The organism is Pararobbsia silviterrae (genome assembly GCF_003628125.1).
GTDB lineage: Bacteria > Pseudomonadota > Gammaproteobacteria > Burkholderiales > Burkholderiaceae > Pararobbsia > Pararobbsia silviterrae.
Window position 1 is genome coordinate 57672 of record NZ_RBZU01000018.1, and the last position, 41524, is coordinate 99195.

General features: G+C 66.5%; 34 protein-coding genes (1 of these 34 running past the window's edge). 16 read left to right on the top strand and 18 right to left on the bottom strand.

The window, feature by feature from the left end; genetic code table 11:
- The 3 genes from D7S86_RS26695 to D7S86_RS26705 form a co-directional block, all read right to left on the bottom strand.
- Positions 1–752, bottom strand: the start of a protein-coding gene (locus D7S86_RS26695; protein ID WP_158602099.1) for a penicillin acylase family protein. Its footprint begins 2200 nt before the window's first position; the window shows 752 of its 2952 coding nt (coding positions 1–752); its start codon is at positions 750–752; its stop codon lies beyond the left edge, outside the window.
- A gap of 216 nt (positions 753–968) precedes the next feature.
- On the bottom strand, positions 969–2255 hold the full coding sequence (locus D7S86_RS26700) for an MFS transporter (protein ID WP_121091134.1): 1287 nt from the start codon (positions 2253–2255) through the stop codon (positions 969–971).
- A gap of 238 nt (positions 2256–2493) precedes the next feature.
- Positions 2494–3312, bottom strand: coding sequence for an enoyl-CoA hydratase (locus tag D7S86_RS26705; protein WP_121091135.1), 819 nt, complete (start codon positions 3310–3312; stop codon positions 2494–2496).
- Positions 3313–3705: 393 nt separating this feature from the next.
- Here D7S86_RS26705 and D7S86_RS26710 point away from each other — a divergent pair, with 393 nt between their 5' ends.
- Entirely contained in the window at positions 3706–3915 is a 210-nt protein-coding gene (locus D7S86_RS26710; RefSeq protein WP_121091137.1) for an acid-shock protein, read from the top strand.
- Positions 3916–4153: 238 nt separating this feature from the next.
- On the opposite strand, the gene D7S86_RS26715 is transcribed toward D7S86_RS26710, so the two are convergent.
- The 5 genes from D7S86_RS26715 to D7S86_RS26735 form a co-directional block, all read right to left on the bottom strand.
- Complete coding sequence (locus D7S86_RS26715) at positions 4154–4795, bottom strand: TapB family protein (RefSeq protein WP_147432488.1); 642 nt, start codon at positions 4793–4795, stop codon at positions 4154–4156.
- 130 nt (positions 4796–4925) lie between these two features.
- Complete coding sequence (locus tag D7S86_RS26720; protein ID WP_121091141.1) at positions 4926–5777, bottom strand: carbohydrate ABC transporter permease; 852 nt, start codon at positions 5775–5777, stop codon at positions 4926–4928.
- Between the two features lie 15 nt (positions 5778–5792).
- A complete protein-coding gene (locus D7S86_RS26725) occupies positions 5793–6743 on the bottom strand; it encodes a carbohydrate ABC transporter permease (RefSeq protein ID WP_121091197.1) in 951 nt (316 codons plus the stop codon).
- Positions 6744–7012: 269 nt separating this feature from the next.
- Positions 7013–8254 (bottom strand): ABC transporter substrate-binding protein, encoded by a 1242-nt coding sequence (locus D7S86_RS26730; protein ID WP_121091143.1) that lies wholly within the window; start codon positions 8252–8254, stop codon positions 7013–7015.
- Between the two features lie 67 nt (positions 8255–8321).
- On the bottom strand, positions 8322–10313 hold the full coding sequence (locus tag D7S86_RS26735) for a beta-galactosidase (protein WP_121091199.1): 1992 nt from the start codon (positions 10311–10313) through the stop codon (positions 8322–8324).
- 218 nt (positions 10314–10531) lie between these two features.
- On the opposite strand from D7S86_RS26735, the gene D7S86_RS26740 reads away from it, so the two are divergent.
- Complete coding sequence (locus D7S86_RS26740; RefSeq protein ID WP_121091145.1) at positions 10532–11560, top strand: LacI family DNA-binding transcriptional regulator; 1029 nt, start codon at positions 10532–10534, stop codon at positions 11558–11560.
- Between the two features lie 5 nt (positions 11561–11565).
- Here D7S86_RS26740 and D7S86_RS26745 read toward each other — a convergent pair whose 3' ends face one another.
- On the bottom strand, positions 11566–13041 hold the full coding sequence (locus D7S86_RS26745) for a M20 family metallopeptidase (RefSeq protein WP_121091147.1): 1476 nt from the start codon (positions 13039–13041) through the stop codon (positions 11566–11568).
- A gap of 130 nt (positions 13042–13171) precedes the next feature.
- Positions 13172–13681 (bottom strand): hypothetical protein, encoded by a 510-nt coding sequence (locus tag D7S86_RS26750; protein ID WP_147432489.1) that lies wholly within the window; start codon positions 13679–13681, stop codon positions 13172–13174.
- A gap of 52 nt (positions 13682–13733) precedes the next feature.
- Between D7S86_RS26750 and D7S86_RS26755 the strand changes: the two genes are divergently transcribed.
- On the top strand, positions 13734–14018 hold the full coding sequence (locus tag D7S86_RS26755) for a hypothetical protein (RefSeq protein ID WP_121091151.1): 285 nt from the start codon (positions 13734–13736) through the stop codon (positions 14016–14018).
- A gap of 202 nt (positions 14019–14220) precedes the next feature.
- On the opposite strand, the gene D7S86_RS26760 is transcribed toward D7S86_RS26755, so the two are convergent.
- From D7S86_RS26760 to D7S86_RS26780, 5 genes are all read right to left on the bottom strand, one after another.
- Positions 14221–14595, bottom strand: coding sequence for a DUF6232 family protein (locus tag D7S86_RS26760; protein ID WP_121091153.1), 375 nt, complete (start codon positions 14593–14595; stop codon positions 14221–14223).
- Positions 14596–14733: 138 nt separating this feature from the next.
- Positions 14734–16854 carry an alpha/beta hydrolase family protein gene (locus D7S86_RS26765; protein ID WP_121091155.1) on the bottom strand — a complete coding sequence of 707 codons (2121 nt, stop codon included), beginning with the start codon at positions 16852–16854 and terminating at the stop codon, positions 14734–14736.
- A gap of 241 nt (positions 16855–17095) precedes the next feature.
- Complete coding sequence (locus tag D7S86_RS26770) at positions 17096–17941, bottom strand: ureidoglycolate lyase (protein WP_121091157.1); 846 nt, start codon at positions 17939–17941, stop codon at positions 17096–17098.
- A 125-nt stretch (positions 17942–18066) separates the two neighbouring features.
- The gene (locus D7S86_RS26775) at positions 18067–18810 is read right to left on the bottom strand and encodes an SDR family oxidoreductase (RefSeq protein WP_121091159.1); all 744 of its coding nucleotides are present in this window, start codon (positions 18808–18810) and stop codon (positions 18067–18069) included.
- A gap of 75 nt (positions 18811–18885) precedes the next feature.
- A complete protein-coding gene (locus D7S86_RS26780; RefSeq protein ID WP_121091161.1) occupies positions 18886–20019 on the bottom strand; it encodes an aldo/keto reductase in 1134 nt (377 codons plus the stop codon).
- A gap of 240 nt (positions 20020–20259) precedes the next feature.
- Here D7S86_RS26780 and D7S86_RS26785 point away from each other — a divergent pair, with 240 nt between their 5' ends.
- From D7S86_RS26785 to D7S86_RS26805, 5 genes are all read left to right on the top strand, one after another.
- The gene (locus tag D7S86_RS26785; RefSeq protein WP_240648421.1) at positions 20260–21042 is read left to right on the top strand and encodes an IclR family transcriptional regulator; all 783 of its coding nucleotides are present in this window, start codon (positions 20260–20262) and stop codon (positions 21040–21042) included.
- Positions 21043–21386: 344 nt separating this feature from the next.
- A complete protein-coding gene (locus tag D7S86_RS26790; RefSeq protein ID WP_121091165.1) occupies positions 21387–21911 on the top strand; it encodes a DUF2844 domain-containing protein in 525 nt (174 codons plus the stop codon).
- Positions 21912–21921: 10 nt separating this feature from the next.
- Positions 21922–23133, top strand: a complete 1212-nt coding sequence (locus tag D7S86_RS26795) for a DUF3443 domain-containing protein (protein ID WP_121091167.1) — start codon at positions 21922–21924, stop codon at positions 23131–23133.
- Between the two features lie 162 nt (positions 23134–23295).
- Positions 23296–25914 (top strand): mechanosensitive ion channel domain-containing protein, encoded by a 2619-nt coding sequence (locus D7S86_RS26800; protein WP_121091169.1) that lies wholly within the window; start codon positions 23296–23298, stop codon positions 25912–25914.
- Positions 25911–26228 (top strand): ArsR family transcriptional regulator, encoded by a 318-nt coding sequence (locus D7S86_RS26805; protein WP_121091171.1) that lies wholly within the window; start codon positions 25911–25913, stop codon positions 26226–26228. Before D7S86_RS26800 ends, D7S86_RS26805 begins: the two co-directional genes overlap by 4 nt.
- A 102-nt stretch (positions 26229–26330) precedes the next feature.
- Here D7S86_RS26805 and fghA read toward each other — a convergent pair whose 3' ends face one another.
- Complete coding sequence (gene fghA / locus D7S86_RS26810; RefSeq protein WP_121091201.1) at positions 26331–27203, bottom strand: S-formylglutathione hydrolase; 873 nt, start codon at positions 27201–27203, stop codon at positions 26331–26333.
- A gap of 267 nt (positions 27204–27470) precedes the next feature.
- Between fghA and D7S86_RS26815 the strand changes: the two genes are divergently transcribed.
- From D7S86_RS26815 to D7S86_RS26835, 5 genes are all read left to right on the top strand, one after another.
- Entirely contained in the window at positions 27471–27815 is a 345-nt protein-coding gene (locus D7S86_RS26815) for a hypothetical protein (RefSeq protein WP_121091173.1), read from the top strand.
- The gene (locus tag D7S86_RS26820) at positions 27812–28069 is read left to right on the top strand and encodes a hypothetical protein (protein ID WP_121091175.1); all 258 of its coding nucleotides are present in this window, start codon (positions 27812–27814) and stop codon (positions 28067–28069) included. The genes D7S86_RS26815 and D7S86_RS26820 overlap by 4 nt, the downstream gene beginning before the upstream one ends.
- 6 nt (positions 28070–28075) lie before the next feature.
- Complete coding sequence (locus tag D7S86_RS26825) at positions 28076–29863, top strand: PepSY-associated TM helix domain-containing protein (RefSeq protein WP_121091177.1); 1788 nt, start codon at positions 28076–28078, stop codon at positions 29861–29863.
- A gap of 178 nt (positions 29864–30041) precedes the next feature.
- Entirely contained in the window at positions 30042–33863 is a 3822-nt protein-coding gene (locus tag D7S86_RS30470; RefSeq protein ID WP_121091179.1) for a DNA translocase FtsK, read from the top strand.
- A 112-nt stretch (positions 33864–33975) separates the two neighbouring features.
- Positions 33976–34746 (top strand): TerC family protein, encoded by a 771-nt coding sequence (locus D7S86_RS26835; protein WP_121091181.1) that lies wholly within the window; start codon positions 33976–33978, stop codon positions 34744–34746.
- Between the two features lie 123 nt (positions 34747–34869).
- On the opposite strand, the gene D7S86_RS26840 is transcribed toward D7S86_RS26835, so the two are convergent.
- Positions 34870–36162 carry a dicarboxylate/amino acid:cation symporter gene (locus tag D7S86_RS26840; protein ID WP_121091182.1) on the bottom strand — a complete coding sequence of 431 codons (1293 nt, stop codon included), beginning with the start codon at positions 36160–36162 and terminating at the stop codon, positions 34870–34872.
- 280 nt (positions 36163–36442) lie between these two features.
- On the opposite strand from D7S86_RS26840, the gene D7S86_RS26845 reads away from it, so the two are divergent.
- A complete protein-coding gene (locus D7S86_RS26845) occupies positions 36443–38323 on the top strand; it encodes a sensor histidine kinase (protein ID WP_240648422.1) in 1881 nt (626 codons plus the stop codon).
- A complete protein-coding gene (locus D7S86_RS26850) occupies positions 38320–39684 on the top strand; it encodes a sigma-54-dependent transcriptional regulator (protein WP_121091186.1) in 1365 nt (454 codons plus the stop codon). The genes D7S86_RS26845 and D7S86_RS26850 overlap by 4 nt, the downstream gene beginning before the upstream one ends.
- Positions 39685–39759: 75 nt before the next feature.
- Here the strand turns inward: D7S86_RS26850 and D7S86_RS26855 are convergent, their stop codons facing one another.
- Positions 39760–40617: an MOSC domain-containing protein gene (locus D7S86_RS26855; RefSeq protein ID WP_121091188.1), complete on the bottom strand. Its 858-nt coding sequence runs from the start codon at positions 40615–40617 to the stop codon at positions 39760–39762.
- A gap of 264 nt (positions 40618–40881) precedes the next feature.
- Here D7S86_RS26855 and D7S86_RS29320 point away from each other — a divergent pair, with 264 nt between their 5' ends.
- Complete coding sequence (locus D7S86_RS29320) at positions 40882–41334, top strand: hypothetical protein (protein ID WP_147432490.1); 453 nt, start codon at positions 40882–40884, stop codon at positions 41332–41334.
- Positions 41335–41524: the final 190 nt, after the last annotated feature.

Below are 41524 nucleotides of genomic sequence, written 5' to 3' on the forward strand. Positions count from 1 at the left end.
GCGTCCCAGTGACTGCCGCGCTGAAGCAGGAAGGCCGCGAGCGCCGGCGACATCTGCTGGGCCAGCACGCCGCGCGACGCGATGCGTCGCATTTCGCCCGACTGGAGATCGAGATACATCGCATAGAGCACGAGCATCGAGTCTTCGTCGCGCCACGGCTCCGCGCTCGCATGCAGCACCAGATATTCGAACGGACGGACCTTCAGCGACGCGAGCCCCGTGTTCACACCGGCCGTATAGGCATCGAGCACCGCGCGCTCGTCGGCGGGCAAGGCGCGCACCGCTTCGACGGCACGCGCGCGAAACCGATGCAGACGATTCTGCTCGTCGACGCGCACGGCTTGCGGACCGAACAGCGCGGCAAGCTCGCCGGCCGCGATCCGGCGCAAGAGATCCATCTGGAAGAAACGGTCCTGCGCATGCGCATAGCCCGTTGCGAATGCCGCGTCGGTCCGCGACGCGGCCTCGATCGTCACATGGCCGGCGGCATCGCGCACGATCGACGCGGCCGACGCGAGGCCCGGCGGCGCCGTCTCGTCACGCCCCTGCGCCGGATCCGCGCGCCCTGCCTGTGCGGCCGGCTCGTCCGCTCCGATCGACACGACACCGTCGAGCCGCGGCAACGATGCGTCGAGCATCGCCCAGGCGCCCGCGAGCACGCCCCCCGCCACCACGAGCGCCGCACCCGCCAGCGACGCCCCTAACCGCAACCAGAAACGCTTCGAACGTAGACGACCCGTACGCGGAACCAAGAGCTCGGCCTCTTTGAAGAACGGTCGGACGGCGTCCGGGCGGGCCGAACGCCGACGGCCGCCGCGCATGCGTCGCGCGCGGCGTCACGACGGCGCGCGCGATGAATGCGCGACGCCGCCATTGCCCGCCATTCTGAACGAAGAGTCGGTCGAGAGAAACGCCTCGCAGCCTCGCCGTGCGCCGCGACCGCGCGTACCGCGCGTACCGCACGTACGTTAAGCAGACGCGAGTTCGGGGGTCCCCGTGCGGCGCCGGTTGATCTGCAGCACCATCAGCGACGCGCACAGGCACAGACTGCCCGAGATCACCGACGCGACCGTATAGCTGCCGAGGCTCGCGCGCAGATACCCCGCGCCGAGCGCGGCGAACGCGGCGCCGAGCTGATGCCCGGCCACGACCCAGCCGAACACGATCGGCGCGGCGCTCTTGCCGTAGACATCGTTCGCGAGCCGCACGGTCGGGGGCACCGTCGCGATCCAGTCGAGCCCGTAGAACAGCGCGAACAGCGGCAAGCCGAAGAACTCGAATCCGAACGCGAACGGCAGATAGATCAGCGAAAGCCCGCGCAGACCGTAGTACCAGAACAGCAGATAGCGGCTATTGAATCGGTCCGACAACCAGCCCGAGAACGTCGTGCCGAACAGGTCGAAGATGCCCATGGCCGCGAGCAGCCCCGCGCCGCGGACTTCATCGATGCCGTAGTCGGCGCACATCGCGATCAGATGCGTACCGACATACCCGTTCGTGCTCGCGCCACAGATGAAGAAGCTGCCCGACAGCAACCAGAAGTCGCGCGTGCGCGCGGCCGAAAACAGCGCCGAGAACGCCGTCACGAGCGGGTTGCCGGTCGGCGCGTGCGTGACGATCGGCGCGTCGGACGCTTCGCCGTAGGGCCGCAGTCCGAGATCCGACGGCCGCTCGCGGAGCAGGAACCAGAACAGCGGCGTCACGACGAGCACGACGCCCGCGACGATCGCGATGACCGCGCGCCAGCCCGCATGCTCGACGACGGCGGCGAGCATCGGCAGGAACACGAGCTGCCCCGTCGCGGTGCTCGCGGTCAGGATGCCCATCACGAGTCCGCGGCGATGCGTGAACCAGCGGCTCACGACGGTCGCCGACAGGGTCAGCGCGGCGACGCCTGTCGCGGACCCGACCATCAGCCCCCAGGTGACGACGAATTGCCACGGGCGCGTCATCAGCGAACTGAGCGCGACGCCGCTCGCGAGCACGAGCAGCGCGGTCACGACGGTCGGACGCACGCCGAAACGCTGCATCGCGGCCGCCGCGAAGGGCCCCGTCAGGCCATAGAGCGCGAGATTGACCGAGATCGCGAGCGAGATCGTCGCGCGGCTCCAGCCGAACGCGTGTTCGAGCGGCAGCATGAGCACACTCGGCGTCGCGCGCGTGCCGGCCGTCGCCAGCAACACGCAGAAGACCACGGCCGCGACGATCCATCCATAGTGAAAACGCGGCGCGACGAGGCGGGAAAGTGCATTCATCGGGAAGCCTGATCTCGAAAATCGCAAGGGAAGCTCGATTGTAGGAGCGCGTCACGATGGATGTTTGCCATAGGCGCACAAGAAAACGGACAAAACGGGGCGGCGGGCGTGGCGATCGCATGCATGCGCGGCCCGGCTCCGTCGGGTCTGGCCCTGGCTTGCTCGGCCCTGTCCGACCCTGGTTTGCCTTGCCTTGCCTCGCCCCGTGCCCGATCGCACGGCCCCCGCGCCCCGGCCGCTATCGATGCTTGAACACCGGCGTACGTTTTTCGAGAAACGCGGCCATGCCCTCCTTCTGATCGTCGGTCGCGAACGCCGAATGAAACACGCGGCGCTCGAACAGCAGCCCTTCGGCGAGCGGCGTCTCATAGGCGCGGTTGACGGCCTCCTTGATCATCATGACGATCGGCTGCGAATAGCTCGCGATCGTCGTCGCGGCCGCGAGCGCCTCGTCGAGCAGCGCATCGAGCGGCACGACGCGCGACACCAGTCCCGCGCGCTCGGCCTCTTCGGCGTCCATCATGCGTCCGGTCAGACACAGATCCATGGCCTTCGCCTTCGATACGGCGCGCGGCAAGCGTTGCGTGCCGCCGCAGCCCGGCAGCACGCCGAGCTTGACTTCGGGTTGACCGAAGCGCGCGTTGTCGGCCGCGATGATGAAGTCGCAAAGCATCGCGAGCTCGCACCCGCCGCCGAGCGCGAAGCCCGCGACCGCCGCGATGACCGGCTTGCGGATCGCGGTAAGCCGCGACCAGTTCGCGCCGAGGTAGTTCGACTTGAACACGTCCATATACGAATAGCCGGCCATCATGCTGATATCGACGCCCGCGGCGAACGCCTTCTGGCTGCCCGTGAGCACGATGCAACCGATCGCTTCGTCGGCGTCGAACGCCTCGAGCGCGGCGACGAGTTCGTCGATGAGCGCGAGGTTCAGCGCGTTGAGCGCCTTGGGCCGGTTCAGCGTGACGAGCCCGACCGACCCGCGGGTTTCGACGAGCAGATGTTCATAAACGGCGGGGGAAGACGATGGGGACGATACAGACGGCGTGGACGACATGAGCGATGGCCTCGTTCGATCGAAGGGGAAACGAACGGATTGTCGAAGCGCGCGCGCAATCGTGCAATGCGCAACGCACGCGAGCGTCACGAGGGCCCCGTATCCCGACAATATTCGGGCGACATATGGCGCGGCTGACGCCAGGCATACGCGCCGCTCGACGATCGGCCCGTATCGCGCGCCGCACCGCGTCAATCGGCATACTGGCGGTCACCCAGGCGCCACGGGCTGTGTGGCGAATCAAACACGGCTCATGCCGCAGTGCGGCATGATTTTTAAACAGAGATACTCACAGCGGTTTGCGCGATGTACATGCGATCGATCCCGCGGCCGAGCCGTCTCGTTCGTCCGCGAATCGACGTCACTTCTATTTATCTGTCTGGAGATTGCTCAATGAAGCGCTGGCTCACTATCCTGGTCGCCGCAAGCAGCATGGCCGCTATTCCGGCGTTCGCCGCCGCCCCTGCGTCGGCGACGCAACCTGATGCACAGGCATCGGCCGCGCAAAGCTCGTACGGCGTGCCGCCGGTCAAGCACAAGAAGCGCGTGAAGAAGTCGAAGAAGGCGCCGGCCGCCTCAGCCGCTTCGGCCGCGTCGAACTGATCCGCGTCGCCCCGGTACCCTGTCCGGTTTCGAGCGCGCGAATCGTTCGCGCGCTCGACGAAAAACGGCACACGCTGCCGTCGAACCGCGCACGCGCCGGATCGATCTCCGGTCGCGGCGTTCGGTCCGCCACGCGTGTGCCGCTGCTAATCACCGCAAAAATCACTGCATCAGTCACTGCATCAACGTCGCACGTCGGGCGACCGGTGCCGCCCCGCGCGTGCGTCGCCGATCGGCCTTACTGCTGCTTGATCTCCATCGTCTGGAGCACCGCCTGCGTGCCGAACGTGCTGCCGTCGGCCGCCGCGCCGCTGAACTGGAACTTGACGATCCGTTTGGCCGCCGGCGCGTACCAGTCGGTTTCGGTGAACGAATACTTGCCGTTCGGCGCCGAGACGTTGCCCGTCGACTCGATCCGGAATGCCTGGAACGTGCCCGCCGTCGTCTCGATCGAGTCGACGCCCGTGACCTTCGCGTTGAGCGTGGTCGTGGCATCACCGTTGCTCGTGCGCGTCGTGAAGTTGCTCGTCCACGTGCTGCCGGCGCTCATCGGGAACTTGAGCTTGCCGTCGCTCGGCAGGTATTGCTTGTTGCCGTTGCTCGTCAGATTGCCGTTCGCGTCGAACGACGCCGGCATCGTGCCGCTCAGGTTGCTGATCGTCACGCCGATCGTATCGCCGTTGACGGTATCGACCGTCTGCACGAACGAAAACGTCCGGCTCGGCTGGCGCGGATCGGAGATCGCATAGGTCCACGAATCACCGGGAACGAATTTGGGCGCCTGCGCCGTCGTCAGCGGGACGGGCTGCGCCAATGCGGCGGTCGCCGCGGCGAGGCTCCATGCGCACGCGAGCGCCGATACCGTCTGCTTCTTCAACATCGATGTCTTCCTCCAGGGGGCGGCCCGTGCGGCCATACGTTATCGCGGCTGCCACTATACCAACATCGCGCGCGCGTTCCGACGCGCGCGACCCGCGAGAACATTTCCGTTCGTCTCAGGTCGGCGCGCGCTAGCCTTTCGTCGCGCCGAACGTCAGCCCCGCGACGAAGTGGCGCTGCATGGCCCAGAACATCGCGACCGACGGCAAGGCCGCCAGCACCGATCCGGCCGACACGAGATTCCAGGCCGTCGTCCACTGCCCCTTGAGCGCCGCGACGCCGACCGTGATCGGCGCCGCGTCGTCGCCCTGGGTCAGGCAGAGCGCCCAGAAATAATCATTCCAGACGAACGTGAAGACGAGCACGGCGAGCGCCGCGAGCGCGGGACGAATCAGCGGCAGCACGATCGTATAGAACACACGCCACTCGCTTGCCCCCTCGATGCGCGCCGATTCGATGAGCTCGTACGGCAACTGCTTGATGAAGTTGCGCAGGAACAGTGTGCAGAACCCCGTCTGAAACGCGGTATGGAACAGCACGAGCGCCCAGACCGTGTTGTAGAGGCCGAGCGCGAGCGACAGATTGCGCACGGGAATCATCAGAATCTGGACGGGCACGAAATTGCCCGCGATAAACACCGCGAACAGCACCGTGTTCCCCGGGAACGCGTAGATCGCGAGCGCGTAGCCCGCCATCGACGCGAGCGCGATCGCGCCGACGACCGACGGCACGGTGATCAGCACGCTGTTCCAGAAATAGTGGAGCATCGGCGAGGTCGTCAGCGCATCGCGGTAGTTCCCGATCGGCGACAGATCGTGGGGCCATCCCCAGTAGTTGCCGAGCGCGAGCTCGTCGGCCGAACGCATCGAGGTCAGCAGCACCGCGAGCATCGGCAGCAGCCAGATCAGCAAGGCGATCGGGACGGAAATCTTGTAGATCGTGCGGGTCGCGGGACGCCACTTCTCGATCGGCATCGGATACATGAGGGGCTCCTGCGCTCAGCGCTCGCCGCGCAGCATTCTGCGCAGCTGGAAAACGATATAGATCAGCATGATCGCGAACAGCACGACGGCGATCGCGGCCGAATAACCGAGCCGGTAGTACTTGATGGCCTGGTCGTACATGTAGTACGCGAGCACCGTCGAGCTCTCGTACGGCCCGCCGCCGCTCATGACCGAGATCAGGTCGAAACTGCGCAGCGCGCCGATGACGGTCACGACGATCGCCATGAACGTCGCGGGCCGCAGTTCGGGCAACACGATGTACCAGAACATCTTCCAGCCGCGCGCGCCGTCGATGCGCGCGGCCTCGATCGGCTCGGGATTCATCGTCGTGAGCCCGGTGAGATAAAGGATCATGCAGTAGGCCGTCTGCGGCCAGAGCGCGGCGAAGATGATGCCGAACGTCACGTAGCGCGCGTCGCCGAGCACGGGCACGCCGTGACCGAGGACCTTGGCGAGCAGGCCGAACGTCGGATCGTAGAACCAACTGAAGATCAGGCCGACGACGACGCCCGACAGCACGAACGGCGCGAAGAACAGCGACTTGACGATCCGCATGCCGCGAATCTGCTGGTTCAGATAGAGCGCGACCGCGAGTCCCATCGGCGGCGCGAGCAAGAACAACACGAGCCAGAGCACGTTGTTCTTGAGCGCCGTGTAGAACGTCGGCGCGTGCAGCAGCTCGATGTAATTGCCGAGGCCGATGAAGGTCTTCTCGGCCATGCCGTCCCAGTCGTACAAACTCAGCCAGAACGACGAGAGAATCGGATACACGATATACACGGCGAACATCGCGCACGCCGGCAGCAGGAAGAAAAACGCGGCGCGGCCGTGATGACCCGCGCGATGACGCCGCCGCGCGGTCGGCCAGTTCGAACGCATCGCGCCGTGCGCGGCTTGCGTCGCCGGAACGTCGCCGGCATCGCGCGCCGGCCGGTCTGAAGACATCGACATGAAAACTCCTGAGCCCTGCATCCCCGCAGGCGTATCGTGCGGCGGCGTGCGTCGCCCAACCCCGGTTGGGCGCACCCGAGCGCCCCCGAGCGCACCTGCATGCACGCAACCCGCGTACCGGCGGCCGTCGCGCATCGGCTCCGACCCATACTGGCCGTCGCCGCCCGCGCGAGACGAACCTTGCGCGGGCGGCGACCGAAGCGGTCCTGCGGGGTCCTACTGGGTCCTACCGGGTCCTGCTACCTGCCCCTGACAAAACGGGATCAGGACTTGTGGTAAATGCGCTTACGCGTCGCTTCGAGTTGCGTCAGCAGATCGTCGAGCTTCGACGGATCGGCGACGAACTGCTGCATGGCCTTCATGCCTTCATCGGCCATTTCCTTCGTCATGTCGCGATCATAGAACTGCGCGATCCCGCCCTTGGTCGTCGACAGAATCTGGAAGCCGATCTTGTTGATCGGATCCGCGGGTTCGGGCGACTTGCTGTTCGCGGGCAGCGAACCGAGTCCCTCGGCCAGGCGCGCGCTGATCTCGGGCGTGCCGACGAATGCCAGGAACTTGTGCGCTTCGGCCTTGTGCTTGGCCTTCGCCGGAATGTTCAGGCATTCGATCGGACCGTCTTCGGCGGTCGGCACCTTCGCATCGATGATCGGGAACTGGAAGTAGCCCATCTGATCCTTGATGTTCGCCGGGAAGCCCGCCGAGATGAACGTGCCCATCAGCATCATCGCGGCCTTGCCCTGGAACAGGAACGGCTGAGCGGCGTCGAGATCGAACGACAGCGCGTTGTCCTCGAACGTCTTGTCGTCGATCAATTGCTTCCACGTCGTATAGACCTTCTTCACGCGCGGATCGGTGTACGGCACGTCGCCGGCCATGAGCTTCTGATGGAAGTCGTTGCCGTTGATGCGCAGATCGAGATAGTCGAACCAGCCCGCGAGCGTCCATGCATCGCGGCCCGCGACGGCGACCGGCGTGATGCCCGCGGCCTTGAGCTTCTTCGCGGCGTCGAGGAACTCATCCCAGGTCTTCGGCTCGGCGGCGATGCCGGCCTTCTGGAACAGGTCCTTCCGGTAGAACATCCCCCACGAGTAATAGACGGTCGGCGCGGCGTACTGCTTGCCGTTGAAGGTCGACGCTTCCTTCGTCGATGCGTACGTGTCGTTCCAGCCGTTCTTGCTCCAGTCGCCGCTCAGATCCTCGAGCAGGTTGCGGCGCGCGTAGTACTTCATGCGCTCGCCGTTGTGCCAGTTGACGACGTCCGGTGCAACCGTCGAGAGCCATTGCGGGAGCTGCACCTTGTACGCTTCCTCGTCGATATACGACGCCTTGACCTCGATGTCGGGGTTGGCCTTGTGGAAGTCGTCGAAGACGGACTGCCAGACCGCGCGCTGGCTCGCGCCCTTGAACGCGACGTTGATATCGAGTTCGCCCGCGTGTGCCACGCCTGCGAGGCCGATTGCGGCAAGCGCCGCAATCCCGGCTGCCAATCGGAATTTCGTCATGCTCGTGTCTCCTTGATCAGGGTTTTATTGTGCTGCCATCGATTCACAACGCCGCGGGATTCCACCGCTAGGAAGCGAGCGCGGTGGCCGCCTCGCGGGTCAGCGCCGCGTCTTCACGCGCGGCTCGGTACACCGTGACCTGTCTTGGCTTGACCTCGGCGTCGCCGAAGACGACCGTCGCGCCGGGCGGCAACGCATACGTCGTTTCGCCATAGTTGAATACGAATGTGAGGCCCGCGCGACGCGATAGCCGCACGCCCTCGTCGAGCGATTGCGTCGGGATGCCGGCCGCGTGCGCGGCGTCGCGCAGGATCGCGCGCGTCGTCGCGTCGTCGAACAGGCTCGCGAGATAGACGCCTTTGCCGTAGCGCAACACCGCCGCGCCGCCGTCCGCGTACGAGGCGAGCGCCTGCGCGCCATCGACCGGGTCGATGAACTCGCGCCAGTGGCGCGCCGTGCCGCTGCGGCCCTGATAGTCGACCGGCAGCGTCGCATTCGGCCGCATCGATTCGACGCGCCAGACGCGCAACGGCAACAGCGATGCGAGCGGACCGACGGGCAGATTCGACGGAATCGCGAGCGAATCGGTCTTCGACCCCGTGCGCGGGCCGAATACGAGCTGCGCGCCGCTCTTCGCGAGCCGCGCGACGAACGCGTCGTCGACGATCGCGAGCGACGGCACGACGATCAGACGATAGCCGTCGAGCGCCGCGTCCTTCGAGACGATGTCGACGTCCAGACCCAGCGAACGCAGCGCCGAATAGTATTCGAACGCGAACCGCGTGTAGTGGAAGTCGAGGCCCTGCGGGTGAATGTCGAACAGCCACTTCGACGTGTAATCGAACACGAGCGCGACGCTCGAACGCGGTTGTTCGAGTGTCGCCGGCAGCTTCGCGATCTCGTCGGCGACCGCGCGCGCCTCGTGTCCGCCGATATCGAGCCGGTTGTCGGGCGTGTTCAGGCCCGCATGCATCTGCTCCTGCGCGAACGGCACCTGGCGCCAGCGGAAATACGACACGGTGCCCGCGCCGTGCGCGAACGCCTCCCAGCTCCAGGTCCGGACCATGCCCGCGAGCGGCGCGGGGTTCCAGTGCGCCCAGTTCACGGGACCGGGCTGCTGCTCCATGACCCAGAACGGCTGCTTTGACATCCCGCGGTAGAGATCGTGGTTGAACGACGCGTAGTCGGGGTGCCCCGTGCGCAGCCAGCGCGCCTTCGTCGGGGCGTCGAACCATGCCTCCTCGAGGCCGCCGAGCGGATAGCTGTCCCAGGTCGCTGCGTCGAGATCGGCCGCGACATCGTAGTGATCGAACTCGCCGAACAACTGCATGAAATTGTGGACGACCATGCGATCCGGCGAATGGGCGCGGACCGTGTCGACCTGCATACGGTTGAAGCGCACGACCTCGTCCGATGCAAAGCGCCGATAGTCGAGCCGGTGCGCGGGATGCGCCTCGGTGACCGTGCCGATCGGCGCGTCGATCTCGTCGAACGACCGGTATTCCATGCTCCAGAACACCGTGCCCCAGGCCGCGTTCAATGCGGCGATCGTGCCGTAGCGCTGCGCGAGCCATGCGCGAAACCGCGCGACCGCGTGCGCCGAATACGACACGACCGTCATATGGCACCCGAACTCGTTGTCGATCTGCCAGGCCGTCACGGCCGGATGCCGGCCATAGCGTTGCGCGACCTGGCGCGCGATCTCGCCGGCCGCCGCGAAGTATTCGGGCGAGGAAAAGTCGTAATGCCGGCGCGAACCGAACGCGCGCGTGCGACCGTCGGGACCGACCGGGAGAATGCCCGGGTGGGCGTCGATCAGCCACTTCGGCGGCGTCGCCGTCGGCGTGCACATGACGATCTCGAGACCCGCGTCGGCGAGCGTCGCGACGGCGCGATCAAGCCATGCCCAGTCGTATTGGCCCCGCGACGGCTCGATGCGGCTCCATGCGAATTCCGCGATCCGGACACGCCGGATACCGAGTTCGCGCATCCGGCGCGCATCGTCGGCCCAGACGGCCTCGTCCCAGTGCTCGGGGTAATAACAGACGCCGAGGCGCAGGTCGGACATGGAGACTCCTATCGAACTCAAAAATAGATTAAGCGCTTAACCTTAGCCGAAATACTGTAGCTCAAGCGCTTAACCCTACTCAAGTTGGCGTTAACCCGTGACATTAACGTGAACCCGAATCTTGAGCACAATGGGGGCTGCGCGGCGTCGAAGACCGGTGCACGCGCCTTCCCGCGCGATGCGATGCGCGCGGGAATACGGAACCATTCATGACCACACTCACTGAAGTCGCCCGGCATGCGGGCGTGACGCCCGCGACCGTCTCGAACGTGCTGCGCAATCGCGGCAAGGTCGGCGCCGCGACGCGCGAGCGTGTGCTCGCGTCGGTCGAGGCGCTCGGCTACCGGCCGAATCTGACCGCGCGCGCGCTCGCGGAGGGCCGTGGGCCGACGCTCGCGCTCATGGTGTCGTCGATCGCGAACCCGTTTTATCCCGAATTCGCGCTCGAAGCCGAACGCGCGGCGCGCAAGCGCGGCCACTTCCTGCTCGTCTGCAACACCGACGACGACAGCAACGTCGGCAGCGCGTATCTCGACCGGATCGCAGGCACGCTCTCGCAGGGCGTGCTCGTCATGAACGCGGATCTGCACTTCGACGATCTGATCAAGACGCAACGGCGCGGCGCGTCGGTCGTGCTCTGCATGTGGGAACGGCCCGACGATCCGCCGGGTTTGTCATGCATCGCGGTCGATTTCCGCCAGGCGGGCCGCCTGGCCGCGCGGCATCTGCTCGAACTCGGTCATCGGCGTATCGGCGCGATCGTCGGCAGCGCGCCCAATGGCGTGCAGGCGATTCGCTACGTGGGACTTGTCGATGCGCTCGCGCAGGTCGACGCATCGTTGCCGGCGAAGCTCGAACAGGAGACGCGTTTCGTCGAGGACGACGTCGAAGGCGGCTACGCCGCGGCGATGGACTTGCTCGACGCGTCGCCGGATCTCACGGCGATCTTCGTCTCGAACGATTTCCCGGCGCTCGGCGTACTCCATGCGGCGGCCGACCGGGGGCTGCGCGTGCCCGAAGACTTGTCGGTCATCGGGATCACGGACATTCATTGGGCACGCCTGTCGCGGCCCGCGCTGACGACCGTGGCCGTACCGACCGCGCAAGCCGCCGAAATGGCCGTCGAACTCGTGCTCGAACTGATTCACGACACGCCGAAGGAGCCAACGACCTGGATCGCCGGCGAACCGCAGCTCGTTGTGCGCAAGTCGACCGGACCGGCGCCGTCGCGCGGCTAGCCGAGTCAGGGTGCCGCCGCGATGACCTCGGCCACCGTCGACGTCAACCTCTTCGCGTACGGCACATGCAGAAACTCGTTCGGGCCGTGCGCGTTCGACTTCGGCCCCAGCACGCCGCACACCATGAACTGCGATTTCGGAAACCCTTCCTTGAGCACGTTCATCAGCGGAATCGTGCCGCCCTGCCCCATATACGCGCAGTCCGCGCCATAGTGCCGGCGCGACGCGCGATCGAGTGCCGTCGCGAGCCACGGCGCGAGTTCAGGCGCGCTCCAGCCCGTCGCGGGTCCCGATTCCGACGAGAACGTGACCTTCGCGTTATACGGCGGATCGAGTTCGAGCAGCCGCTTGAGTTCGCCCATCGCCTCGACCGCATCGACGAGCGGCGGCAAGCGCAGCGACAGCTTGAACGCGGTCCGCGGACGCAGCACGTTGCCGGCGTTCTCGAGCGACGGCAAGCCCGCGGCCCCCGTCACCGATAACGCCGGGCGCCAGGTCGAATTGAGCAGCGCCTCTTTCGCATCCGTCGTGACCGGCAACACCGATTGGCCGTCCTGACCGCATGCCCAGGGCTGCTTGCGCCAGACGTCGTCGCCGAGAATCGCCGCGGTCGCCTCGGCCTCGCTGAGGCGCTTCTCGGGGATCGCGCAGTGAAACCCCGGCGGTAACAGATTGCCCGTTGCGCTGTCTTCGAGACGTTCGAGCACATGCCGCAGGATACGAAAACTCGACGGCACGATTCCGCTATTGCCCGAGTGAATGCCCTCGTCGAGCACCTCGACGTCGAGACTGCCCGCGACCACGCCGCGCAGCGACGTCGTGAGCCAGAGTTGATCGTAATTCCCCGCCCCCGAGTCAAGGCAGACGACGAGACTCACGTCGCCGAGACGCTCGCGCAGCGCGTCGATATACGGCAGCAAATCGTAGCTGCCCGATTCCTCGCAGGTCTCGATCAGGCCGACGCAGCGCGGACGTTCAACGCCCTGTGCATCGAGCGCCGCGAGCGCGGTGAGGCTCGCGTAGATCGCATAGCCGTCGTCGGCGCCGCCGCGTCCATAGAGTTTTCCGTCGAGATATCGGGGTGTCCACGGGCCGAGATCGCTGCGCCAGCCGTCGAATTCGGGCTGCTTGTCGAGATGGCCGTAGAGCACGATCGTGTCCGTGCTGCCCGAGCGCGTCGCGGGCGCTTCGAAGAAGATGACCGGCGTGCGGCCCGCGAGCCGGATCACCTCGACCTTGAGACCCGTCACGCGCTGGGCCTCGGCCCATGCGGCCGCGTCCGTCACGACACGGTCGATGAAACCATGACGCGCCCAGTCGGCGTCGAACATCGGACTCTTCGCGGGCACGGCGATGTAGTCGGTCAGCGCATGGACGATCTCGTCGTCCCACTTGCGCTCGACAAATTGGCGCAGCGCCTCCGGGTCGAGGCGATGGACTTCGTCAGTCGCGGCGTGCGCCACGGATTCATCGGCATTCATGGGGGCTCTCCTGCTTCTTTTGAAAGTCGGAACCCCCGTATTGTAGGCAACCGGCCCCGATCGCGCGAACTTCGCCGCCCGGCAGGGCGGGGAAGTTCGCGCGCGGGATCAGCCCGTTACCGGAACGGTGTCAGGGCCGCGTCACCGACATCGCCATCGGACGCCCGTAGTCGACGTGAACGACGGTGTTGACCTTCATCTTGTCGAAGATCTCGGCATGCTCGACGTCGATGTCGATCATATTGCCCCTCGGCCCCTGGAGCGAGACGATATGCGTCTCCGGGTTCATGCCGACGACGGTCGCATCGAATTCGTGGTCGTTCATACCCCGCTTTGCCTTCTCGCCCTGAGGCTTGATCGACACCGTCACGTCACGATCAAATTCGATCTTGACCGTATCGTCGGCCTTGACGGACCACGCGGACCGGCGCGCCTTCGGATCGAGCATGAAACGGCGCTCGATGCCGTCGTCGCCGCGCGCTTCCATCATGCCCGACGATGCGTCGATCTTCATGACGCGCGCGAGGATCTCGCCGTGTATGGTCGACGTGTAGCCATGCTTCGCATGATGCTCGGCCGATCCGTATGCCGACGACGTCCGCATCGACTCGGCGCCCGGCATCGACGCAGCGCTCGGCATTGACGCAGCGCCAGACATCGATGCGGCGGCCGGCATCGACCCGCCGGCCGACATGGACGCGGCGGTCGGCATCGACATCGACCCACCGGCCGGCATGGACGCGGCGGCCGGCATCGACGCACCGGCGGGCATGGATGCAGCGGTGTTCGGCGCGCCGCTCATCGACGCGTGTCCCATGTCATCCGCGTGTGCGGCGCTCATTGCGCCGACGACCATCAGCCCCATCCAGCCAAACTTGATACCTGCTTTTGCTTTCATCGCACTCCCTCGTTCCGGCTACCCCGGATACTCAAATACGCCTCTGCTGGGCATACACATCGGGCGGATGCCCGTGTGAGGCGCGTTTGTAGCATGCGAAATCGAGCGAAGACGCGGGCACGGCGCTGCCGCGCGTTCGTCGGAACACGAGCGCGCACACAACCTAAACAAGGAGAGGAATCACCCTACACAAAATGCAGCCGAGATATCGCGACGCGCGTCCTGCGCGCCTTGGCTGTCGCCGTCGAACGAAGGCTCGCGCGTCGATCGCGCGGCCGGGCCTAACGCGAACCGCGTGCGCCGTCGATCGCAGCGACGACGCGGTGAAGGAAAGCAAGGTCGGCGCTCACGAGCGCCTCGACCTCGCCCTTGGATTCGGTGCCGACAAAGAGCCGATGCTTCGTATCCTGCGCCCACCAGGCGAGCCAGCCGACGACGACGAGCATGATGCCCGGCACCCAGAACGCCCCCGACGTGCGTATGAAGCCGATGACGACAAGGACCAGGCCGATGATCGAGATCGAAACCGGCAACGCGAATCGGCGCGCGTCCGACACGACGCGCGTCGATCGGATATCGCTGATCCGAAGCGGCTGACCCGGAATATTGACGGCGGTCTCCGTGACCGACACGCCGTTTTCGTTGAATGCAATCATGGATGCGCGCTCATCGTGCCGTGGACCGCCGCGCACTCGCGCGGCGGTCCACAAAACTCCAGACGTTATCACAGCCTATGCGCACGCCGAACCCCACGCGCTCCGACGCCCCGCAAGAATCGGCGGCGTCAATCGCACTCAAACGGGTCGTGCGCTCAGCGAAGGGATCGCCGCGCCCGCCGATGGCGCCGATCCCCGAGCCGGCGTTCGGTGCTCGCTGATCGGCTTGACCTTGCTGCCGTCGGTCGCCGGTTTTCCGGCCCGTCGCGCCAGATGCTTCGCGAGAAACGCTTCGATGACCGGATACATATCGTCGTCGACCGCATGGGTGTCCCGGTCGACGAACATCGTCTCGACGGATTTGCCCGCCGTCCGCAACGCTTCGGCCATACGCTCGCTATGCGAAACCGGCACGGCAGGGTCCCGACGCGCATGCATCAGCAAGACGGGATGTTTGACGCGCTCGGCGAAATTCAGTGGCGACGTATCGTGGATGATCGTCATGTCGGCCGCGTTGCCTGGGTCGCCATGGCGTTCATACATGAAGGCTTTTTGTTCAGGCGATACGTCGATATCAACGACCTGCTTGGCCAGGTCCGACAGTCCTCCGATCGAAATCGCCGCCGCATAGCGCTTCGGATCGAGCGTCGCTCCCGCGAGTGCGGCATACCCGCCGTAGCTCAGACCCATAATCGCGACGCGCCGACCGTCCGCCCAGCCCCGTCGAAGCACATAGTCGACGCCGTCGGCGAGATCCGTCTGCATGGCCCGGCCCCACTGCCGATCGCCAGCGCGCGCGAACGCCTTGCCATAGTCCGACGATCCGCGATAGTTGACCTGCAATACCGCATAGCCGCGGCTCGTGAACCATTGAACCTGCTCGTCGTATCCCGCTCCATCCGACGCAAACGGACCGCTGTGGACGAGCACGACCATCGGCGGAGGGCCGCCGGTGCCGCCGCGCGTCGGCATGCGCTGCGGCGCGCTGAAGTATCCGGATACGCGAAGTCCGTCGCGCGCGCGGAATTGAATGGGCCGCTTGACACTCTGCGTCGACGGCACATCGCGCCCCTTGGGCCGCGCGATCTGGACGAGGCGATCGCGAGCGATGTCGTAGAGCCATACGCTCGGCCCGCGGCTGCCGTCCGCATCGACACGGCAGAATCCGGCCTCGAAATCCGGCACCGTGAGCGTGAATTTGCCGTCCCCCAATTTTTGAGCGACCGCGTCGTGGACACGCTTGAACGCAGGATCGACGATGCGCTGCCGCTCGCGGCCGTTCTTCATGGTTAAAACTTCGCGCACCGCCGTCCCGTCGCCGTCTTCCTTCATCACCGCACTCGTGACATCGGCGCCGGGCTCGACAAACAGGATGCGCGTCTGCTTGCCGAGTTCGGGATCGAATTCCGCGAGCACGACCCGGTCGGTCTCGATGTTCGAGCGAACGATGAGTCGCTTGTTGTCCTGCGTAAAACCGAGCACGACGAACGACTCGTAGAAGTTCGGCCTTGCAATCACGCGATACGGCGCATCGGCCGCGCTCCGATACACGACTTTGCCGAAGCCTTGCGGACCCTCGACGGTCACACGAACCACGCCGTTACGATCCGCGACATCGCGCCGATACCGCAGACCTCGGGCGTCCTCACCGCTCTCTTCGATCGAGGCGTCCTCGACATCGAGCGCGCGTCCCGTATCGCGCGCCTCGAACGTACTCGCGTCGACGAGATAGCGCTTGATCGTCTTGCCGTCCGCGAGGTCCGTCGCGTAGACAAGCAACGACGCGCCTCGATCGACGATCCGGACACGGCTCACGTCGCCAAGCGCCGCGGTCATGTCGACCCGCGTGCGTCCGTCGGACGAGACTTTCCAGACGTGATTGACCTGCGACGCGCCAGCCGGCGCCCGCACGAGCAGATTCGAATCGCCGAGCCATCCATGCAGCGTAACCCTTGCATCGGGCGCGCCCTCGAACACCACGACGGCCTCACCCAATCTGCCGTTGCGCGCTCGCGGCTGAACGACGATCCGTGTGCCGCCGTCGCCGGACGTCTGCTTGCCGGCCACCAAATTGCGCTTGGGCGATTCGACGTTGGCGGCGCGCGCCGACGGATCGGATGGCGATTCGGATGCCGAGTCAGCAGGCGGCGCACCCGCCGCGCGCGTGTCTTCCCGCGGCGACTCAGCAGCGCGCGCGGCGCGACGTGCGTCGTGCACGCCTGGAACGGACGGCGTCTTGCTCACGGAAACATCGGTCATGGTGTCGATCCTCTCTCAGGCACAGGAGCCTGAATTAGAAATCGACCGCGATGTCGCGATATGCACGTTCGAAACACGTCGTCGCGCACGCAGCGGCAGGCAGCGAACGTCACGCGATCGCCGCCCGCGCCCGCCGCAAAAAAAAACGCCACGTCGTCAAACGTGGCATATCTCGCGCGTCCCGGCCGCGCGCGCCGGCATGGCCTTGCCGGACGCGCTGCCGGCGCCGATCGAACGCGGTTCAGGCCTGGATCGTACGCTGCTGCTGCTCGCCGAGTCCGTCGATGCCGAGCCGCATCGTCTGGCCGGCCTTCAGGAACACCGGCGTGGGCTTGACGCCCATGCCGACGCCCGGCGGCGTGCCCGTCGAAATGACGTCGCCCGGCTGCAGGCTCATGCACTGACTCAGATACGACACGATCTGCGCGACCGAGAAGATCATCGTCGACGTATTGCCGTTCTGATAGCGATGGCCGTCGACTTCGAGCCAGAGGCCGAGCTTCTGCGGATCGGGCACTGCGTCGCGCGTGACGAGCCACGGACCCGTCGGGCCGAACGTATCGAAACCCTTGCCCTTGTCCCACTGGCCGTTACGTTCGATCTGCCATTCGCGTTCGGACACGTCGTTGACCACGCAATACCCGGCGACATAATCGAGCGCGTTTTCAACGCCGATGTATTTCGCGGGCTTGCCGATCACGACGCCGAGTTCGACTTCCCAGTCGCACTTCTTCGAATTGCGCGGGACCTCGACGTCGTCGTTCGGTCCGACGACCGCGCTCGTCCACTTGTTGAAGACGACCGGTTCGGACGGAATCGGCAAATTCGATTCCGCGGCATGGTCCGCATAATTGAGGCCGATGCAGACGAACTTCCCGATGCGGCCGACGCACGCTCCGATCCGCACGCCCTGCGCCACGAGCGGCAACGAGGCGGGATCGATCTTGCGCAGTTTCGCGAGTTCCGCATCGCCGAGCACGCTGCCGTCGATATCGGCCACGATCGACGACAGATCGCGAATCCGGCCATTCGCGTCGAGCAAACCCGGTTTCTCCTGACCGCGTTCGCCAAATCGAAGCAATTTCATAGTGTCTGTCCTTTTGAAAACAATCGAATCCGTACCGCCAAGGAAAATCCCGAACGGATCACACAAAAATCCGGTCCGTATCTCGTCTTTTGAATCGATCGAAAACCGGGTTCGCCGTGAGCCGATCAGTTCGACCAGCCGCCGTCGATGACGTGAGCCTGCCCCGTCGTGAAAGCAGACTCATCGGACGCAAGATACAGCACGAGCGCCGCGATCTCACGCGGGTCGGCGACGCGGCCCATCGGCTGACGACCGACGAACGCCGCAAGCACCTCTTCGTAGGTCTTGCCCTGCTCCTGGGCTTGCGCCTCGATGCGTTCATGCAGCGAAGGGGAATCGACGGTGCCCGGGCAGATCGCGTTGCAGCGGATCCCGCGCGTGACGAAATCGGCCGCGACGGCCTTCGTGAGGCCGACCACGGCAGCCTTCGACGCGCCATAGGCAAAGCGGTTCGGCACCCCTTTGACGCTCGATGCCGCCGACGCCATGTTGATGATCGAACCCTTGCCGCGCTCGAGCATGCCCGGCAAAAATGCGCGAATCGTCCGGTACATCGCCTTGGCGTTGAGATCGAACGAGAAATCCCATGCCTTCTCGTCGCAGTCGAGGATCGTGCCCGCGTGCACATATCCCGCGCAATTGAACAGCACATCGATCGGGCCGACCTCCTTGGCGAGCGCTTCGATCGCCGCGGCGTCGAGCACGTCAAGCGCGCGGACCTCGTACGGCTTGCCCGCGAGGGCCTGCGTGCGCAGATCGGTCGCGATCACGCGCGCGCCTTCGCTCGCGAGCAAGTCCGCGCTCGCTGCCCCAATCCCTTGTGCTGCCGCGGTAATCAGTACTGTCTTGCCCGCGAGTCGGTTACCCATGACGCCTTCTCCTCTGTGTAGATCGTCCGTGCGGCCCATCCGGAAGCCCGCATCCTGCCGATGTCGATGCCGAAATCAAGACGCCGCGCGCGCGTCGCCGTCGGCCGGCGTCGGCGCATCGCGGCGCAGCAAACCTTCGTCTTTGAGCGCATGCCAGAACGCGTCCGGAATCGTCCGCGTGAAACCCTCGACGTTCTGATGAACCTCGCGCGCGCTGCGCGCGCCGGTCATGACGCAGCGAATCGCGGGATGCGCATAAGGAAATTGCAGCGCTGCGCTCGCGAGCGGCACCGCATACGCGTCGCAAACCGCTTCGAGCGCGCGCACGCGCGCGACGATCGCGTCGCTCGCGGCGTCGTAGTTGAACTTGAGGTCGCCCTTCGTGCCTTGCGCGAGGATGCCCGAATTGAAGGCGCCGCCGAGCAGGATGCTCACGTCGCGCTTCACGCATTCGGGCAGCAGCGCGTCGAGCGACGCCTGTTCGAGCAAGGTGTATCGGCCCGCGAGCAGCGCGCAGTCGATATCGAATTCGCGCATCGCGTCGAGCACGACCGCCGTCTCGTTGACGCCGAGGCCCACCGCCCGCACGCCGCGTTCGCGGCGCAGCTCGTCGAGCGCGCGAAAGCCGCCGTCGAGCAACTGCCGCCAATAGTGATCCGCGCGTTCGCCGTGCGTGTCGCGGCCGATATCGTGAATCAGGATCACGTCGATGCGCGCGAGGCCGAGCCGCTGCTGGCTGTCCTCGAACGCACGCAGGATGCCGTCGTACGTGTAGTCGAAATGCGGCTCGAACGCCAGCGGCGACGCCCATGCGTCACCCGCGTTGAGCGGCGCCCGCGCGCCCGCGGCCTCCTTGCGCGCCCGCATGAGCCGGCCGACCTTCGTCGAGAGCACGAATGCGTCGCGCTCGCGCGCGCGCAAATTGCGTCCCATGCGGTGCTCGGCCTGCGTGTAGCCGTAGAACGGCGCGACGTCGAAGCTCCGGATGCCGGCCTCCCAGGCCGCATCGATCGCGGCCTGCGCGTCGGCCTCGCCGACGTCCCGGAACAAGCCCGCGATACCCGCACCGCCGAGTCCAAGCGCCGTCGTGCGAAGCCCGCGCCGCCCAAACGGCCGAGACTGCGCAACGGCATGCGCGGCCACGCCGTCCTCGACGGCACCCGCACGCGCCGTGTCATCGGCCCGCGTCGATGGGGATGTCTGCGTCATCGTGTTTGTCTCGCTCCGTGTCGTGCGCGATCGCGCGGCACGCGACGAACGTCGCGCGGACCGCAGGGCGGCACAACCCCTTTATGTTCACTCATGAATCGAATATTCTTATATGAACATCCGCGCTGTCAAGGCGCGTGCAAAACGCGTCATGCGGACGATCGCGCGGGATTGCGCAGGACCGGTTCACGCCGGGGATACGCCCCGCGCGACCGCACCGCACGCCATCAGGGACCCCATTTGGACGATCACGACAAATATCGCGCGCCCGCCCTCGACAAGGGCCTCGACATCCTCGAGCTGCTCTCGACGCAGGAGCGCGGCCTCACGCGCGCCGAAATCGTCAAACTGCTCGGACGCAATGCGAGCGAGATCTATCGGATGCTCGAGCGGCTCGTCGCGCGCGACTATGTCGCGCGCTCGGAAAGCGGCGACCGCTACGCGCTGACGCTCAAGCTCTATTCGCTCGCGCACCAGCAGCCGCCGATCCGGCGCTTCATCGACGCCGCGCAGCCGATCATGGATCGCTTCGTTCAGCATGCCGAGCAGTCGTGTCACCTCGGCGTCTACGATCGCGGCAACATCCTCGTGATCGCACAGCGCGACGGCCCCGGACCGTGGGGCCTGTCGATCCGGCTCGGATCGCGGATGAGCCTGCTCGACACGGGTTCGGGCTCGGTCATGCTTGCGTTCCAAACGGATGCGCAACGTGAACGCATGCTCGCAGAACACGTCGCGGTCGACGGCGAAACACCGATCGGCGCGGATGCATTGCGGGCCACGCTCGCCCAGGTCCGCGCCGACCGGCATCACAGCACCGCGAGCCGCCAGGCCTACGGCGTCACCGACATCTCGTGCCCGGTCTATGCGCCCGACGGCACGGCGCTCGCCGTCATCACGTCGCCGTATATCCGGCGCATCGATCTGCATGCCGCGGCGTCGCCCGCCCAGGTACTCGAATTGCTCCAGCACGCTGCGGCGGAGCTCTCGATGTCGGACGCGGCGCGCATGCCGCCCGGCTAACGCGCCGTCCATCCGGCGGGTCGTCCGCTCGCGCGTCGTACGCAGCCGATCCTTTGGCGTGCGAATCGATCGACCCGGCGTCGCACTCGTACACGCGATCGAATGCGCGCACGTCGTCTATCCTTGTCGATAGCGCGTGAGCGGCCGTCGACTGTCGGTGCCCTCACGCGGCGCGCCGCGGGCGTGCCGCCATGCGCCGGTCCGCGGCGCACACGGAGCCAGCCATGAAATCCAGCCAAGACCCGCGCCGATCGTCGCGGTCGGCACGGTCATCGCCGTCGTCAGTCAATGCGCGCGGGCTCCCGACACGTCGGCCCGCGCGGCCGCACGACACGTGCCGCGGCATGTCCGCGATCGCGACGCGTCGGGTATCCCGCTTCGCGTTCCGCCTGGTATGTCGCCTCGCACCGGCCGCATCGTTCGCATGGATCGTCGCGCTCGGCGCCGCACCGTGCGCGCAGGCGACGCTCGGCAGCGATGCCGGATCGATCTCGACCGACGTCGCGACGCTCGGCGCGAGCGCCCAGCCGGTCAGCGCCGCACTCGCCTCGGGTGTCACGCGTCATACGCTGACCTTGCCTTCGGGCACGGTCGTACACGAATACGTATCGGCGGCGGGCCGCGTGTTCGCGGTGGCCTGGCAGGGCCCGATGCTGCCCCCGCTCAAGCAGTTGCTGGGCACGACGCATTTCACGCACTACACCCAGGCCGTCAATGCGGCGCAGACGAGCGGCACGATGCGCCGGCACACGAACGTCGTCCTCGACGACCTCGTCGTCATGTCGGCGGGCCATATGGGTGCGTTTTCCGGTGCCGCGTACCTGCGCAGCGCGATGCCGGCCGGATTCTCCATGAACGATATTCAATAGGAGGCCGCGCATGCGCCTGCTCCTGCGGATCGTGACCCTTGCGTGTCTCTGCGTGATGGCGGCCTGCGGAGGGGGCGGCGGCACATCGTCGAACGCGGGGACGCCGTCGATCGACGTCAGCGGCGCGAACGTGGCGACGATCACGGTCGGCGCAGGGCCCGTCGTCAACGGCCAGACGCTCACCGCGCCGAACATTCCGTTCGTCACGCTGACGATCTGCGTGCCGAACACCTCGACGTGCACGCAGGTCGACCACATCGAGCTCGATACGGGCTCGGCCGGGCTGCGTCTGGTCAGTTCCGCCGCGATCGCCGCGCTCGGCCTGCCGCTCGAAACGGTGACGGGCGGCGATACGCTCGCCGAGTGCGCGCAATTCGCGGACGGCGTGACCTGGGGCGCGGTCCGGCTCGCCGATGTCCGGATCGCGAACGAACTCGCGAGCGGCATTCCCGTCGAGATCGTCGCCGACAGCGCCGTGCCGGCGATTCCCGAAGCCTGCTCATCGATCTCGACGCCGCTGCAGACGGTCACCGCGCTCGGCGCGAACGGCATCGTCGGCGTCGGCACGCTCGTGAACGACTGCGGCACGTCGTGCGAGCAGCAGGCGCTCGATTATTACTACGGCTGCACGGCGTCGTCGTGCTCGACGACGACGCTCGACCAGGACGCGCAAGTGCCGAACCCCGTCGCGCACTTCGCGAGCGACAACAACGGCACGATCATCGAAATGCCGTCACTACCGGCGGCGGGAAGCGCCGCGGCCCAGGGCGCCGTGATTTTCGGCATCGGCACACAGTCGAACAACGGCGTGTCGGGCGTCACGGTCTATACGACGGATTCGAGCGGCCGCTTCACCGCGACCTACGGCGGCGCGGCGCTGAACCAGAGCCTCGTCGATTCGGGCTCCAACGGCCTGTTCTTCCCGAGCGCGATCGCCGGATGCTCGCCGACGTCATCGGCGAGCGGCTTCTACTGCCCGGCTTCGACAGCCGCCGTCAGCGTGGCCGTCACGGGCACGAATGGTGCGACGACGACAGTCGATTTATCGATCGGCAACGCACTGTCCCTGTTTGCGAGCGGGAATCTCGCCTATGACGATATCGGCGGTTCCCTGTCGGGCCTGTTCGACTTCGGTCTGCCGTTTTTCTACGGCCGCACGGTCTACACCGCGATCTCGGGACAGTCGACGCCGGCCGGCGCCGGACCGTATTACGCGTTCTAGACGGATGTTCCGGACGCGGCGCGCGCTCGCGTGCGACCGCGCCGACGGACGCGCGCCGGCGATTCTTTACAATGTACGGACTTTCGAGCGCCCGTTGCCCGTTGCCCGTTTGACGCGCCCGAGCCTATGCCACGCTCCGTGCCCCGCCTGGTGCCCTGCTTTATGTCACGTTTCCTCGCTGTTGTCGTTGTCCTGTTTTCGATCCTGAGCGTCGCACCGCGCGTGTCGGCGCAAAGCGCGGCCTCATCGGCAACCCCATCGGCAACCCCATCGGCCGCCGCTTCGGGCGCCTTGCTGACGCCCGAGCAGGCGCGCGACGCGCTCGCCGTGCTCAACGACCCGAAGCGCCGCGCGCAGGTCGAAGACACGCTGCGCGCGGTCGCCGCGGCCAACACGCTGGCCGCGCCGGCGGCGGCGTCCGCGCCGGAGCCGGCAAGCTCCGCTGCGGCAAGCGCGCCCGTCGCGGCGTCCGGCGTCGCCGCCGCGTTCAAGTCGAACAGTCTCGTCACGCAGGTGTCGCGGCAACTCGCGCATTGGGCCAGCATGGTCGGCCACGAGACGCGACGCTCGATGTCGACCTTGCTCGACATCCACTCGGCGACGCTCTGGTGGACCGCGCATACGGCGACGCCCGAGGGACGCACGGCGCTCTGGCAAACGTTCTGGATCGTGATCGCGAGCCTCGTGCCGGCCTGGGCCATCGAATGGGGACTCCTGCGGCTCACGCTGCGTCCCCGCACCGCGATCATTCAGCGCGCGAACGCGGCGGCGGCGGCCGACGCGAATGCCGAGCGACACGACGCCGAGCTGACCCCCGACGAGCGCGAGCAGGCACAAGGCGAGCAGATCAGCGAGGCGCTGCGGCACGACGGCGGCCACGCGCCGCATCTGCGGCTGACCCATCTCGCGATCGGCAAGCGCCATGCCGTGCGTCACTGGTCGCTGCTCCGGCGCGTGCCTGCCGCATTGCTCAACGCCGTGCTCGGCACCGTCCCCGTGATCGGCTTCGCGCTCTGCGCAAGTCTGCTCATGTCGATCCTCGCCGACGACGGCTCGGCGGCCGAAGAGATCGCGTCGTCGCTCGTCGATATCTATGTGATCTGCCGTGCCGTGCTCATCGTCGGGAACCTGTTCTTCGCGCCCTACGCGCGCGGCCTGCGGCTGTGGCGCGTCGGCGATGACACGGCGCTATTCGTGCGGCGCTGGGTGCGCCGCATCGTCGCGGTCGTCGGCGTCGGCAGCGCGCTCGCCGAGGCGCCGCTGCCGCTCGGACTCACGCTCGACGCGCACGCCGCGATCATGAAGCTCGTCGCGCTGATCGCCCATGTCATGGTCGCGATCGTCATCCTGCAATGCCGCCGCCCCGTCGCGCGATGGCTGCGCGAGACGTCCGCGCACTCGCAAACGCTCGCCTACCTCGGCAACTGGCTCGCCGACATCTGGGCCGGCGTCGCGATCTTCTTCGTGCTCGCGCTTTGGCTCATCTGGGCGCTCGACGTCAACAACGGCTTCGAGACGCTCGTGCATCTCGGCGGCGTCTCGCTGCTCGTGCTCGTGCTCGCGCGCGTGATCGCGATCGTGTCGCTCGGCGCGCTCGCGCATGTGTTTCGCGCGAACCAGAACGACGACACCGACGACGCATCCGTCTCGCGCGACGGGCAATCGATCGTGCAGCGGCGCGCCTATCGCTACTACCCGATGCTTCAGCGCTCGCTCTCGATGCTGATCGGCATCGTCGCGCTGCTGACCTTGCTCGATATCTGGGGCATTCACCTGCTGCGCTTTCTCGTCGCGAATCCGATCGGCCATCGGCTGATCTCGGCGCTCGTGACCATCGCGGTCGCCGCCGCGATCGCCGTCATCATCTGGGAAGCCACGAATATCCTGTTCGAGCGGCGGCTGCGCAAATGGACCGAGCGCGGCGAATTCATCCGCGCGACGCGCTTGCGCACGCTGCTGCCGATGCTGCGCAGCGCGCTGCTCGTCGCGATCGCGCTCGTCGTCGGCCTCACGGGCCTGAGCCAGATCGGCGTCAATACGGCGCCGCTGCTCGCGAGCGCGAGCATCTTCGGCGTCGCGCTCGGTTTCGGCTCGCAGAAGCTCGTGCAGGACTTCATCACGGGCATTTTTCTGTTGATGGAAAACGCGATGCAGGTCGGCGATTACGTGACGGTCGCGGGCGTCTCGGGCACGGTCGAATATCTGTCGATCCGCACGGTCCGGCTACGCGGCAGCGACGGCTCGCTGTTCACCGTGCCGTTCAGTTCCGTGACGACGGTCAACAACGTGAATCGCGGCATCGGCAACGCCGCTGTACGCGTGAGCATTGCGTACGGCGCGGACGTCGATCGCGCGATCGACACGCTCAAGCAGATCGGCGCGTCGCTGCGCGAGGATCCGCTGTTCAAGGACGGCATCCTCGCCGATTTCAGCTTCTGGGGCGTCGATAGCGTCGACGGATCGGCCGTCACGCTCGCGGGGCAGATCCAGTGCCGTGACACGATGCGCTGGCCGGTCCAGCGCGAGTTCAACCGGCGCATTCTCGCGCGCTTCAGCGAGGTCGGCATCGAGATCGCGAATCCGCTGCGCAACGTCATGATGCCGCCGCGCGCGGCGAGGTCCGATATCGAAGCGGATGCCGGGACGGACACGCGCGGCGGCGCGGATGCACACCCCGGCGCTCGCATCGATGCGAGCGCCGGCACCCACGCCGATGCCGATGCCGACGCCGACACGACCGCCCGCGGCCAGACCGCCGGCCCACGGCGAACGCAACCGTGACCCCCGATCGGCCGCGAGAGCCCGCGCGGTCGTCCGATCCTGCGGGCGCGGACGAGATCGATCCCGCGATCGCCGCCGTGCTGTCGGTGCTCTGGGAGACGGCGAACGATCCCTCGGGCAAACTCGCGTCGCTCGCGCGACTCGGCAAGCGCACGCAGCTTGCGCAAAGCGCACTGCGGCGCTACCTGACGGCGTTGAGCGACGCCGGACTCGTGAGCGTCGCGCTCGACGAAGCGGGACTCGGCTCGGCTGCGCTGACGGCGCTCGGCCGCACGATCTGCGAGGATCTTTTCGGTCCGCCCGACCGCGCTTGAGCCGATCCTGGAATCGGCTAGCTGGGTCGGCTCCCTGGGTCGGCTCGCCGAGTCAGTCCCCCTGACTCGACCGCTGAGCGGACCCTCGATGCAAGCCTCGAATCAGCCCTTGAGCGCGCGCGCGTGATGCGCGATGTGGTCGCCGATGAACGTCGAGATGAAGTAATAGCCGTGGTCATAGCCCGCGTGGCGCCGCAATTCGAGCGGCTGTCCGACGCTGCGGCACGCGGCTTCGAATGCGTCGATGCGCAACTGCGACGCAAGGAAGCCGTCGTCGAGCCCCTGGTCGACGAGCAAGGTGCCGTCCCATCGCACGCCGAGTTCGCCGATCAGCGCCGTCGCGTCGTGCTGCCGCCACGCCGCACGGTCGTCGCCTAGGTAAGCGCCGAACGCCTTCTCGCCCCACGGACAGCTCGCGGGCGCAGCCACCGGCGCGAACGCCGACACCGAGCGAAACACCGACGGATGACGCAACGCGAGCGTCAACGCGCCGTGCCCGCCCATCGAATGGCCGAACACGCCGATCCGCTTCGCATCGATATTGAAGTGTTGCGTGACGAGCGCCACAAGCTCGTCGACAACATACGACTCCATCCGGTAATGCGCATTCCATGGCGGCTGGGTCGCGTCGAGATAGAAGCCGGCGCCCACGCCGAGATCCCAGTTGTCGGTTTCGCCGGGCGCGCCCGCACCGCGCGGGCTCGTATCGGGCGCGATCAGCGCGAGGCCGTGCTCGGCCGCGAAACGTTGCGCGCCCGATTTGATCGGGAACGTCTCCTCGTTGCACGTGAGGCCCGCCAGGTAGATCAGCGCGGGGACCGGCGCGCCGGCATCGGCGCCGCGCGGCAGAAAGATCGAAAACCGCGCGGGCAAGCCGAGCGTCGACGACCGATGGCGATAAAAGCGCTGGCTGCCGCCGAAGCTGCCGTGCGCGCTGATGAGTTCGAGTGTTGCGGTCAGGTCTTGGGTCGTCATGAACGTCTCGATAAAGTTCAGCGCGCTAGTGTAGAGCGTGTTCGCTCGGGCGACAGCGTCGCACAACGTTGCGGCCGACCGCGCGACATCACGCGCAACGCACACGATACACACGCGATACACACGCGATCCGCACGCGCCCTCGCCACGCCGTTTCCCGCGCGGCATTTGCCTGCGCGCTCTCCCGCATGTTATAAACGCGAATTATTCGCATTTATAACATGCGGATCGTCTTTCCTTTTTCGATGCACTGACCGTCTGTCGTCCATGCCTGGCCTGTCCGGAACCCTCCTCGCGTTGCTTGCGGGCGCGCTCTGCTATCTCGCGTCGCCGCGCCAGCAACTGCTGCCGCCGCGCGCGCGGCCGCGCCTGTGGCTCGGCGCCGCCGCGCTCTGCATGGCCGCGGCGATCGCGCTCTGGTGCACAGCGGACGGCAACGCCGCAGGCGTCTGCGCCGCGGTCTGCGCGCTTGCCGCCAGCCTTGCCATCATGCCGTTCGTCGGCGCTTACTGGAGCCGCGACGCGCGGCTGCGGCGCAAGACGGCGCGCGCAGGCAAGCGGCGCCGCGCAACCGAGCACGGCGCGGCGCCGCGCGAGCCGGAGGCTCGATGACGCTTCGACTGTGGAGCACGGCGGTGCTGACGTTGCCGCTGTCGGTTGCGCTCGCGGGCCTCTTTGCGTGGACGATGCCCGGCGGCTGGCATCGATCGGCGCTCCTCGCGATGGTATTGTTCTTCCCGCTGTGGATCGGCATCTTCTGCAGCGTATTCGCGTTGACGACGACCCGGCGCGCCATCATCGGGCTGGGTGTCGGCAATCTCGCCGCATTCGCCTTGCTTTACGCGGCGCGCGCACTGCTCGCCTGACACTTTATGCGTTCATCGACCCTTCGCGGTTTTCAGTGGCTCCACACGTGGGCGGGCATCTGCGCAAGTTTCATGCTGTTCATCGCCTTCGTCGGCGGCACGCTGACGATGTTCCACGACGAGATCGAACGCTGGGAACGCCCGGCGTCGCGCCATTTCGCGGTCGACGGCGGCCCGGCCCAACGTCTGGTCGGCACGCTCGTGGCGTTGCATCCGATGGCGGCCGACAATTTCGGCATCGTGCTCGCGAACGCGACGCATCGCGAACCGTACGTCTACTGGAGCGACGGCGCAGACTGGCAGGAAGCGCGGCTCGCGAACGGCGGCAAATCGCCGCTCGACAAATCGCTCGGCTTCGACGACTTCACGCAGGACACGACGAGCGCCGCCGAGCAGGCCGAAATCGCGCAGCGCGCACACCTCAAAAAGCTTGAAATCGAACGCCGCGCGCGCAATGCGAGCGCGGCCAGCGCCGCCAGCGCGGCCGGACATCCGACGCCGCTCGTCAAAACGCCGCCTGAGCCGTTCAACCCCGCGACGATCATGGTCGACCACGACACGCTCGACCTCAGCACGACGCCCGGGGTCGGCGACTTCGTCGACCGGCTCCATTACTCGCTCGCCCTGCCCGAGTTCGGGCTTTACGTGATGGGCATCGTGTCGCTGATGTTCGGCGTGGCGCTCGTGACGGGCCTCATGACCCATCTGCCGCGGCTCTCGCGCGATCTGTTCGCGCTGCGCCCGGGTTCGAATCTCAAGATGTTCTGGCAGGACGCGCATAACGCCGTCGGCGTGCTCGCGCTGCCGTTTCACGCGGTGATCGCGATCACGGGGTGCGTGCTCTGCCTGGGACTGGTTGCGGCGATGCTGTTCAACACGATCGCGTTCAACGGCGAGCTCATGGACGAGATCACGTCGATGCGCGCGTCGGTGCCCGCGAAACCCGTCGTCGCCGTGCCGGGCGCGCCGATGAATGTCGACGGCCTCGTCGCTCACGCACGCGCGGCCAATCCCGATTTCACGCCGCGCTGGATCGCCTACGTCCGTTACGGCGCCGACGACGGCACGGCCGAGGTCTGGGGCGACAGCGACCGCGCGCTCGGTTCGCTCGGCTCGGTGCTGCTGCGCCTGAACGACGGCGCCGTGCTCGCCCAGCAAACCGCCTCGACGCGCGACGCGAACCACACCGTCTCGAGCGCGATCTACGGTCTGCATTTCGGTTCTTACGGCGGTGTCGCCGTGCGATGGATCTATTTCGTGCTCGGCATCACGGGCGCGGTGCTCGTCTACACGGGCAATCTGCTCTGGATCGAGGCGCGCCGCAAACGCGCGGGTGACGAACAGCCGCTTTCGACGCGCCATATCGCTCGTGCGACCGTCGCCGTCTGTATCGGCAGTTGCGCGGGCATTGCGTTTGCCTTCGACATGGCGCTGCTCGTACCGTCGTTCGACGCGGCGTCGGTCTATCTGACCGCGCTGCTCGGCGCCGTGGTCTGGTCGATCGCGCGCGCGCCCGTGATCGCCGCGCGCGACCTGCTGGTCGCGACGGCGGTCTGCTCCGCGCTCGTGCCTGTGCTCGACGCACTGCTGACGTCCGACAATCTTTTCCACAGCCTGCGCTACGGCGACTGGCAACTCGCGGGCATCGACCTCGCCGGGCTCGCGTTTGCCGCGCTTTTCGCGACGCTCGCCGTCTTCACGCACCGCCGCGGCCGCGACGGCGACCCGAAGAGCGTCTGGGCGACACCGTCCAACGGCCCGGTAGCGGCGCTTCGCAAGCCGTCCGAAACCTGACGCGCGACGTGCGCGGCTCGCCGCCCTACCACGGATCGCGATACCAAACCAGATACGCTCCGCGCGCGCGAACAGGTAAACTCGGGCGCTGCACAAGGCGCCCCCGAACCCGCGCACGCCGCGCCGGGATCGTAAAAATGGGGCGCGACGCAGTCATTTGAGCGTTCGGTCGTCAAGCATGCATAACGTCGTTACGGGGTGGTTCGGTTTATCAACGCTGTGGATCGTCGCGCTCGCGTGGCGCCTCGTCGCGTCGCGTCTGACTTCGCATGACGATCTCCACGCGCCGCGGACCGTTCGCACGATACTCGGCGCGATCTGCGTGCTGACCGCGAGCGCCGTGCTCGAAGCCGGCGTCTGGATCCGGCTCGCGCCGGACGGCGCGTTCGATCGCGTGGGACGCGCGCTGCTCGGCGCATTCGGCTCGACGCCCAGCATCGCGATCGGTGTCGTGGGCCTCGCGTTCGGCCTGCCCTGGCTGTTCGGCACCCGTATCTCCGCGCTCGTCGCGGATCTCGTCGGCAACGGCGCGTCGGATGCCGATGCGCCGCGCCCGGCTCGCCGCGCGGTGCAAGACGGCGGTGCGTCATATGCCGAACCGCGCTGGCGCACGAGCGGGACGGCGGATGCGCCGTTGACCGAGCGGCGTCCGTCGAGCGGCCTGCGCGCGCCTGGCGAACTCGGCACGAGCCAGCGGCCCTCGGTGTTCAGCACGGCGAGTGCGAATGCGGCGCGGCACGCGTCGCGACGCACGACACACGTGACGCCGGGCGCCGAACCGGTCGAGATCATCACGCCGGAATCGCTTCGCCTCGCGCCGCGCGCAAACCCCGGCGCGCAGGGCACGCGTGCGCCTGATGCGCAGACCACGGCGCGCCACGCGACGCCGCACGCGCCCGCGACGTATCGGACCATCACGACGACGCCGGAATCGGCCGCGCAGACGGTTCCCGAGGCCGCGGCGAGCCCGCGCGCACGGACGTCCGCCCAGGTCGCGGCAGCAGCAGCAGCCCGGCAAGCCGCCGCTGCCGCGTTGCGCGCGCGCGCCTATGGACAGCCCGTGCCCGGTTCGACGCCGTCGCGCCAGAACACGGACACGCGGACCGGCGCCCGCACGGACGGGATCGAGGACGGCGCGACCGCCTCGATCGAGCCGAACACGTCATCGACGCTTTCGAACGCATCGGCGGATACATCGCGTACACCGAACGAACGCGCCGCATCGCCGACCACGCGTGAATCGGGCGATCCGCGCGACACGGCGCCTTCCGCCGACACGATCGCCGAGACATTCCGCAACGTCGAACGCATGGCCGCGCAATGGCCGACGCTCGCGGGCGCGGGCGCTGCCGTCTCGGCGAACGTCGCGGACGGCGTCGCGAGCCCCGACATCTCGGCGGCCGCGCCGGCATCGGCATCGGCATCGGCATCGGAATCTGCGCCGGCACACGAGCAGGTGTCCGAAGTATCGTCGCTCGCCGTGATCGAGCCGATCGAGCCGATCGAGCCGATCGAGCCGGTCGAGCCGGTCGAGTCGGTCGAGTCGGTCGAGTCGGTCGAGTCGGTCGAGTCGGTCGAGTCGGTCGAGTCGGTCGAGTCAAGCGACGCAACGATACCCGCGCCGGATGCGCGCGCAATCGATCCGGTCCTCTCGCTCGCGCCAGGCGACGCACAGGATATCGACGCGCCCTCCCCTACGCCGCGCCCCGCGATGGAAGCGGATACGGATGCGCATGCACGTGCAAATGCTGATACCGATGCACATGCGAATACAGATGTCGATGTCGACTCCGTGGAAATCGGCATGCCCCCTGTCACGGCACCCGACACATCGCACGACGAAACCGAAGACCCGACGCAGCCGATCGATCTCGGCGTGTTCACGCCGGGCGGCGACGTCGGCGATCGCGTTCGCTACGCAGACGCGTCATCGACGTCCCCTTCGCCGGTGCACGACACCGAGTCCGTCGGCGCGTCGGCCCACGAGGACATACACGCGCCCGAGACGCTGACCGCACCCGTTCGCGCCTTGCCGGCCAAGGCCCGTGCTGACGCACCCGCTCCCGCGACCGCCGATATGCGCGTGATCGATCTCGCCGCGCTCGAAGCCGAGGTCTCGACGCGCGTCGATGCGGATCCCGCACCCAGCGCGTCGCCGTCGCATTCGCCGACCGCGCCGATCGCGACGATCGATCCGCCGGACGCGCGAACCGACATCGCGCTTGCGAGCCCGCCGCCGTCGACCGCGACGATCGACCTCTCCGACTCAAGCGAGGCGTCGGTCTCGCTCGCCACCGCGGCGACGCCGGTCTCGCTGACCCCGCATCAACCGCTGCTGCCGCCGACCGACGAACTCGCCACGCTCGACTTCGCGACGGCCTTTCCGATTCCCGCGTTCACGCCGCCGCCCATCGCCGCCCCCGCGCCGCGGCCGGCCGCCGCGTCTGCGGCGCCGGTCGTACCGGCCGTACCGGCGGGTCAGCAAGCGACCGAGTTCGAGTTTCATCCGCCGAGTGCGTCGCACGTCGAACTGCCGGGTCTCGCGTTGCTCGCGTCGGCGGCCGATCCGCACGAACCGGCGTCCGAGTCCCTGCTCGCCGAAACCGGTCAATTGATCGAGCAGCGCCTCAAGGAATTCAAAGTGCCCGTGACCGTGGTCGGCGCGTCGGCCGGCCCTGTCATCACGCGGTTCGAGGTCGAGCCCGCGCTCGGCGTACGCGGTGCGCAGATCGTCGGCTTGATGAAGGATCTGTCGCGCGGGCTGGGCCTCACATCGATCCGCGTCGTCGAAACGATTCCCGGCAAGACTTGCATGGGGCTCGAACTGCCGAATCCGAAGCGGCAGATCATCCGGCTTGCCGAAATCCTCGCCGACGGCGCCTATCAGAATTCGACATCGCATCTGACGATCGCGATGGGCAAGGACATCACGGGCACGCCCATCGTGACCGATCTCGCGCGCGCGCCGCATATGCTCGTCGCGGGCACGACGGGGTCGGGCAAATCGGTCGCGATCAACGCGATGATCCTCTCGCTGCTCTACAAGGCGACGCCCGCCGATGTGCGCCTGATCATGATCGATCCGAAGATGCTCGAATTGTCGGTCTACGAAGGCATTCCGCATCTGCTCGCGCCCGTCGTGACCGATATGAAGCTCGCGGCGAACGCATTGAACTGGTGCGTCGGCGAAATGGAAAAGCGCTATCGGCTTATGTCGGCGCTCGGCGTGCGCAATATCGCCGGCTTCAATCAGAAGATCCGCGACGCGGCGCGCGAAGAACGCAAGATCGGCAATCCGTTCTCGCTGACGCCCGACGCGCCCGAACCGCTCGCGCCGCTGCCGCTGATCGTCGTGATCATCGACGAACTCGCCGACCTCATGATGGTCGCGGGCAAGAAGATCGAGGAACTGATCGCGCGCCTCGCGCAGAAGGCGCGCGCGTCGGGCATCCACCTGATCCTCGCGACGCAGCGTCCGTCGGTCGATGTGATCACGGGGCTGATCAAGGCCAATATTCCGACGCGCGTCGCATTCCAGGTCTCGTCGAAGATCGATTCGCGGACCATCCTCGACCAGATGGGCGCGGAAACGCTGCTGGGCCAAGGCGATATGCTGTTCCTGCCGCCGGGCACCGGCGATCCGCAGCGGATCCACGGCGCGTTCGTCGCTGACGACGAAGTACATCGCGTTGTCGAGCATCTCAAGCAATTCGGCGAACCCGAGTACGAAGCCGCGATTCTCGATCCGGGTCCCGCTGAAGGCGTGACGACCGACTTGTTCGGCGAAGTCACCGACCCCGAGGCCGACCCGCTCTACGACGAAGCCGTCTCGTTCGTCGTGCGGACGCGCCGCGCGTCGATCTCGTCGGTGCAACGGCAATTGCGGATCGGATACAACCGCGCCGCGCGGCTCGTCGAGCAGATGGAGGCGGCCGGGCTCGTCTCGGCGATGGGCGTCAACGGCAGCCGCGAGGTGCTCGTCGCCGGTCCGGCCGACTGAGACGCGCCGCCGAAGGGGACGACCCCGTGTCGAGCGCGGGATGCACTAAAGTGTGGCCCACGCGGCATGCAAGCTGGCAGAATTCGGCAATCGAACCTGACAAAACGCTTTCATGGACACACTCGAAACACTCGTACTCGATCCGAATGCCTGGGCCGCGCTCGCGACGCTGATCGCGATGGAAGTCGTGCTCGGCATCGACAACCTGCTGTTCATCTCGATCCTGACCAACAAGCTGCCCGCCGCGCACCGCGAAAACGCGCGGCGCATCGGGATCGGCCTCGCGCTGATTCTGCGGCTCGTGTTGCTTGCGACCGTCTCGACGATCGTCAAGATGACCACGCCGCTCGTGACCTTCTTCGATCACGGCTTTTCGTGGCGCGACCTCATCCTGGTCGCGGGGGGTCTATTCCTGGTCTGGAAATCGACGCGCGAGATCCACCATCACATCGCGGGCGGCGACGAACACGATGCGCCGGCCGACTCGGGTTCCGCGGCCCAGGCGGGCTTCGTCGCGGCCATCGGACAGATTCTCGTGCTCGATCTCGTGTTCTCGGTCGACAGCATCATCACCGCGGTCGGCATGACGGAACACATCCCGATCATGTTCGCGGCGGTCATCGTCGCGGTCACCGTCATGCTGTTCGCGGCGGGGCCGCTCGCGAACTTCATCGCGCGCAACCCGACGATCGTCATGCTCGCGCTCGGGTTCCTGCTCGTGATCGGCATGACGCTGATCGCGGACGGCTTCGGCACGCACGTGCCCAAAGGCTATATCTACGGCGCCATGGCGTTCTCGGCCCTGGTCGAAGGACTCAATATGATGTCCCGGCGCGCGCGCGCGAAACGCGCCGCGTCGCGCGCTTCGTCACGCGCGTCCTAGTGTCCGTCTGAAGGTCCGTATCCACGGCCGCCTGAATGCACGTCGGGGTACTCGTCGGGGGGCACATCGCAGCGCACGCTGGAACGCGCATCGGAATGCACCCCGTCGCGCGTCCCGACAGGCTCAGACTTCGAGCGCGTCGGTCTGCGTGCTCGATGCGCCGCGCGTGCCGCCGAGCACGGCGCGCAAGCGGTCGCGATCGAGCTCCTTTTCCCAGGCCGATACGACGACCGTGGCGACGCCGTTGCCGACGATATTCGTCAGCGCGCGGCACTCGGACATAAAGCGATCGATGCCGAGGATCAGCACCATGCCCGTCAATGGAATCGTCGGCACGACCGCGAGCGTGGCGGCGAGCGTGATGAACCCCGCGCCCGTCACGCCGCTCGCGCCCTTCGAGGTCAGCATCGCCACCGCGAGCAACGTCAATTGCTGGCCCAGCGAGAGATCCGTGTTCGTGGCTTGCGCAATGAACACGACCGCCATCGTCATGTAGATATTCGTGCCGTCGAGGTTGAACGAATACCCGGTCGGCACGACGAGACCGACGACCGAACGCGAGCAACCGAGCTTTTCGAGCTTCTGCATGAGCTGCGGTAATGCGGCCTCCGACGAGCTCGTGCCGAGCACGATCAACAGCTCTTCCTTGATATAGGCGACGAAACGCACGATGTTGAACCCCGTGAATCGCGCGACCGCACCGAGCACGACGAGCACGAATACGACGGACGTCAGATAGAAGGTGCCGACGAGCTTGAGCAGCGGCACCAGCGAACCGACGCCGTACTTGCCGATCGTGAACGCCATCGCACCGAATGCGCCGATCGGCGCGAGCTTCGTGATGATCCCGACGATCTTGAACAGCGCCTGCGACGTCGAATCGATCAGATCGATAAGCGGCTTGCCGCGCTCGCCCGAGGTCCCGAGCACGACGCCGAACAGGATCGCGACGAGCAGGATCTGCAGGATCTCGCCTTGGGCGAACGCGTCGAAGATCGTGTTCGGAATGATGTGCATGAGAAAGTCGGTCGTCGTCTGCTCATGCGCCTTGGCCGCGAAGCTCGCGACGGCCTTGCCGTCGAGCGTGGCGGGATCGACGTTGAAGCCCGCGCCGGGCTTGAGCACATGCGTGGCGATCAGGCCGAGCACCAGCGCGAACGACGACACGATCTCGAAGTACAGCAGCGCCTTGCCGCCGACGCGGCCGACTTTCTTGACGTCCTGCATGCCCGCGATACCCGCGACGACCGTGCAGAAGATGATCGGCCCGATGACCATCTTGATGAGCTTGATAAACGCGTCGCCCAGCGGCTTCGCATCGATCGCGAGCGACGGATAGAAATGTCCGAGCAGCACGCCGAGCGCGATCGCGACGATCACCTGGACGTAGAGGACCTTGTGGACAGGCTTTTTCATGCGCGTCTCCGAGTGGGGTTATGGTTATGCCCCTTGCGGGACTCGGCCCCCTTAGTGCAAGGTCGATGCCATCTCGGAGACGACGCGTTTTCCCTGGAATTTCAGGGCATTGCGACCGCGACGCGGGCGCGTGCGTCCGGAGTTCCGGATTCGCGCCGACGCAGGTCTCCGGATTTCCGGACGTCGCGCATCGGGGCGCTTGTCGACTCGCTTTCCGATCCGCTTGTCGATCCGCTTGTCGACCCGCTTTCACGCGGTCCGGCACGTTATGATTCGGCCGATGAAGTTACGCACCTTGTTCCCGCTTGCCGCGTTCGGACTCGCGCTCGTCGTCGCGTGCTCGGTCGTCTGGACCGTCACGCGCGAGCGCGGGGTCGAGGCCCTGCGCAAGGGGGCGGCCGCGCGGCTCGAACGTAACGTCGGCACGCTCAAAAGCACGCTCGACCGCTACGAATACCTGCCCTACCTGCTCGCGCTGCATCCCGATGTGCAGAACGTGCTCGCGTCGCCCGACGCGGAATCGGTCGATCGCGCGAACCGCTATCTCGAAGACGTGAACGCGCATGCGCGCGCGACCGTCACGTATATCGTGCGCGCCGACGGCCGCTGTATCGCCGCGAGCAACTGGCGCACGCCGAGCAGCTTTATCGGAGAGGACTATCGTTTCCGGCCGTACTTCGTCGATGCGCGCAACGGCGGCATCGGCCGCTTCTTCGGCATCGGCACGATCTCGCGCGAGCCCGGCTACTACATCTCGCAGCCCGTCTATCGCGACCATGCGCTTGTCGGCGTGGCCGTCGTCAAGCTCAATCTCGAATGGTTCCAGCACGCCGACGAGTCCGAGCCGATGCTCGTCGCCGACGATCATGGCGTGATCTTCCTGTCGTCGAATCCCGCGTGGAAATACCGGACGCTCGCACCGATTCCCGCGGCCACGCTCGACGCGATCCGCGACGTGCGGCAATACGCGCGCGAAGCGTTGCTGCCGCTGCCGATCAACATCGCGGCGCGACTCGCCGGCGATGCGCAGATCGTCCATATCGGAGAACGTCCGCTTGCGCCCGCGTATCTCGCGACGCATCGGCATCTCGACGCGCCCGCCTGGCAATTCGTGAGCGTCGCGCCGATGGCGAATGTCGAGCGCGACGCAGCAAACGCAGCCACCATCACGGCGTTCGGTCTGATTTCGGCGTGCCTGCTGCTCGTCTATCTGCGTATGCGGCGTATCCGGACCGTCGAGATGGCGCGCAGCCGCGCGTTGCTCCAGCAGGCCTATGCCCAGTTGAATGCGCGCGTCGAAGCGCGCACGGCCGACTTGTCGGCGGCCAATGCGCAGCTCACGCGCGAAGTCGCCGAGCGAACCCGTGCCGAACACGAACTCCGCGCGACGCAGAACGAGTTGATCCAGGCGAGCAAGCTCGCGGCGCTCGGCCAGATGGCGGCCGGCATCACGCACGAGCTCAATCAGCCGCTGACCGCATTACGCAGCTTCTCGGACAACACGCGCGTGCTGCTCGAACGCGGGCGGCTCGATGCGGCGACCGAGAATCTATCGGCCATCGCCTCGCTGACCGAACGCATGGGGCGGATCACGAATCAACTCAAGCTGTTCGTCGGGAAAGCACGCCCGATGATGACCGACGCCTCGCTGCAGGCCGTGCTTCGCAACGCGCTCGCGGTCCTCGAGGTTCGGCTCGGCGGCGTGCGGTTCGAAGCGACGTCGGATCTCGCACCCGCGAGCGCGGAGATCGAGCGGCCCGCTGCAAGCCCGCTCGACTGTGTGCCGCCTGAGCTTCGCGTGCACGGTGAATCGCTGCGGCTCGAACAGGTCGTCATCAACGTCGTCGGCAATGCGCTCGATGCGCTGGCCGGGCGCGCGGATCCGCGAATCGCGCTCGACGTGCGCGCCGATGCGGCTTCGGTCCGGCTGACGATCGAAGACAACGGCCCCGGCATCGACGACGACGCGCTGACGCATCTGTTCGAACCGTTTTTCACGACGAAGGAAATGGGCGCCGGTCTCGGCCTGGGCCTCGCGATCTCGTCGTCGATTCTGCGCGAGTGCGGCGGCGCGCTCGATGCGGGCAACGTATCCACCGGGGGCGCGCGATTCGCCATCACGTTGCGCCGATCGGACTTCGATAAACGGATGAATTCATGACACGCGATCAACACGTGCTGGTCGTCGAGGACGACGCGCTGGTGCGCCTCGCGAGCGTGCAGAGCCTGCAGCTCGCGGCATTCGACGCGACCGGCGTCGGTTCCGCCGAAGAGGCGCTCGCGTATCTCGATACGACGCGTGTGGGCGCGCTCGTCAGCGACGTGCGCTTGCCGGGGGCGAGCGGGCTCGAGTTGCTCGCCCATTGCCGCGAGCGGCGCCCCGACGTTCCCGTCATTCTGATGACGGGTCACGGCGATATCTCGATGGCGGTCACGGCGATGCGCGATGGCGCCTACGACTTCATCGAGAAGCCTTTCGCATCCGAGCGGCTCGTCGAAACCGTTCGCCGGGCGCTCGAACATGGGCAACTGATCCACGAGAATCGCGCGTTGCGCAGCGCGCTCGCGATCGAACGCACGCCGACGAGCCGGATCATCGGCCGCAGTCCGGCGATCGAGCAGATCCGGCGATTGATCGCGAATGTCGCGCCGACCGACGCGCCCGTGTTGATCCACGGCGACACCGGGTCGGGTAAGGAGCTCATCGCGCGAAGTCTCCATGAAATGTCGACGCGAGGCGAGAAGCCATTTCTCGCGGTCAATTGCGCGGCGCTGCCTGAAACCATGTTCGAGTCCGAGATGTTCGGCTACGAAGCCGGGGCATTCACAGGCGCGAGCAAGCGGCGCATCGGCAAGATCGAACACGCGTCGGGCGGCACCTTGTTTCTCGACGAGATCGAGAGCATGCCGCTCGCGTTGCAGGCCAAGCTGCTGCGCGTGCTTCAGGAAGGCACGCTCGAGCGGCTCGGATCGAACCAGCCGATTCGGGTCGATTGCCGCATCGTCGCGGCCGTCAAGGGCGATATCGAGCACTTGATGGCAAGCGGACAGTTCCGGCGCGATCTGTTTTATCGGCTCAACGTGGTGACCGTAACGCTGCCGCCGCTCAGCGAGCGACGCGAGGACATCGTCCCGTTGTTCGAAGCGTTCGTGCTCGATGCAGCGGTCCGGTATGCGCGGCCCGCGCGTCGGATTCCGCCGGAATTCGCACACGCGCTCATGCAACGCGCATGGCCCGGCAATATTCGCGAACTCCGCAACGCGGCGGATCGCTTCGTGCTCGGCATCGAAGACGCGCCGGCGACGTTCGAGATCGAATCGGCAACGGGCAAGCGCGACTCGCTACGGGAGCGTGTGGATCAGTTCGAGCGCGCCGTGATCGCCGATACGCTCGCGCGATGCGGCGGCGTCGTGGCCGTCGCGGCCGAGCATCTGCAAGTCGGCAAGGCGACGCTCTACGAAAAGCTCAAACGATACGGCATTACCGGTGCGAACGACGCGCCGCACACGCAGGGGCCTTGAGCATCGCACGACGGTTCGTGCGTTCGAATGGCATCGGTGCCGTCGAGCCGTGTCGCGAATTCGCTTGAATCGGGATCACGCGAAATCCCACTCGGCGTCGATCGACGCGCCGAGTTCGATCCACGCGCCGTCGCCTTCGATGGCGATCGCGTTTTGCCCGAACGTGAGCCCGCCTCCGACGCGCGGGTTCGCGCGATAGATCGCAAGCGTGTCGAGCGGTTCGTGAGGCCAGTGGGGATCACGCATGCCGTCGGTCTGATCGATCGTCGTGATCGGACACCGCGCGCAGGGTTTCGAGAGTCGCAACACGACGGACGGCGAACCGGCGATCGTGAGTGTTTCGATAAAGTCCTCGTCATACGCGTCGAGGCCCGATACGACGATGTTCGGGCGAAACCGGCTCATCGGAATCGGGGTCGCGCCTTTCGCAAGCAAGCGCCCGTTGAGTTCATCGAGCGACGCCTCACCGGTCACGAGAATCGGAAAACCATCGGCGAATTGCGTGACGGCATCGTGTTCGCCCGTCCATTTCTTGCTGACGGCGCGCGACACCGAAGGATCGAAGCGCACGAGACGAAGCGTCGAATCCAGGCGCTGCGAGAACCACTGCGCCGCACGATCGCCCTCGTCGATGGCCACCATGCTGTCATCCCAGACACTGACCTGGCGGCTCGGCGTGCGCGTCGGTGGCTTCAGCGGCAATTCAAGCGCGGGCATGCCGTCGCTTCGGACAACGAGGCAATCGCCCTCGAATGTCGGCACGATGCGCGCCATATCCGGATACGTGCGCTGGCTCACGAATCCGTCGTTCACGTCCACGACCATCCAATGCCGATCCCATTCGAGGCCCCAGGGGGTCAGTCGCGCGCGTTCAAGCGCGAGACCCGCGCACGATTTGATGGGATAGCTATGAAGTCCGGTGAGTGTCGGCATAGATTCGGTCAAGTCCGTGCAAAGCGCATGACGCTGCGGAGCGTCGGGGTTCTCGATTGCCCGATTGTAAATCTCGATGCAAGGTGCAGCGCGCGAGGTGCGACGTTTTCGTGCGACGACGGTCGCCGTCACATGGGACCTCGATCTTGCCGGTGCGGATAACCGGGCGCGCGCGCGGGCGCGTGTCGGCCGTGCGTAATCTGCAAGCGGCAGCCGAGATACGGCGCGCATTCTGGCGATCCCTAAATTGTTTGAGGAGCGGTCATGGAGAACATCGGAATCTCGTTACGCAATGTCGCCGATCACCCGAGGATGCGCGCCCAGGAGACCGCCGAGGCGCGGCCGCCGCTGTGGGTCCGATTGAAAGCCGCTCGCAACGCTGGCGCAGTTGCACTGTGTGCCGTGGCGGGTTTGACGATGTGGGGGAGCGCGCGGATCTCGATAAACAACGGCATGGTGGCGCGCGTGCTCGGCGAGATTGGATTGGAGCACGCGATGCAGGCCGGGGCTGTCATCGGCGCCGCGGGCGGCTTGGTGTCGCTGAGTGCAATCTTGGGCGGCATCGTCTTGGTACGGCCGCAGATGCCCACCCGCTCGCTGATGTATATGCTCGGCGCATGCACATCGCTCGGTGTCGCGGTCGGATCCGTCGCGGGGGCGATGTTCGGACGACTCGGATGGCAACAGATCGAAGACATCGTCCATCCGCGCGGATAGTGGCGCGCGAGTGGCGTGTCGCGCGCGTGACGCGACGTAGGAACACTGCGGCGCATTGAGCGAACTGACGCGCGCGAATCAAGTGCGCCAAATTGGCGCTTAAAAGCAAAAAGCCCTGCTCGGATGAGCAGGGCTTTCTGGTGTTAAACAGCCTGACGATTACCTACTTTCACACGGGAACCCGCACTAT

What these genes read in the sequence shown, in the direction of transcription:
- D7S86_RS26700 (WP_121091134.1), bottom strand. Translation starts at nt 2,255, where the DNA reads ATGAATGCACTTTCCCGCCTCGTCGCGCCGCGTTTTCACTATGGATGG.
- D7S86_RS26705 (WP_121091135.1), bottom strand. Translation starts at nt 3,312, where the DNA reads ATGTCGTCCACGCCGTCTGTATCGTCCCCATCGTCTTCCCCCGCCGTT.
- D7S86_RS26710 (WP_121091137.1), top strand. Translation starts at nt 3,706, where the DNA reads ATGAAGCGCTGGCTCACTATCCTGGTCGCCGCAAGCAGCATGGCCGCT.
- D7S86_RS26715 (WP_147432488.1), bottom strand. Translation starts at nt 4,795, where the DNA reads ATGTTGAAGAAGCAGACGGTATCGGCGCTCGCGTGCGCATGGAGCCTC.
- D7S86_RS26720 (WP_121091141.1), bottom strand. Translation starts at nt 5,777, where the DNA reads ATGTATCCGATGCCGATCGAGAAGTGGCGTCCCGCGACCCGCACGATC.
- D7S86_RS26725 (WP_121091197.1), bottom strand. Translation starts at nt 6,743, where the DNA reads ATGTCTTCAGACCGGCCGGCGCGCGATGCCGGCGACGTTCCGGCGACG.
- D7S86_RS26730 (WP_121091143.1), bottom strand. Translation starts at nt 8,254, where the DNA reads ATGACGAAATTCCGATTGGCAGCCGGGATTGCGGCGCTTGCCGCAATC.
- D7S86_RS26740 (WP_121091145.1), top strand. Translation starts at nt 10,532, where the DNA reads ATGACCACACTCACTGAAGTCGCCCGGCATGCGGGCGTGACGCCCGCG.
- D7S86_RS26745 (WP_121091147.1), bottom strand. Translation starts at nt 13,041, where the DNA reads ATGAATGCCGATGAATCCGTGGCGCACGCCGCGACTGACGAAGTCCAT.
- D7S86_RS26750 (WP_147432489.1), bottom strand. Translation starts at nt 13,681, where the DNA reads ATGCCGAGCGCTGCGTCGATGCCGGGCGCCGAGTCGATGCGGACGTCG.
- D7S86_RS26755 (WP_121091151.1), top strand. Translation starts at nt 13,734, where the DNA reads ATGGACGCGGCGGTCGGCATCGACATCGACCCACCGGCCGGCATGGAC.
- D7S86_RS26760 (WP_121091153.1), bottom strand. Translation starts at nt 14,595, where the DNA reads ATGATTGCATTCAACGAAAACGGCGTGTCGGTCACGGAGACCGCCGTC.
- D7S86_RS26765 (WP_121091155.1), bottom strand. Translation starts at nt 16,854, where the DNA reads ATGACCGATGTTTCCGTGAGCAAGACGCCGTCCGTTCCAGGCGTGCAC.
- D7S86_RS26770 (WP_121091157.1), bottom strand. Translation starts at nt 17,941, where the DNA reads ATGAAATTGCTTCGATTTGGCGAACGCGGTCAGGAGAAACCGGGTTTG.
- D7S86_RS26775 (WP_121091159.1), bottom strand. Translation starts at nt 18,810, where the DNA reads ATGGGTAACCGACTCGCGGGCAAGACAGTACTGATTACCGCGGCAGCA.
- D7S86_RS26780 (WP_121091161.1), bottom strand. Translation starts at nt 20,019, where the DNA reads ATGACGCAGACATCCCCATCGACGCGGGCCGATGACACGGCGCGTGCG.
- D7S86_RS26790 (WP_121091165.1), top strand. Translation starts at nt 21,387, where the DNA reads ATGTCCGCGATCGCGACGCGTCGGGTATCCCGCTTCGCGTTCCGCCTG.
- D7S86_RS26795 (WP_121091167.1), top strand. Translation starts at nt 21,922, where the DNA reads ATGCGCCTGCTCCTGCGGATCGTGACCCTTGCGTGTCTCTGCGTGATG.
- D7S86_RS26800 (WP_121091169.1), top strand. Translation starts at nt 23,296, where the DNA reads ATGTCACGTTTCCTCGCTGTTGTCGTTGTCCTGTTTTCGATCCTGAGC.
- fghA (WP_121091201.1), bottom strand. Translation starts at nt 27,203, where the DNA reads ATGACGACCCAAGACCTGACCGCAACACTCGAACTCATCAGCGCGCAC.
- D7S86_RS26815 (WP_121091173.1), top strand. Translation starts at nt 27,471, where the DNA reads ATGCCTGGCCTGTCCGGAACCCTCCTCGCGTTGCTTGCGGGCGCGCTC.
- D7S86_RS26820 (WP_121091175.1), top strand. Translation starts at nt 27,812, where the DNA reads ATGACGCTTCGACTGTGGAGCACGGCGGTGCTGACGTTGCCGCTGTCG.
- D7S86_RS26825 (WP_121091177.1), top strand. Translation starts at nt 28,076, where the DNA reads ATGCGTTCATCGACCCTTCGCGGTTTTCAGTGGCTCCACACGTGGGCG.
- D7S86_RS30470 (WP_121091179.1), top strand. Translation starts at nt 30,042, where the DNA reads ATGCATAACGTCGTTACGGGGTGGTTCGGTTTATCAACGCTGTGGATC.
- D7S86_RS26835 (WP_121091181.1), top strand. Translation starts at nt 33,976, where the DNA reads ATGGACACACTCGAAACACTCGTACTCGATCCGAATGCCTGGGCCGCG.
- D7S86_RS26840 (WP_121091182.1), bottom strand. Translation starts at nt 36,162, where the DNA reads ATGAAAAAGCCTGTCCACAAGGTCCTCTACGTCCAGGTGATCGTCGCG.
- D7S86_RS26845 (WP_240648422.1), top strand. Translation starts at nt 36,443, where the DNA reads ATGAAGTTACGCACCTTGTTCCCGCTTGCCGCGTTCGGACTCGCGCTC.
- D7S86_RS26850 (WP_121091186.1), top strand. Translation starts at nt 38,320, where the DNA reads ATGACACGCGATCAACACGTGCTGGTCGTCGAGGACGACGCGCTGGTG.
- D7S86_RS26855 (WP_121091188.1), bottom strand. Translation starts at nt 40,617, where the DNA reads ATGCCGACACTCACCGGACTTCATAGCTATCCCATCAAATCGTGCGCG.
- D7S86_RS29320 (WP_147432490.1), top strand. Translation starts at nt 40,882, where the DNA reads ATGGAGAACATCGGAATCTCGTTACGCAATGTCGCCGATCACCCGAGG.